Below are 55,812 nucleotides of genomic sequence, written 5' to 3'. Positions count from 1 at the left end.
ACCCATTTCACGCGCTACGATCTGCGGCCGTTCTTTCTCAATCCTTGCCTGCCGATCCTGCAACCCGACCCGATGCGCGGCGGCATGACGGACCTGCGCAAGATCGCAGCGCTCGCGGACACCTTCGGCATCACCATCGCGCCGCATCTGTTTCCCGAACTCAATGTGCACCTGCTGGCCTCGATTCCGAACGGCATCTGGTGCGAGAACATGGCGCTGATCGACGACCTCTGGGTTGATCCGCCGGAGGTTGCCAATGGCATGATCACGGCGCCGGAACGGCCCGGGCACGGGCTCAGATTCAAGGACGAGGTCCTGAAGTTCAAGATTTAGCGGGAACGGTTTCCGGACCGACGGCTTGGTTTGTCCGGAGACCACTGCCCTCAAAACCACGGAGAGCCACCATGTCGGTCGTCAGGCCCGATGCCGAACCCCTGACCTTTGTCTTTCAGGACGACGGCCTGGTGCCAAACAATCCGATGCCGTTCCTGGTCTACAAAGGCGCGATCGACGTCCGCAAGAATCCCGAGGCCACGATCGAGCAGCTGTTCGGCGGCAATGGCTGGGGCGCGATGTGGCGCAACGGCGTCTACGACTTCGCGCATTACCACGCCACCGTGCACGAGGTGCTGGGCGTCGCCCGCGGCAGCGCGCGCGTGCAATTCGGCGGCGCGCACGGGCGAGCGCTGGAGATCGCCGCCGGCGACGTCGCCATCCTGCCGGCCGGCACCGGACATCAATGCCTGGCGGCGAGCGACGATTTCAGCGTCGTCGGCGCCTACCCGCCGGGCCCGCCGATGGATCTGCAGCGGCCGACGCCGGAGAACCACGCCAAGGCGCTGAAGACGATCCCGCTGGTGGCGACCCCCGCGACCGATCCGGTGATGGGCAAGAGCGGGCCGCTGCTGCAGCTGTGGAAGCAGTAGGATGATTGTCGAACGGGCTGCTCTTCCCTTCTCCCCCTTGGAGAAGGTGACGGGATACAGGCAACTTAAATTGATAATCGGAATTGCATAGCCCAATCTTTATGCGTGCGACGTTTTTGCGCGCTCAACGGTTTCCCGAAACGGGGCCGCTGATCATTCGGCCTGTCGCCATATTGAGCGCTACTCGCTCCCGCTTCCTGGCCATGCTAGAGTGCCACGCGTGGAGGTAGTGCAGGCCCTCTTCAACGTTAAGCCTGCTGGCATCACTTTTCCAAGAACCTTGATTTAAATCAGCATGCGCCGCGGCGATTTATGCCGCTGATGACACGTTAAGACACGCGATTCATCTGCGGGAGTTACAGACTTCCGCGTCCACTGCCGCATTTCTTGCAGGAGCAATGGAGGTCATACGCATCACCTGACGGCATCCGATGCTCCGCGCTTCCCACAAGCAACCACAACAGACATCAGAAGAGGAGAATTCGATATGTTTCGAGGAATTCTGACGCTGACATTGTCTCTCTGCATCGGCACCGCGGCCGCGCCTGCAGCGCTGGCCCAGACGGCCCCGGCAATCAACGAGCAGGAGGCGCACGCGATCGCGGTGGACGCCTATATTTACTTCTACCCGCTCCTGACGATGGACATCACGCGAAAGCAGTTCACCAACGTCGAGCCCGGCAAAGACAGCTTCAAGGGCCCAATGAACACCTTCGTCAACGTGCCCGAATACCCACCGGCGAATTTCAAGGGCGTGGTGCGGTCCAACTTCGATACGCTCTATTCCGTTTCATGGCTGGACATGACCAAGGAGCCGATTGTCGTCTCCGTTCCCGATACCGATGGACGCTTCTATTTGCTGCCCATGCTGGACATGTGGTCGGATGTGTTCGCCTCGCCCGGCTGGCGCACCACGGGTACCAAAGCGGGGACTTTTCTGGTGACGGCCCCGGGCTGGCGGCCCGATCTGCGCGACAGGTTTGCGGAGGAGTTCAAGCTTCCGAAGGACACCCAGCGCATCGACGCGCCGACGCCTTACGTCTGGGTCATCGGCCGCACCAAGACGGACGGCCCGCCGGACTATGATGCGGTCCACAAGATCCAGGCCGGTTACAAGGTCGCGCCTCTTTCCGAATTCGGCAAAACGCCGAAGCCGATCGAGGTCAGGATCGATCCCGGCGTCGATATGAAGACGGCGCCAAAGCTGCAGGTCGACACAATGTCGGCCGGCGTCTACTTCGCGCAGGCCGCCGAGTTGCTCAAACTTCACCCGCCGCACATCACCGATGAGCCGATCATCGCGCAGATGAAGAAGATCGGCATCGAGCCCGGCAAGAGCTTTGAAATCAGCAAGCTCGACCAGGTCCTGCAACGGGCACTGGAGACAGCGCCGCAGGACGGGCAGAAGCTGATGGCGTGGAAGGTGCCGACGCTGGCGCGCGTTGTTAACGGCTGGTCGATGAACACCGACACGATGGGTGTTTACGGCAACTACTACTTGAAGCGTGCTATCGTCGCGCAGGTCGGGCTAGGCGCCAACCTGCCGGAGGACGCTATTTATCCGCTCAATCTCGCCGACAGTACCGGCAAACCGCTCGACGGCGCCAACAAGTATACGATCACGTTCGAGAAGGGCGCCACCCCGCCGGTCAATGCCTTCTGGTCGATCACGCTCTACGACCAGGACGGATTCCAGGTCGGCAACCCGCTGAACCGGTTCGCGGTCAGCAGTTGGATGCCGTTCAAATCCAACCCGGACGGTTCGCTCGAACTTTACTTCCAGAACGAGAGTCCGGGCGCGGACAAGGAAGCCAACTGGCTTCCGGCGCCGAAAGGAGCCTTCAATCTGACCATGCGCCTCTACGGTCCGAAATCGGAGGCGCTGACCGGAAAGTGGAATCCTCCGCCGATCGAGAGATCGCAGACGACGGTGGGTCTGTCGGCTCAGTAAGCTTCAACCGCACTGACCGCTGCCGAGCGGCAAGACGGCGAGTTTAGCGAAGCAATCCGGAGCAAAACAGCTCTGGATTGCTTCCTCGCGGGTGTGGGCGCGCAGCTTACGCCGCGTTGCTGCCTTCCTGGCGGCTGGCCTCGAACAGGAACCAGGTGCGCCGCTCGGTTTCGTCGATGAAGGTTTCGAGCAGGCCGGCGGTGCCGGAATCCTCGTGGTCGTCGGCGATCTTGTGCGCCTTGCGCATCGCTGCCGCCATATGCTTGTTGTCCTCCATCAACTCGCGCAGCATCTCGCGCGGCGGCACATAATCCTCGTCATTGTCCTTGACGGTCTGGTGCCTGGCGATGTCGCCGATCGACCTCAACGTCGCGCCGCCGAGCTTGCGCACCCGCTCGGCGAGCTGGTCGGTGGTGGCGAAGATCGCATCCGACTGCTCGTCCAGCAACAGATGGTAATCATGAAAATGCCGGCCGCTGACGTGCCAGTGGAAATTCTTGGTCTTGAGGTAAAGCGCGAAGGCGTCCGCCAGCAGCGTATTGAGCGAGGCCGAGATCGTGTCCACCGCAGCCTGCGGCAGGTCGCTCGGCGTGTCGAGGTCGGGGGAGATCTTGTCAGTCTTGGCTTTGCTCACGTTGGACCTTCCTGTTAGGAACCCGTATTTCGGCGCATTGAACATTGGCCGCCGGACCGCTAACGCATCATCAGCCCACCCGTTCCTGGGGCCAGGAACCCGTTCTGCCGGATACCAAACGCGATGGATGAATGGATCGATTATTACGATTCCACGCATACGATCTATGCAAGCCGACTGCACCGCGACCTGCATTTCCAGGTCATCGCAAACGACATCGTCGGCTACATCACCTCACCCGACGCGGTGGTGCTGGACTATGCCTGCGGCGAGGCGCTGTCGGCCACGAAGGTCGCCAATGCCTGCGCCCGGCTGTATCTGGCGGAGCCGGCGCCCGGCGTCCGCGGGCGGCTGGTCGCGCGTTTCGCGCACGACACCAGGATCCGCGTTCGCTCGCTCGATGATCTGAAGAACATGGAGGCGGATTCGATCGACCTCGTGGTGATGAACTCGGTGGCGCAATACATGACGCCGCAGGAGCTCGACAACGCATTCGACGTGATCCACCGCCTGCTGAAACCGACGGGGCGCTTCGTGCTCGGCGACATCCTGCGGCCTGAGGTCGGCATGCCCAGGGACGTCGTGGCGCTGCTGCGCTTTGCGGCAACCCACGGCTTCCTGCGCGATGCCTTGATCGGACTGGCTTCAACCGCACTGTCTGATTACCGGCAGCTGCGCACCAGGATCGGGCTGCAGCGCTACCGCGAGGACGAGATGATCGCGAAGCTCGGCGCTGCGGGGTTCAGCGCAACGCGCGCGCCGCGCAACATCGGACACAATCCGTGGCGAATGACGTTCGTGGCGCACCACTGATCAAGGGTTGCACAAAATATTAACCTTAACCAAAGGTAAACGTGGCCGGTACCGAAATAATCGGCAATGATCCACTCGGCCCGGTGGCGGAAGCGTCGACGCGGCAGTGGTGCAACACTGTTTATCCTGGTTCAAATCCAGGCCGGGCCTCCACGCTTCGCCCTGACGGGCTACGCGTGGCGCAGCCACGCTGGACCGGCGGGGCAAAGCGTGTCCGGCGTAGCTTGAGCCTAGCGAAAGCGTAGACGGACTGGGCAGCGAGCCCGCAGGGCGAAGCCGGGCCCCGGCAAGCCCTCCCCGCATCCCGAGCCTCCCCAATGGGCCTCCCTTCAATGAGGAATTTCCCCCAGAATCGCGGTTGATTGGGCGTTTTTGGGGGTTTCGCAGGTGCGGAAACTGGTCTAAAGATCACCCGCGCGCGAGGGATCGCGCGGCCCGAGGGACGCGCGACCAGCGCGCCCTTTTTTTGTGCCCAGAATCCAGTCCGCGAGAGCTGATGCCCAAAAGAACCGACATCTCCACCATCCTGATCATCGGCGCCGGTCCCATCGTGATCGGCCAGGCCTGCGAATTCGACTATTCCGGCACGCAGGCGGTGAAGGCTCTGAAGGAGGAGGGTTACCGCGTCGTCCTCGTCAATTCCAATCCGGCCACCATCATGACCGATCCGGAACTGGCGGACGCCACCTATATCGAACCGATCACACCCGAAATCGTCGGCAAGATCATCGAAAAGGAACGCCACGTCATTCCCGGCGGCTTCGCCCTGCTGCCGACCATGGGCGGCCAGACCGCATTGAACTGTGCGCTGAGCCTGCGGCGCCAGGGCACGCTTGAAAAATTCGACGTCGAGATGATCGGCGCGACCGCTGATGCCATCGACAAGGCCGAGGACCGCCAGCTGTTCCGCGAGGCCATGACCAAGATCGGGCTGGAGACGCCAAAATCGCGGCTCGCCAATGCCTCGGCGCTGAAGAAGTCCTACCGCGACAAATACCACGCCGAGCGGGAGAAACTGTCCGGCGAGGCGCTGGAAGAACTCGAGCGACAGTGGACGCTTGGCGAGAACGATCGCCGCAAACGGTATCAGGAGCACGCGTTCGGCGAGGCGCTGATGGCACTGTCGGAGATCGGTTTGCCCGCGATCATCCGGCCCTCTTTCACGATGGGCGGCACCGGCGGCGGCATTGCCTACAACAAGGAAGAGTTCCTCGACATCATCGAGCGCGGGCTCGACGCCTCGCCGACCAACGAGGTGCTGATCGAGGAAAGCGTGCTCGGCTGGAAAGAGTACGAGATGGAGGTGGTGCGCGATAAAAAGGACAATTGCATCATCATCTGCTCGATCGAGAATCTCGATCCGATGGGCGTGCATACCGGTGATTCCATCACCATCGCGCCGGCCCTGACGTTGACCGACAAGGAATACCAGGTGATGCGGGACGCCTCGCTGGCGGTGCTGCGCGAGATCGGGGTCGAGACCGGCGGTTCCAACGTGCAATTCGGCATCAACCCCGTCGACGGCCGGATGGTCGTGATCGAGATGAATCCGCGCGTGTCGCGCTCGTCGGCGCTGGCTTCGAAAGCCACCGGCTTCCCGATCGCCAAGGTCGCGGCCAAGCTTGCAGTCGGCTACACGCTCGACGAAATCGCCAACGACATCACCGGCGGCGCCACCCCCGCCTCGTTCGAGCCGACCATCGATTACGTCGTCACAAAGATTCCGCGCTTTGCGTTCGAGAAATTCCCCGGCGCCTCCTCCACGCTGACCACATCGATGAAGTCGGTCGGCGAGGTAATGGCGATCGGCCGCACCTTCCAGGAAAGCCTGCAGAAGGCGCTGCGCGGGCTCGAGACCGGGCTGACCGGCCTCGACGAAATCGAGATCGAGGGGCTCGGCCGCGGCGACGACAAGAACGCGATCCGCGCAGCGCTGGGCACGCCGACGCCGAACCGCATCCTGCAGGTCGCGCAGGCGATGCGGCTCGGCTGGACCGACGAGGAGATCTTCAACTCCTGCAAGATCGACCCCTGGTTCCTCGCGGAGATGCGCGCCATCGTCGAGATGGAGGACAAGGTCCGCCGCAACGGCCTGCCGGCGAACGCGTTCGCGATGCGGATGCTGAAGGCGATGGGCTTTTCCGATGCGCGGCTCGCCGTGCTCACGCAGACCACCGAAGCCGACGTCACCGCCAAGCGCCACGGGCTCGGGGTGCGCCCGGTGTTCAAGCGCATCGACACCTGCGCGGCGGAGTTCGCTTCGCCGACCGCCTATATGTATTCGACCTATGAGCGGCCGTTCGCGGGCGAGCTTGCCGACGAGAGCGCGCCGTCGGACCGTAAGAAGGTGATCATTCTCGGCGGCGGGCCGAACCGCATCGGCCAGGGCATCGAGTTCGACTATTGCTGCTGCCACGCCTGCTTCGCGCTCGAGGACGCCGGCTACGAGACCATCATGGTCAACTGCAATCCGGAAACGGTGTCGACCGACTACGACACCGCCAATCGGCTCTATTTCGAGCCGCTCACCGGTGAAGACGTGCTTGAGATCATCGCGACCGAGCGCAAGAACGGCACGCTGCACGGCGTGATCGTGCAGTTCGGCGGCCAGACCCCGCTGAAGCTTGCCCGGGCGCTGGAAGCCGCCGAAGTGCCGATCCTCGGCACCTCGCCTGACGCGATCGACCTCGCCGAGGACCGCGACCGCTTCAAGCGCGTGCTCGACAAGCTGCGCCTCAAGCAGCCGAAGAACGGCATCGCCTATTCGGTCGAGCAGGCCCGCCTGGTGGCCGCCGATCTCGACCTGCCGCTGGTGGTGCGTCCGTCCTACGTGCTCGGCGGCCGCGCGATGCAGATCATCCGCGAGGAGACCCAGCTCAACGACTATCTGCTGGGAACGCTGCCTGAGCTGGTGCCCGCCGACGTCAAGGCGCGCTACCCGAACGACAAGACCGGGCAGATCAACACCGTGCTCGGCAAGAACCCGCTGCTGTTCGACCGCTATCTGTCGGATGCGACCGAAGTCGACGTCGACTGCCTGTCCGACGGCAAGGACACCTTCATCGTCGGCATCATGGAGCACATCGAGGAAGCCGGCATCCACTCCGGCGATTCAGCGTGCTCGCTGCCGCCGCATTCGCTCGACGCCAAGACCATCGAGGAGCTGGAGCGGCAGACCCGCGAGCTCGCGCTCGGCCTCGACGTGGTCGGCCTGATGAACGTGCAATACGCCATCAAGGACGGCGATATCTACGTGCTCGAGGTCAACCCGCGCGCGTCCCGCACCGTGCCGTTCGTCGCCAAGGTGATCGGCATGCCGGTCGCCAAGATCGCGGCGCGGATCATGGCCGGCGAAAAGCTCGCCGACTTCAAGCTGAAGAAGAAGAAGCTCGGCCATATCGGCGTGAAGGAATCGGTATTCCCGTTCGCGCGTTTCCCGGGCGTCGACACCGTGCTCGGACCGGAGATGCGCTCGACCGGCGAGGTGATGGGCATCGACCGCTCCTTCGAGGTCGCATTCGCAAAGAGCCAGCTCGGCGGCGGCACCCGCGTGCCGCGGCAAGGCACGGTGTTTGTTTCTGTGCGTGGCGACGACAAGATGCGGATCGCGGACGCGGTGCGGCTGCTGCACTCGCTCGGCTTCAAGGTGATGGCTACCTCGGGCACGCAGCGCTACCTCAGCGACAACGGCGTGCCGACGGAAAAGGTGAACAAGGTGCTCGAAGGCCGGCCGCACATCGTCGACGCCATCACCAATGGCGACGTCCAGCTGGTCTTCAATACCACCGAAGGTCCGCAGGCGCTGGCCGACAGCCGTTCGCTGCGGCGGGCTGCCCTCTTGCATAAAGTGCCATATTACACCACTCTTTCGGGTGCGGTGGCGGCCGCACGGGGGATCCGGGCCTATCGGGACGGGGACCTTGAGGTCCGCACGCTTCAGAGTTACTTTTCCGAAAGCTGACCGCTGCCCGGGCTGAAGGCTTGACGCGGTCAATTAGCCGAATGGCTGGAACTCACCGCGCGATTGGATGTTGTCACGGCCCTTAGCGGGGCCGAATATCACTAGGCTTCCGGGCGCGTTTGGCGCCCTGATTCCTGCGTTAGCTGAACTGGATATTCGTGCACGCCGCCGGGTGCGCACGATGAAGGACCAAGATGATGGATAAGGTTCCGATGACCGCGGGTGGATACGCCGCGCTGACGGACGAGTTGAAGCATCGCCAATCGGTGGATCGTCCGCGCATCATCGAACACATCGCGGAGGCGCGCTCGCACGGCGATCTCTCCGAGAACGCCGAGTATCACGCGGCGAAGGAAGAGCAGTCGCACAACGAGGGCCGCATCGCCGAGCTCGAGGACAAGCTCGCGCGCGCCGACATCATCGACATTTCGAAACTGTCCGGCGACACCATCAAGTTCGGCGCGACGGTGACGCTGATCGATGAGGACACCGAGAAGAAAGCCGTGTGGCAACTCGTCGGCGAGGTCGAGGCCGATGCCAAGAAGGGCCGCATCTCCATCACCTCGCCGCTCGCGCGCGCGCTGATCGGCAAGAAGAAGGGCGCCACCGTCGAAGTGATGGCGCCGGGCGGCGCCAAGGCCTACGAGATCACCAAGGTCGAGTGGCGATAGTTACTCTCAAGTGACTGATGTAAAAAGGCCGCGTGTCGCACGCGGCTTTTTTGTGCGCGCGTTTTTGCGCCCGTCTGACAGCAATGTGAGTGGAGGCCGTGACATGTTTATGAAGTATAATCATGTCGGAGACTGGAATCAGACTGATGATTGCGCCGCAACAGGTGTCGCTGCGCGCGTCACCCTGTCGCTCTCGCGGTTTCGATCACGCGAGGAATGATTCCAGATGCAAGGTGTTGACATCACACTCTGGTGGCGAACACCGTGCGCTTCCGCTTCGTGCAATGTTCCAGCGTGTCAAACAGGGGGTAAATGACAATGGACCAGATGTTCTCCAAATGGCAACCGACGGTGCTGAGCCTGTTCCGGTTCATCACCGGGCTGCTGCTGTTTCAGTACGGCGTCGCCAAGATCTTCAAGTTTCCCGTGGTCGCGTACTTCGCCAATATCCCGCCATTGATCCAGGCTGCCGGCTGGCTCGAACTGGTGCTCGGCGCGCTCTTGATGATCGGCCTGTTCTCGCGGCTGGTCGCATTCATCCTGTCGGGCGAGATGGCGTTCGCCTACTTCCTCGGCCACATGTTCAAGAACCCGGCCGAGCCGCAGTTCCTGCCGCTGCTCAACAACGGCACCGCGGCGATCCTGTTCTGCTTCGCCTGCCTCTACCTCGCGACCTCGGGCCCAGGTCCGATCAGCGTCGACGCCGCGATGGGCAGGAAGTGACAACGCTGAGATCCGTCCCGCTCAGCCGGGACGGATTCTTCGCGGCGGCGCCATACGACCGACAGCGGCAATCCCGTCGAACAATGAAGGAATAAGCCAGGAGAGCCTGAGGAGGCTGTCCAAGCGCGATGGGAGCAACCCGAGGAGGGTTGCAAGATGGGCAGGACCCCGGGGCCGATCTTCCAACCGGCCCAGACAGCGCCTGAACCATCCTTGACGAGAAAGCTAACGGTCCGAAGCGAGTTGCACCGTCTGGCGCCCGTCGTTCATGTCTCTCAACTGGTTTACGTAGTCCTCAGGCTTCTGCAAATGAAATGGAGTCTTCAAGCCCATGAAGCTGGCTATGCGACCAATAAAAGCCGTGCAATTGGTCGTTTCCGCGTTCCAGAGGGGCGAGGTCGCCTGAAGATGCTTGATGTACGCAAAGACCTTCTTCGCGTCGGCCTCACTTAGGTACACGCGATAGCTGGCCAACAAATACTGCACGTCAAGGTCGCCGTAACTTGCCCCCGTCTCGGAGGGCACCCAGGTCAGATGTCCCAGCATATAAGGCAGAACGTCGCCCGCCGGGTGCAGCCCGGCGACGTCGACCATCTTCTCGCTTGTCTTGCCGTACCAAACGAACGCATGCCCGTAAGAGGCAGCGGTTCGGGCACGAAAGTCCACGTAGTACGGCCCTTTGGCCGCAGACCTTCGAACCGGTTTCGCGTCTGCTCCAGAAACGGAAGCACCCGGTCCAGCAACGGCCGCCGCCACAACCGACCTTGACGATGGTTTGCGCGGCTTTTCCTGCTGCAGCGGGGCTTGATCCGTTTGCGCAGCCAATTGCTGCGCGTGGCTGATGCCGCCCCCCAAAGTCACGGAAGCCGCAACGACACCGATTCCGGCAAGCAGCCGCAGGCCGATCCGTGTCCGCTTCGATTTTGGCACCTTCAGACCCTCACAAGGGCAAAGACATCCCCAAGACAGCGCCGTCCGCAAAAACTGCAGGAATGCGCTGCCCGGGCGATCCTCGGATTAACCCTTGGTTACGATCGGGGCCGGAGCCTTGCCGACCGGGTACTTGCCGACCGGGTACTTGCCGACCGGGTACTTGCCGACCGGGTACTTGCCGATTGGCGCCTTGCCAATCGGAGCCTGTTCGGCGACCGGCTGCGGGCGGGGGAGGTCGGCCGCACTGGCAGCAGCCACGAAACCAAATGTCGCAACTCCAGCAACCAGAAACTTCAGCATCGTCATCTCCGAGATGGAAAACTTGAGTGTGAACACCATACCCTCTGACGGGTGCGGTGTAATTAACGCTGTGCCGAAGGTTGTGGTCGTGCGGTCGTTTCTTTGCCGGATGTGGCAAAATCGACACGGACGATTGCTTGGCCTCGGTATCTGAATGCAGATTCGGGCAAGACTCGACCTGGTACAGCCGGCTTAGAACAACCTCGGCATAATGCGCCCGGTCCGGGCCATATACTCCCGATACTCGTTGCCGAACGTTTCCAGCATCATCTGCTCTTCTCTGGCAACACGGCCGAAAAACAGCACGCCAAATCCGATCAGGCCGGCAAAACCGGCTACCAAATTCGGCAACAGCAATGCCTGGGCGACAGCCCAAAGCCAGAATGCGGAATACATGGGGTGCCGAATCTTTCGATAGATCCCGGTTGTGATCAGGTGATGATTTTCCCGCACGTCGAGGCTTAACGACCAGTTTCGACCGAGAGCGCGATGGGTTAGCCGGAACATGACCAGCGCTGCGATCGCCACGACAACGCCCAGCCAGGCTTGAGCTGGCTGGAAGTCGTACGATGCGAAATGAGGTATGGCCGTTGCCACATAGATGAACGGCACAATGCCAAGACCCGTGAGCGATATCAGCAGCAGGGTGTTCTCGCGAGCGCCGCGGACGCTCCGCACGACCTTTTCACGGCGAGCACGACGCGCGTATCTGTAGCGGATCAGATACCAACCAACCGCCATCATCACGAACACGAACTTGGCAATGCCAGGCGTCATCGTGGGCCAAGGGCTCGCTTCGCTGGCGCGCCATCCTTGCCGACCATCGAAACGGCGCCGTCCTTAGCGAGCGTCTGAGATTTGACCGAAACAGATCCACCGACCAACATGAAGCAATCATACAAGGCTTGCAGGTCGTTGCCACTGATAACTTGACAGTGGACGGGTAGAATCCAAGGCGGACGCGTCGCCGGCTTCGCTCTTTTGGGACGGTTGACCCAACGCGGCGGGCGGCGGTGGTCGTGTCAGCTCTTTCTATCTCGCCTGCGGCGAAGCCACGATGGCTCTCCGGTCTATCATCGCCAACACGCGCGGGAGTAACCGCGACGCAATGAAAGCATGGCCGTCAGCCGTGAGGTGGATGAAGTCAAAAGCGTAGTACTGTGGAGGAATTTCTTCGTCATACACGATCACTTTGATGGCGCGATCACGCAATCGCCGCTCCATCGCCGCGATATTGGCCGCCCGCTGCTCTTTCGTAACAAGGAAACGCCTGTCATTGCCCCCGGGCTGCAGGATGACGATGTCGGTTCCCCTTGGCACGTCGCTGTCGATGCGCTTGAGCATGCCGGCCGTGGTATCAAATGGAACGCCGGCATTGACGACGTTCGCACTGACGCCCTTCTCTCTCAGCAGGACCTCTAACTTGGCTGGGTAAGCGCCCTGCTTCCCGACGTACCAGCCTTGCGTGTTGCTTGCGCCGACCGCCACGACACGAATCGGCTTTGTAAAGCCGGCGCACACGATCGCCAGGATACACATGGCTATGGCAATCGAGACTTTCCTGAACGTCATCACCAGTTGCCTCACCGGCTGAAGCCTAAAGAAAAATATACACCGACACCGGGCTTCAGCAGAGGTGCGACGTCCAGCCCCGCTCGTTGCGTCGAACAGCGCCTTCAAACTGCCTTTCGGACGTCATGCTAGCCCGTCTTATTCGTCAGAGTGCGCCTGAGAGGCTGGCGAGCGTGGTGTAAAGCGCTGATGCGGCGTAGGATTCGGTTGCGAAGCCAACCCCATCACCTCAACCGCGAACGCCACGCCCGCCATGACCGATGATACGATTCTGCCCTTCTCGTTTCCAGCCGTTCACGCCAAGAAAGTCACAGCTGCCTTCGATGGCGGTCGGCTGACCTCGAACGGGGGCGTGATGCTTCTGGCGATGGCCGAGCGGCGTCTCGGCTTGGCCGACAATTTGGCCCGGGTGTTCCCGGATCGGCGCGATCCGACGCGGGTCGTGCACAGCCTTGTCGATATGTTCCGCGCGCGCATGTTCGCGATCTGTTGCGGCTACGAGGACGCCGACGACCTCGATCATCTGCGGTCCGATCCCGCATTCAAGCTGGCCTGCGGACGGCTGCCGGACACGGGTCGCGATCTGTGTTCCCAACCGACGCTGTCGCGGCTGGAGAATGCTCCGCGCCTGCGCGACGTGATCCGACTGACCTACACTTTGGTCGACGCATGGATGGATAGCTACCCGCGCGAGCCGGCATCCGTCACGCTCGACATCGATGATACCTGCGATGTCGTCCACGGCCATCAGCAGCTCTCGCTGTTCAACGCTCATTATGACGAACGCTGCTTCCTGCCGATCCACGTCTACGACACGGAGAAGAGCCGGCCCGTGGCGGTCGTGCTGCGGCCCGGCAAGACGCCGGGCGGCGTCGAGGTGCGTGCCCACCTGCGCCGCCTGATACGGCATATCCGGACGCGGTGGCACAACACGCGAATTACGTTCCGTGGCGACGGGCACTATGCCCGGCCGGAGGCAATGGCGTGGTGCGAGACCAACGGCATCGACTACATCTTCGGTCTGTCCGGCACCAAGCCGCTCGCCAGAAAACTCGACGAGGCCGCCGACGACATCCGCACGCGACGCGCCATCGAGAACCTGCCGGTTCTGCGTGGCTATACCGAGACGCGCCACAAGGCAAAGTCCTGGGATCGCGAACGGCGCACCGTCGCCCGTATTGAGGCGACGATGCTCGGCCTCGACATCCGTTTGGTCGTCACCAGCCTCGATGTCGGCTCGGCCGAGTGGATCTACGACAGCCTGTATTGCGCGCGCGGCCAAGCCGAGAATCTGATCAAGCTGCATAAGACACAGCTCGCCTCCGATCGCACCAGCTGCCGTTCGGCGCTCGCCAATCAAGTCCGCCTCGTTCTCCACACCGCCGCTTATTGGCTGATGCTGACCGTGCACGACGCGATTCCCAAAGCCCGGGAATTGGCCACAGCCGAGTTCGCGACGCTGCGTCTTCGTCTCTTGAAACTCGCTGCCCGTGTCGTCGAGACCACGAGCCGCATTCGCCTTGCGTTTGCCGCGGCATGTCCCGAAGCCGACCTGATCCGCGGCTTGCCAGGCGCGCTGCTGCCGCTCGGTCCTTGACCGGCGGGGCGTCCGCCCCCCGTTCGCCCAACCTACACCTCAAGCGCGTTGCAAAGTACCGGTCGTCAGGCGGTGAAAAGCCGAAGGCAATCCCGCGCGCCTCGTCAGAGCAGATGTGCGGCCACATCAATCGGACCAAAAAAACGCACTCTCACGAATAGGACGGGCTAGGAATTGGAGGAAGCTCCGGTTGCAGGCAAAACCAGGTTCGAAGGACTCTGGTGTTGCCGCGGGCGGGCGGATCCGATCGCCCTGATCTTTCGTATGACCATGCTATGCAGCGCCGCGCTTTTGTCGATGTTGAAGTGACTGACGTTTGCATCACGAACATAAAAGTTTGTAAGCTCGCCACGGAAGCCGGGGCCGCGGCTTATTCGGACGCCTTCATTCTTGTACAAATTCAGAACCCGCGCGACATTCGCCGTCGCCACGTGAGGCGATGTTCCGTCGAATGGCACAACCAAGGCGACCGGCACGCCCATTTGGCCAAGGTACTCCGCCATCGACATCACGGCATCCGCACCAAGAGAGTGCCCGACCAGTATGATAGGCCCACGCTGGCCCGCTCGATATTTTGCGACGATGTCGTCGGCAACGCTTCTCCACTGAGTGTGATTGGCGACAGCCGCGGCGATGCCAGCCGCTCGCAGCTGGGCGGCAAGGCCGTCCATGCCCAAGGAAAAGACGTTCAATAACCCGCGGAACAAATAGACGTGCGCCGTGGAAGAATGCAGTCGAGCGGGCGAACCGGTCGATCTCATTGCAACGGATATTGCAGGACTCGCCTGAGCCGCGCCGTTCAAATGCAAGCTGCTCGCAAAAAGAACCGCCAAGACGGCGCATACCAGCGCCGCGCTGTAACGCAATCTCTCCATTTCTGGATTCCCCGCCAACCCCAAGTCCAGCGGCATTAGATCAGACTTTGGAATCGGACAATCAAGAAACCATTGCTGGAAACGTGTTGAGGCACGCCAATTGGCTGGCTGTCACGGATTTGCCACACCGAAAGAAGCGATCAAGCGACGACCGTTCGTCACCACCCGGCGGTCACTTGGCTCTCATTCTAGCGCCGTCAGCCGTATTTTTTTCAGTCAAGGCCAATCTCCATGGGTGCACCAAGCAGATCGAGTGGTAAATTCGTAGGCTGAGATCCGCATGATCCATGTCAAGTTCACCTGGGATTTCAGGATCAGCGTCGTAAGATTTCCCGGTAAACTATCGATCCGTTTGCAGATTCGAGTTGCTGGATGATTCAACGACGGCACGTCTTCCACATTGGTGGTTACGATCCAATCACTCCAGAAGAGCAGGTTGAACGCTTGCGCCGCTCGCTGTCGAGCTTCGAAAAGATTTGGGGCGCCTCTTCACGGCTGTCGGAAATCGCGAACGCATCTGCAATCAATGCTTCATGCAACCTGGAAGCATGGGGACCGAACTGGAAAACCTGCATCACCTTCGAGATGCTCCGCTGGGACGATCTTATCCGGCGCGATTCCGGAGTCGGGATGGTACCTCGGCTGGTTCAGTCCACGGTCGCGCTATTCGACTTCATCTTGACCGGAACAGTATTCAGATATGCGATCGCAAGCTGGAAATACGCTCTCTTCTTCCTCTTTCCATATTGCTGTTTGCTGTTGATTGCACTTTGCAGCGCCGGGCTATCCTATCTGGTGGTCAGGCCGATACCCGCTACATTCTGGGTAGAGCAGTTGCTGCTTGGCATTTTTCTATCACTTGCCATCTTCATCAGCGCGGTGCTCTGGATTGGACCCAAGCGTCGGATAAATCACATTCTCGACGACGCTATTTTTTCCCACCAGTTTCTTTACGGGCAAAGAAGCGAAGTTGATGAACGACTCAACGATTTTGCGGCCGTGATATCAAGAAAAGCTCGGGCCGCAGACGTTGATGAAATTCTGATTGTTGGCCATTCCCTCGGCGCTGCGCTCTCGATAGCGGCGGTCGCGCGCGCGCTAAAGTTGGATCCTCTGCTTGAAACGCGAGGACCGAAGTTGTGCATTCTCACTATAGGCGCCACTATTCCCAAATTCTCGTTGCATGCGATGGGCAACCAAATACGGGAAGCGGCACAACTTGTAGCTGGAACGCCTGCCGTCGGCTGGGTCGAATATCAGGCACGAGATGACGCAATCAGTTTCTATCGCTTCGACCCCGTCACGCTGAAACGTATCGGTCGAGACCATTCAGAAGGGCGCCCAAAGATTCGGCGCGTCCAAATACATTCAATGGTGGATCCGATCCGCTTCAGACGTCATCGATTCAACTTTATGCAGATGCATTATCAGTTCTTGATGGGAAACGACCGGCGCTCGGTCTACGACTACTGCGTGATTACTTGCGGCCCGCTCGAGTTCAACGTCGCGACTTCACCGTCCGGGGCTGTTGAACTATTCGAGGCAAACGGTTCGGTGATGACAGCCCGAAATTGAGTAGACTCTTCGCTCCAGCCAACGCATCGCCCCGAAATGACGCGCCACGGCGCTAGCCCGCCGCCTTCAGTCCCAGCGGCACTGCGGCTTCGTACTTCGAATTGTGCAGCACCAGCGAGGTCCTGACGTTGCGCACATGCGGCGCGGCCGTCAGGTGCGTGACGAAATCCTGGAACGTCGCCATGTCGGGGGCGACGCATTTGAGGATAAAATCAACTTCGCCCGACAGCATCCAGCATTCCCGCACCAACGGCTCGGCGCGCACGAAATTCTCGAAGGCGCGCAGATCGGCATCGGCTTGGCTCGACAGATGCACCGAGGCGAACACCGTGACGTCGTAGCCGAGGCGGCGCGGATCGAGCAGACCGCGATATCCCTGGATGTAGCCTTCCTCCTCCAGCGCCCGGACCCTGCGCAGGCAGGGCGGCGGCGAGATACCGACGCGTTTGGCCAGTTCCACGTTGGTGATTCGGCCATCAGCCTGGATCTCGGCGAGGATTTTGAGGTCGATCTCGTCAAGGTTCTTCGACACGCGACTACAGTTCCCCTGGGGTTTGGAAGGCTTGGCAGGTCTGCCGGTAACTCTCATAGCGCAGCCAGCCCACCTTGCGCAATTTTATTGCGCGTGCAGCGCAGGATTTCGCGATTGTGACCTTCAGTTCCGGGGAAAAATTGCTGCCATGGATTGCAAATCTTGCATAGCTTCCCAGATATCCTAGACTTGGATTTGACACTTTTGGCGCCGCCGTGACCGTTTCCGGGGCGCTTCCCGCACAAGTCCTTGATCAAAATCCCCAAAAGAGAGGGATCTCGCAATGCCCGCGCCTACCCATGCCAAGGTCGTCATCATCGGGTCCGGCCCCGCCGGTTACACCGCAGCGATCTACGCGGCGCGCGCGATGCTCGAACCGATCCTGATCCAGGGCATTCAGCCGGGCGGGCAGCTCGTCATCACCACCGACGTGGAAAACTATCCCGGCTTCGCGGACGTTATCCAAGGCCCTTGGCTGATGGAGCAGATGGAGAAGCAGGCAGCCCATGTCGGCACCAAGATCGTCACCGACCTCGTCACCAAGCTGGAGCTCGGCCAGCGGCCGTTCCGCCTGACCTGCGACTCCGGCGACGTCTATCTCGCCGAGACCGTCGTCCTCGCCACCGGCGCCCAGGCGCGCTGGCTCGGGCTTCCCTCGGAAGAGAAATTTCAGGGCGGCGGCGTGTCGGCCTGCGCGACCTGCGACGGCTTCTTCTACCGCGGCAAGGAGGTCGTGGTGGTCGGCGGTGGCAACACCGCAGTCGAGGAAGCGCTGTACCTGACCAACCACGCCTCCCAGGTCACCATCGTGCATCGCCGCAATCATTTCCGCGCCGAGCGCATCCTGCAGGAGCGGCTGTTCAAGCATCCCAAGATCAAGGTGGTGTGGGACTCCGCGATCGACGAGATCTGCGGTTCGGAGAATCCGAGCAAGGTCACCCATGTGCGGCTGAAGAACGTCAAGACCGGCGCGCTGACGAACCTCAAGACCGACGGCGTCTTCGTCGCGATCGGCCATGCGCCGGCGACCGAGCTCGTCAAAGGCCAGATCAAGCTGAAACCGTCGGGCTATGTCGAGGTGGCGCCGAACTCCACGGCGACTTCGGTGCCCGGCCTGTTCGCCGCAGGCGACGTGGCGGACGAAACCTTTCGGCAGGCGGTCACCGCCGCCGGCCTCGGCTGCATGGCAGCGCTCGAGGCGGAACGCTTCCTGGCTCTTCGCGCGAGCGATCGCGCAGCGGCGGAATAATCATGGCACGATCTCGCGACGGATTTACAGATATGGATTGGGACAAGCTGAAGGTCTTTCACGCAGCGGCTGAGGCTGGCAGCTTCACGCATGCCGGCGAACAGCTCGGCCTGTCGCAATCGGCAGTCTCCCGCCAGGTCAGCGCGCTGGAGCAGGAGCTCTCGGTTTCGCTGTTTCACCGCCATGCCCGCGGCCTTATCCTCACCGAACAGGGCGACCTGTTGTTCCGCACCGCGCATGACGTGTTCATGCAGTTGCAGGCGGCCCGCGCCAAGCTCACCGACAGCCGCGAGCGGCCGAGCGGCGACCTCAAGATCACGACGCCGCCCGCGCTCGGCATCAACTGGCTGATCCCGCGGCTCGACGAGTTCGTTGCGCTCTATCCGGACATCCGGATTTCGCTGATCGTCACCGACGAGGATCTCGACCTGTCGATGCGCGAGGCTGATGTCGCGATCCGCACCCGCAAGCCGACCCAGCCGGACCTGATCCAGCGCAAGCTGTTCTCGATCGGCTTCCATGCCTATTGCTCGCCGGAATACATCAAGCGCTTCGGTACGCCGCGGACGCTGGATGATCTCGACTCGCACCGCATCATCATGCTCGGTGACTCGCAGGTGCCGCCGCATCTGCAGAACCGCAGCTGGCTGATCGATGCCGGCCGCAACGGCTCCGGTCCGCGCGAGCCCTACTTCAAGGTCAACAACATCCTGGGCCTCGTGCGCGCCTGCCAGCAGGGCCTCGGCATCGCCGCGCTGCCGGACTATCTGGTCGAACAGAACAACCTCGTGCAGCTGTTCGGCGAGTCCGACTCGATCGCGCTCGACACCTACTTCGTCTATCCAGAAGAGCTGAAGACGGTGGCCCGGGTGCAGGTGTTCCGCGACTTCGTGGTCAGCAAGGCGCAGCGCTGGCCGTCCTGATTAAGCCGCCCTTATGGGCTGGGTTATGGGCTTTCCGCGCTGCCCCAAGAGGCCCCTGAATCTCCGCATGACTGACATGCGACCTGGATAGTTGCTGCAGGGCGCCGATGGGGATCATATTGTTTACACGCTGAGCGGTCGCGTCGCGCATATGTCCCCCTCCTCCAGTGGCGCGGAAGTTCAGTAATCCCTCTTGGAAGGTGATTGTGTCGGCCTCACGTGGCCAATACCTTAAGCCGGGCTCTCTCGAGCCCGGCTTTTTTTCATCGCCGTGTCTTTTCATCGCTATGTCACGCTCAACCCTGCCGCACGCCCCGGTCAGCGCGCGCATTGACAACAACCTCGCAGCGCAGCATCATTGTCCCATGATCACGACTTCGTGCGCCGCTCTGTCGTCGAAAAAAGGTCCCCTCCCGGGGACACGAGATCGCGCGCGATAAGATCACCTTCGCATTCAAACCGATCCCGAAACCCCGCCGCCTGGACGGGGTTTTTTGTTGGTCCCGTCTCCGGCTTTGCCCTTTTAGGAGATGGAACATGACTGACTTACACCAGCAATTGCAGGGCCTCTGGCTGCCCCTGATCACGCCATTCCGCGACGGCGAGCTCGACGTCACCTCGCTGCGCCGCCTCGTGCGGCATTACGCCAGCGGCCCGGTCGACGGCTTCATCCTCGGCGCAACGTCCGGTGAAGGCATGGCGCTCAGCACCGATGAACTCGAGGGGTTGGTGAGCGTCGTGCTCGCCGAGCTCAGTGCCAACTCCCGCCATCTGCCGGTCGTTCTCGGGCTCTCCGGCGCCTCAACGGCCCGGATGAAGCATGCGCTGGATGACACCGCCGACTGGCCGATCAACGGCTATCTGATCGCGAGCCCCTACTACACCCGCCCGTCGCAACGCGGGCTCGTGCAGCACTTCAACGCGCTCGCCGATCATGCGGCATGGCCCATCGTGCTCTACAACATTCCCTATCGCACGGCGGTGAACCGTATCCGTCCGAGGGCGGCCGTCTTGCGAGTTTTTCCGATCTGTAGCTGACTGTCCTTATGGACGGACATAAGGACAGTGCGGTGCTGAGCCGCATGGATTTGGTGGAGACCGGTCGGCGGCGACGCTGGACGCGTGCGGAGAAGCTCAGAATCGTAGAGGAGAGCTTCTCGGGGCCACGACTGGTGTCGGCGACGGCTCGCCGGTATGGGATATCACGTCAGCTTCTGCTGAGCTGGCGCAAGGCTTGGACCTGTCATGATCCGGCCGAAGAGGATTCGATCGGCCCGACATTCGTCCCTGCGATAGTTGCGGCAAGTACGCCGCCAACGACGGAAGCTGTCGAGACAGGTCAGATCGAAATCGTGAGCCCTCAGGGGCTGCGCGTGGTCTTCGGCCCCGGTGCGGATATCGAGGCGGTCGTTCGAATTGCTCGGGGCCTGGCGCGCCGATGATCCCGATCCCGATGGGCGTGCGGGTGTGGCTGGCGACGGGCCATACCGACATGCGGTGCGGCTTTCCGAGCCTGGCTCTGCGCGTGCAGGAAGTGCTCAAGCGCGACGCCATGGGCGGCGGTCTTTTCTGCTTCCGGGGCAAACGCGGTGATCTATTGAAGGTCATTTGGCACGGTGTGCTGCAGAGCATGAAGGAGGTGAATAACCGAATTTAATGCGTACAGCTTTATGAGAGATGGAGGATGGCCCTCCTGCATCGGCGTTTCAGGCGCAGATGCAAAACCACGACACTGTGGCTTCGCTTAAAAGGCGCGGTCATGAGCAAGTGTTGCAAAAGTCCCGGGTGTACGGGGCAGGTAAGTATCCAGAAGGCGAGCGAAAGCGAATCTTCCGATGACGCGTCGAAAATTACTAAGGCGTCGCCAAAATCAGGGGCGCGTGCCATCCCTGAGATCAATCCGTGAGGCGCCTGGATTACTGCGCGGATGGCGACCGGCGTTTAGGGGACGCGATCTGGATACAGGCTCTTGTAGAGAACTGCAGGAACCAGTCGTTGTGATGCCAAGGGAGAAGTTCAAGCGGCGCACACCGCGAGACGAGAGTACCGAAGCACAACACTGGGGCGGATCGGCTCGTAGTAGTGATGAAGGTGCTGTAATGGGACTGGAGCGAAGGGGCCGAAACAAGTGGGTTGCTCCCATATGCAACTGTGATGAGCAGGAGGACATGTGAGTGTAACCGGACGTAAGCAGTACGATATCGACAAGCAGACAGTGATGAAGGCCTACCGATTGGTCAAAGCCAATGCGGGCTCGGCCGGCGTGGATAAGGTGTCGCTCGAAGCTTTTGAGAAGGACTTGAAGGGCAACCTTTACAAGGTCTGGAATCGAATGTCTTCTGGCAGCTACTTTCCACCTGCCGTTCGGGCTGTCTCCATTCCCAAGAAGAACGGCGGGCAACGCATTCTAGGTGTGCCGACAGTAGCAGATCGCGTGGCGCAAACGGTCGTCAAGCTGCAGATTGAACAAGCACTCGAGGAAATCTTCCTTCCCGATTCCTACGGCTACCGGCCCGGAAAATCCGCGCTGGACGCCGTCGGCGTCACCCGGCAACGGTGCTGGAGGATGGACTGGGTGCTGGAGTTCGACATCAAAGGCCTGTTCGACAATATCAGCCACAAGTTGCTTATGAAGGCCGTCAGGAAGCATGTGCAAGACGAATGGGCTCTGCTCTACATCGAACGCTGGCTAACAGCGCCGATGCAAGACAGAGACGGAGCGATCACCGCTCGCGACCGGGGCACACCCCAAGGCGGCGTGATCAGTCCCGTCCTTGCCAATTTGTTCTTGCATTATGCGTTCGATACATGGATGGCGCGGAACTTCCCGCAGTCGCCGTGGTGTCGATACGCGGACGACGGGCTCGTTCATTGCCGAACCAAGGCTGAAGCGGAAGCCATCAAGGCGGCGCTGCAAGCAAGGTTTAAGGAATGCGAACTCGAAATGCATCCCGACAAGACCAAGATCGTCTACTGCAAAGACAGCAATCGCCCGGGTAGCCATGCCAGTCAGTCATTTGACTTTCTGGGATTTACCTTTCGACCGCGCAGGGCAAGAAACCATCAGAAGAAAGAAAACTTCTGTACGTTCTCGCCAGCGGTCAGCAGGGCGGCGATGACGTCTATGCGTATGACGATCCGGCAGCTCCGCCTCAGGCTTCGCTCGCAGACGGAAGTCGACGCAATTGCCTTGGAACTGAACCCCGTCCTTCGTGGATGGAGGCAGTACTACGGCAGATATGGGCGGTCAGAAATGCACAACCTGTATCGATATGTCGACGAATCTCTTAACCGCTGGGCGCGACGCAAATACAAAGGGCTGAAGAATGGAAAAGTCAGAGCCTCCACCTGGCTCAGATTGATCCGCTGCCGCAGGCCGAAGCTGTTCGCTCATTGGGCGATGTTGAGTTCTGCCTCGTTACTTGTTGAGAGCCGTATGACGTGAGAGCGTCACGTACGGTTCGGAGAGCGGCTCCGGGTGCAACCCCCGGGGCCGACTCACCATGGCCAGGGCGCCTGCTTGTTCACCAAAAGACTCGAGAGAGGCAGGTTCATCTGGCCATCGGTTGCTGGTGAATCGGTAACGATCTCTCCGGCGCAGTTGAGCTATCTGTTGTCCGGGATCGATTGGCGCAACCCTCAAGAAACCCAGCGTCCGACGCGGGTCGGATAGTCGTTTTACGGTTTGAATCTGCTGCTCGATCTGATTCAATGGCTCCATGATATCGAAGCCGGATGATCTTCCATCGGACCTTGTCAGTGCCCTGGCGGCGCTGCAGGCCGAGCGTGAGGCGCGACAGAAAGCCGAGGCGAAGGCCGCCAACTGGCAGGCGCAAGCCGCGAATGCGCAGGCGAAACTGTCGGATACCGAGGCGCTGATCGCTCATCTCGAGTTGCGCATCGAGAAGCTGAAACGCGAACTGCACGGGCAGCGATCCGAGCGCTCGGCACGGCTGCTCGAGCAGTTGGAGTTGGAGCTCGAAGAACTCGTCACCACGGCGAGCGAGGATGAGCTTGCCGCACAGGCCGCAGCGGCGAAGACGCAGAACGTCCGCCCCTTCATGCGCAAGCGGCCGGTGCGCAAGCCATGGCCTGACGATATCGAACGCGAGCGCGTCGTCATTGAGACTCCAACGACCTGCGCCTGCTGCGGTGGATCGCGGCTGGCGAAGATCGGTGAGGATGTGACCAAGACGCTGGAGGAGATCCCGCGCCGCTTCAAGCTGATCGAGACGGTACGCGAGAAGTTCACCTGCCGCGATTGCGAGAAGATCAGCCAGCCGCCCGCGCCGTTCCATGCCACGCCGCGCGGCTTCATCGGCCCACAATTGCTGGCGACGATCCTGTTCGACAAGTTCGGCATGCATATCCCGCTCAACCGCCAGAGTGCGCGCTTTAAGGCCGAGGGGATCGACCTGCCGTTGTCGACGCTGGCCGACCAGGTCGGCCACGGGACCTTCGCCGTCATGCCGCTCTTCCACTTGATCGAACGCCACGTGCTCGCTGCCGAGCGCCTTCATGGCGACGACACCACCATCCGTATTCTGGCGAAGGGCAAGTGCACGACCGGGCGGATCTGGACTTATGTGCGGGATGACCGGCCGTTCGCCGGGCCTGCGCCGCCGGCAGCGGTCTATTACGCCTCGAGCGACCGACGAGGCGAGCATCCACAGAGACATCTGGCCGCCTTCGCCGGCATCTTGCAGGCGGATTGCTACAGCGGCTTCGAGCCGCTGTTCGACCCGCAGAAGAAGGCGCTGCCGATTACGCCGGCGTTTTGCGTGGCCCATGCGCGGCGGGGCTTCTTCGAGCTGGCTGATATCGAGAAAAATGCTCGGGAAGGCAAGAAAGGCAAACCGGTCTCCCCGATCGCGCTGGAGGCTGTCAGACGCCTCGATACGTTGTTCGAGATCGAGCGCGCCATCAACGGCCGCGGTGCCGGCGAGCGGCGTGCCGCTCGCCAGGAACAGAGTAAGTCACTTCTCGAGGACATGCATGCCTGGCTGCTCCGCGAGCGCGAAACCCTCTCGCGTTCCTCCGAGGTCCTGAAGCCGATTAACTACATGCTCAGGCGCTGGGACGGCTTCGCCCGCTTCCTCGACGACGGCAGGATCTGCTTGACCAACAATTGCGCTGAGCGCGCATTGAGAGGCATCGCCTTGGGAAGGCGCAACTGGACCTTCGCCGGCAGCCAGCGCGGCGCCGACCGTGCCGCCATCATGCTGACGATGATCACGACCTGTCGCCTCAACGACGTCGATCCCAAGGCCTGGCTCGCCGACGTCCTGGCCCGTATCGCCGATCATCCCGCATCGCGTCTGCACGAGCTCTTGCCCTGGGAATGGAAGCTCCTGCGCCAGGCCGACAAGCCAGCCAATCAGCAGGCCGCCTGACCTTCACCCTTCACCCAATGCCATCATAGACCTCGCCGTGCCCGCGCGCATGCGTCAATCAGGCGGCCTCCGTCGTATGCGTACGGTGAACCTCACCAACGAGACGTTGCTGACGCTCGCGGAACATCCCAACATCGCCGGCATGAAGGATTGCTGCGCCGACCGCGCGCAGTCGATCGACTTCCTCAGCGGGCGGCCGTCGGGCTTTCGCGTGCTGACCGGCGAGGATGCACAGACATTCGATGCACTCTCCGACGGCGCCGACGGCGCGATCCTGCTGTCCGCACATCTGGAAACAAATATTTTCGCTTCGATCCGCACGTTGTTGCGGCAGGGCCAGCGCGACGCGGCGCTGGCCGCCTGGCAGAGCGTGGTCGGCCTGACCCGGCTGCTGTTCGCCGAGCCGAGCCCCGCGCCGGCCAAGCACTGGCTGTGGCGGCAGGGGCTGATCGACAGTCCCGAGGTGCGGCTGCCGATGGTGGAGGTGAGCGAGGATCTCGCAACCTGGCTTGATGCCGAGATGGAGCGGCGCGCACAGCTTCTACTGCAGCCGGCATAGCTCCCGTAGCCCGGATGCAGCGAAGCGAAATCCGGGGTCGTCAGCACGTGGTGAGACCGGCCCCGGATTGCGCTACGCTTCATCCGGGCTACCGATCTCGTCAGTTTAATCCAGCTTCACCCTCGCGAGCCTCAGCGCGTTGCCGATCACGCTGACCGAGGACAGCGCCATTGCTGCTGCGGCGACGATCGGCGACAGCAGGATGCCGAACAGCGGATACAGCACGCCGGCCGCGATCGGTACGCCGGCGGCGTTGTAGACGAAGGCAAACGCCAAATTCTGGCGGATGTTGCGCATAGTCCCGACCGACAATCGCCGCGCGCGGACGAGGCCCATCAGGTCTCCGGTCAAGAGCGTGATGCCGGCGCTCTCGATCGCGACATCGGTGCCGCCACCCATCGCGATGCCGACATCGGCGGCGGCCAGCGCCGGCGCGTCATTGACGCCGTCGCCCGCCATCGCGACGACACGGCCCTCGCCGCGCAGCCGCTGCACGACCTCGCTCTTGCGCTCCGGCAGGACGCCGGCCTCGATTTCGTCGATGCCAAGCGTCTTCGCCACCGCGCGCGCGGTGGTCTCATTGTCGCCGGTCAGCATCACGATGCGCAGGCCCTCGGCGCGCAGCGCCTGCAGCGCGTTGGCTGCCGACGCCTTGACCGGATCGGCAATCGCGATCGCGCCGGCGATGCGGCCGTCGACCGCGACATAGATCGCAGTGGCGCCGTCCCGGCGTGCCGCCTCGGCGGCCTGGTCGAGCGCTGCCGTGGCGATCTTCAGGTCGCCCATCAGTACGGCGTTGCCGAGTGCAATCTGCCTGCCCTCGACGGTGCCAGTCGCGCCCTTGCCGGAGGGCGAGGCGAAGTTGCTCACGGTGACGGAACCGAGCTTGCGCTCCTTCGCCGCAGAGATGATCGCCTGCGCCAGCGGATGCTCGCTGCCCTGCTCGACGCCGGCGGCAAGGCGCAGCAGATCGTTCTCGTCGAACCCTTCGGCGGCAATGATGCGCACGACCTTCGGCTTGCCCTCGGTCAGCGTGCCGGTCTTGTCGATGACCAGCGTGTCGACCGCCTCCATCCGTTCGAGTGCCTGTGCGTCGCGGATCAGGATGCCGGAACGCGCGCCACGGCCGACGCCGACCATGATCGACATCGGCGTTGCCAACCCGAGCGCGCAGGGGCAGGCGATGATCAGCACGGTCACGGCAGCAACCAGCGCAAAGGTCAGGCGCGGCTCCGGACCGAACACCGTCCAGGCGATGAAGGCGAGCACGGCTGTGGCGATCACCGCCGGCACGAACCAGCCGGCGACACGATCGGCAAGCCGCTGGATCGGCGCGCGCGAGCGCTGCGCCTTCGCCACCATGTCGACGATGCGCGACAGCATGGTATCCCGGCCGATCTTCTCGGCACGCATCACTAGGCCGCCGCTCCGGTTGACGGTGCCACCGATCACGCTCTCGCCCTCGGCCTTCGTGACCGGCATCGATTCACCCGTCACCATGGATTCGTCGATCACCGCGTTGCCCTCGATGACGACGCCGTCCACCGGAACCTTCTCGCCCGGGCGCACGCGCAGCCGATCGCCGACCTTGATCGCATCGATGTCGATGTCCTCGTCACCGTGATCCGTGATGCGCCGCGCCGTCTTGGGCGCAAGGCCGAGCAGCGCGCGGATCGCGCCCGAGGTCTGCGCGCGGGCACGCAATTCCAGCACCTGGCCGAGCAGCACCAGCACCGTGATCACGGCCGCCGCCTCGAAATACACCGCGACCGCGCCGTGCATGCCGCGGAAGGCCGGCGGGAACAGCTGCGGCGCCAGCGTGGCGACCACGCTGTAGACATAGGCGACACCAACACCCATCGCGATCAACGTGAACATGTTGAGATTGCGCGTGACCAGCGACTGCCAGCCGCGCACGAAGAACGGCGCGCCGGCCCACAGCACGACCGGCGTCGCGAGCACGAAGGAGATCCAGTTCGACCAGTCCTGCGGCACCAGATGCCCCAGCCCGAGATGGCCGCCCATCTCGAGCACGAACACGGGCAGCGTCAGCGCCAGCGCGATCCAGAACCGCCGGACCATGTCGATCAATTCGGGATCCGGCCCGTCGTCGAGCGAGATTTGCTCGGGCTCGAGCGCCATGCCGCAGATCGGGCAGGAGCCGGGGCCGACCTGACGTACCTCGGGATGCATCGGGCAGGTGTAGATCGTGCCCGCGGGCGCCGGCGGCTCCGGCTCGCGCGGCTTCAGGAATTTCTCCGGCTCGGCCTCGAAGCGCTCGCGGCAGCGGCCGCTGCAGAACAGATACTCCTCACCCTTGTAGCTGAAGCGGTGCTTGGCGGTCGCCGGGTTGACCTTCATGCCGCACACCGGATCGATCGCGAACGCCGTCTCGGCCGGCGCGGCGTCGTGATCATGCTTGCCGCCGCAGCAGGCATGCGCGGCCGCGCCATGATGGTGATGATCCGCGTGCGAATGGTCGTGCTCTGCGTGTGCCACGAGACTCTTCCCGGCCGGTATCCCGGCCTCTTGATTAATATACCCTAGGGGGGTATATGAGACCTATGAGAGAAGAGGTCAAGACATCCTGTTTAAAACGGCTCAAACGGATCGAGGGTCAGATCCGCGGGTTGGCCGCCATGGTCGAGGACGACCGCTATTGCATCGACGTGGTGACGCAGATCGCCGCCGCGCGCGCGGCGTTGCGCCGCGTCGAGGAGGAGGTCCTGCGCGATCATGTGGCGCATTGCGTGGAGCATGCGATCTCGTCCGGCGACAAGGCCGACCAGCGGCGCAAGATCACCGAGCTGATGGACGTGATCGGCCGCGCGGACCGTTAGCGCGCAGCCGTTCTACGGGCGCTAACCTCGCCGCTTCCGACGGAGTCGAGAGCGGCGCCTCACATTCCGTGTCGTCCCGGCGAAAGCCGGGCCCCATAACCACAGGGAGTGGTTGTTTGTGCGAGGTGGGGCCCCAGCGTGCTTCATAACCACGGCCGGTGGTTATGGGTCCCGGGTCGCGCTTCGCTCGCCCGGGACGACGTGGGAAAGATCAAGCTCAGGTGTTGAAGCGGAAATGCATGACGTCGCCGTCGGCGACGACGTAGTCCTTGCCTTCAAGCCGCAGCTTGCCTGCATCGCGCGCACCGGCTTCGCCGTTGCCGGCGATGTAATCCGCGTACGCGATGGTCTCGGCGCGGATAAAGCCCTTCTCGAAATCGGTATGGATCACGCCGGCGGCGGCCGGCGCCTTGGTGCCGCGGTCGATGGTCCAGGCACGCGCTTCCTTCGGGCCGACGGTGAAATAGGTGATGAGGTCGAGCAGCTGGTAGCCGGCCCGGATCAGCCGATCGAGCCCGGCCTCTTCGAGGCCGAGCGTCTCCAGGAAGTCGACACGCTCCTCGCGCGACAGCGTCGCGATCTCGGATTCGATCTTGGCCGAGATCACGACCGCAACCGCGCCCTCCTCCTTGGCGCGTTCGAACACCGCCTTCGAGAAATTGTTGCCGTCCTTCGCCGAGCCTTCCTCGACGTTGCAGACATAGAGCACCGGCTTCGAGGTCAGGAGCCCGAGCATGCGGAACGCACGCTCCTCCTCCGGCTTGCGCTCCAGCCCGCGCGCCGGCTTGCCGTCGCGCAGCAGCACCAGCGCGCGGTTGACGAGCTCGAGCTGCTCCTTGGCTTCCTTGTCGTTGCCCTTGGCCTTCTTCGACAGGTTGTCGACGCGCTTCTCGAGGCTGTCGAGGTCGGACAGCATCAGCTCGGTCTCGATGGTCTCGATATCGGCGAGCGGCGCGATCTTGCCTTCGACATGGGTGATGTCGGAATCCTCGAAGCAGCGCACCACATGGGCGATGGCGTCGACTTCGCGGATGTTGGCGAGGAACTGGTTGCCGAGGCCTTCGCCCTGCGACGCGCCGCGCACCAGGCCCGCGATATCGACGAAGGTCAGCCGGGTCGGGATGATCTGCGCGGACTTGGCGATCGCCGACAGCTTCTCCAGCCGCGGATCGGGCACCGCCACCTCGCCGACATTCGGCTCGATGGTGCAGAACGGATAGTTCGCCGCCTGGGCAGCCGCCGTCTCGGTCAGCGCATTGAACAGCGTCGACTTGCCGACGTTAGGCAGCCCGACGATCCCGCATTTGAATCCCATGTCTTCCTCAACGTTCTCTGGTTTGTCATGGCCGGGCTCGTCCCGGCCATCCACGTCTTTCTGCGCAACTGGCACCAAAGACGTGGATGCCCGGCACAAGGCCGGGCATGACGACAAGGGAAATCAGGCTGGCTCGCCGCCGTTCTCACCCTTGTCGAAAAATCCCTTGGCCTGCATCGTCAGATGCACCTTGTTGGCGAACGAGGCGTCGTGCCCCGTCGCCAGCAGGCCGGCATTGTCGGCGATGGCCTGGCACAAGGCCTCCACCCACGCCCGGTCGCTCTTGGCGAAGTCCGACAGTACGTGGCTGTGCACGAGCTCCCTGACGCCGGGATGACCGATCCCGATCCGCACGCGCCGATATTCGTTGCCGATATGCGCGGAGATCGAGCGCAGCCCGTTATGGCCGGCGATCCCGCCGCCGATCTTGACGCGCACCTTGCCGGGCGGCAGTTCGAGCTCGTCCTGGAACACGGTGATGTCGGAGGGGGCAAGCTTGAAGAAGTTCGCCGCTTCCTGCACTGCGCGCCCGGAGTCGTTCATGTAGGTGGTCGGCTTCAGCAGCACGACCTTCTCACGGTCGACCACGCCTTCGGAGGTCTCGCCCTGAAAGCGACGGCGCCATGGTGCGAAACCATGACGCCGTGCAATCTCGTCGACCGCCAGGAAGCCGATATTGTGCCGGTTGCTGGCGTATTTCGCGCCGGGATTACCGAGACCGACAAAAAGGCGCATGGCGCGGCATCCCGCGTCGGCGCGCCATCAGATGATTGCGCGCCGACCTGATCGATTACTTCTTCTTGTCGCCACCGCCGGCGGGAGCCTTGGCACCCGCGGCCGGGGCCGCAGCACCTGCAGCCGGAGCCGCCGCAGCGGCCGGAGCAGCACCCGCGGCCGGAGCCGCAGCGCCACCTGCAGCCGCGGCCTTCTGCTCTTCGGCGTAGCCGGACGGCGGCACGATGGTGACCAGCGTTGCGTCCTCGCGGGTCAGCGACTTCACACCCGCGGGCAGCTTGACCTCGGAGAGATGCAGCGAGTAGCTGATCTCGAGCGCGCCGACATCGGCCTCGATATATTGCGGGATGTTGTCGACCGAGCACTCGAGGTCGAGCGTGTGGGTGACGATGTTGACGGTGCCACCGCGCTTGACGCCCGGCGAGCTTTCGCCGTTCACGATGTGCAGCGGCACGCTGACGCGGATGGTGGCGCCTTCGCCGAGCCGCATGAAGTCGACATGGAGCGGGAAGTCCTTCACCGGATCGAGGTGGAAGTCGCGCGGAATCACGCGGTGCTTCTTGCCCTCGAGGTCGATGTCATAGATCGTGGTCAGGAACCGGCCCGCCAGGATGCGCTGGCGCAGTTCACGATCGTCGACCGAGATGGTGACGGGGGGTTGGTTGTCTCCGTAGATCACTCCGGGAACTCTCCCGGCGCGACGCTCTGCCCGGGCGGCCCCCTTGCCGCTCTTCGGACGCGCGGTCGCCTTCAATTCCTTGACGGTCGCCATAGCGTTAAGTCCTTGTATTTAAAAAGTTAAAGGCCGCAGCGCGGCCCATGCTCAGGTCCACAGCAAGCCTCCAGGGGTGCGGGGGCCGCGGACGTGGCGGGCTTTTAGCCCCAAAGGGCCGAAATGACAAGGAAATGAAGGGATTTTTCTGCGGGCCTAGCTGCGCCCCCAATCTGTCATGCCCGGGCAGAAGCGCGAAGCGCGTCTTCGCGCTAGATGACCCGGCATCCATCAAAAAGAGGACTCTCTCGTAGGAGGATGGATGGCCGGGTCAGGCCCGGCCATGACGATCGGAGCAAGATCAGCTCGCGCCGCCTACCCCGAGCTTGGCTTCCAGCGCCGCGATCCGGGCCTTCAGCGCCTCGTTCTCCTCGCGTGCCAGGCGGGCCATGTCCTTGACCGCGTCGAATTCCTCGCGCTTGACCACGTCGAGGTCGCGCAGGATGCGTTCGGCCTGGTTGCGCATGACGGTGTCGACCTCGCGCTTGACGCCCTGCGCAGCGCCGGCGGCGTCGTTCATCAGACGGCCGATCTCATCGAAAAACCGGTTGCTGGTCTGGGTCATCTCGCAAAACTCTCCGCGTTCACTGGATTGCCAGAAGACAATGGCGATCCCCGCCATCCGGTTCAAGTCCGCCGCGAATGGCAGACCTTGCGGCAGCTTGCCTTGTCATGCTCCGGTTTCCTTGCAATCGTATGAACTCACAACAGAAATCGCACACATAACGCGAGCAGGAACGCCATGATCGAGCATACCGTCGAGATCGAGACCAAGGACGGCAAGACCACCACCTTCATCACCCATCCCGAGCGCGGCGGCCCCTTCCCTGTCGTCATCTTCTACATGGATGCGCCGGCGATCCGCGAGGAGCTGCGCGACATGGCGCGGCGGCTCGGCACGTCAGGCTATTATGTGATGCTGCCCAACATGTATTACCGCGCCGGCGTGATGGAGCTCGGCCCAATCAATCCCGATCCGGAATCGCCGGAGCGCAAGCGCATGTTCGAGCTGATGCACTCGCTCAACATTCCGCTGGTCATGGAAGACACCAGGGGCCTGCTCGCCTATGCCGAGACGCAGAAGGCCGCCAACACCAAGATCATCGGCACGGTCGGCTATTGCATGAGCGGCCGTTACGCCGTCAACGCGGCGACGCATTTTCCCGACAGGGTCAAGGCCGCCGCCTCGGTCTACGGCACGCATCTGGCAACCGACCAGCCCGACAGCCCGCATCTCGCCGCGCAGAAGACCAGGGCCGAGCTCTATTTCGCCTGCGCCGAGACCGACATCTACGCGCCGGCGGAGATCATCGAGCAGGTGAAGGCCGGCATGAAGGGCTCGACCAACGAGGTCGAGATTTATCCCGGCACCCATCACGGCTTCGCCTTCCCCAAGCGCCCGGTCTATGACCGCGACGCCGCCGAACGCCATTGGGAGCGGCTGCTCGCGCTCTATCGCCGCAATCTGGTTTGAGGCCTGAACCACGCGGATGGCCGACAGCGTACGAATTCGAGATTATCGAAGCTCCGATGCTGACGAGGTGAACCGGCTTGCGGTTACAGCCTTCGACCAATTCCGCGATGCCTTCCACGACAGGCCGGCGATGCGCGCCGGCCTGTCAAGAACCTCCGAGCTGAGTTCCGGCGGCGAGATCATCGCCGCCGACCTGGGTGACCGGCTTGCCGGCGCGGTCGGCTATTTTGGGCGCGGCGTCAAAAAGGCCGCATTCTTCGATCAGGCATGGCCGATCATTCGCATGCTGGTCGTCGACCCCGTCGACAGGGGGAAAGGACTCGGGCATGCGTTGACGTCGGAATGCTTTGCCAGAGCGCGGCGCGACCGGTGCCAGACCATCGCGCTTCACACGAGCCCCATCATGACGGTCGCCCTGCCGATGTATCTCAGGATGGGGTTCAGCAAGCTGCATGACGCCCCGCCCATTCACGGCGTGCCCTACGCCGTCTACACGAAAGTGCTCTGATCCAAATGCCGTTCCTGCTGATCGACTTTCCGGTGTTCAACCCCGTGGCGCTCTCGCTCGGGCCGATCGTGATCCGCTGGTATGCGCTCGCTTATATCGTCGGCATCGTGCTGGGCTGGGTCTATGCCCGCTCACTGATCAAGAAAGAGCGGCTGTGGGGCGGCCCGGCGCCGATCACGCTGCCGCAGCTCGACGATTTCATCCTCTGGGTCACGATCGGCATCATCGTCGGCGGCCGCACCGGCTATGTGCTGTTCTACAACCTGCCCTTCTTCATGGCGCATCCGGGTGAGATCCTCGAATTGTGGAAGGGCGGCATGTCGTTCCACGGCGGCTTCCTCGGCTGCGTTGCCGCGGTGATGCTGTTTGCCCGCCGCAACAACATTTCGATCCTGTCGCTCGGCGACATCACCACCGCGGTGGCGCCGATCGGGCTGTTCCTCGGCCGGCTCGCCAATTTCATCAACAGCGAATTGTGGGGCCGTCACGCCGAGGCGAGCCTGCCCTGGGCCATGATCTTCCCCAATGGCGGACCGCTGCCGCGGCATCCGAGCCAGCTCTACGAGGCCGGGCTTGAGGGCATCGTGCTTTTCGTGGCGCTGGCCATCATGATCCGGATGGGGGCGCTGAAGCGGCCCGGCCTGATCCTCGGCAGCTTCATCACGATCTATGGCATTGCCCGCATCATCGGCGAGCACTTCAGGGAGCCCGACCCACAGCTCGGATTCCTGTGGGGCGGATTAACCATGGGTATGCTGCTGTCGGTGCCAATGATTATTGTAGGCGTCATCATCATCAGGGCCTCCGTCCGTCGCAAGGCGAACGGACCGGCCCCGACTGCAACCTAAGCAAGTTCAATCCAAGGAACGCCGTGAGCGAACCCTCCCCGTTGCTGGACGAGATCAGGAAGCTGATCAAATTGTCCGGGCCGATGCCGGTCTGGCGCTACATGGAATTGTGCCTGATGCATCCGCAGTACGGCTACTATTTGTCGCGCGATCCGCTCGGCCGCGAGGGCGATTTCACCACGGCGCCCGAGGTCAGCCAGATGTTCGGCGAACTGCTCGGGCTGTGGAGCGCCTCGATCTGGCGCGCGATCGGCTCGCCGGAGACGCTGCGCCTGATCGAGCTCGGGCCCGGCCGCGGCACCATGATGGCCGACGCGCTGCGGGCGCTTCGCGTGGTGCCGCCGCTCTACCAGTCGCTCAGCATCCACCTCGTCGAGGTCAATCCGGTGCTGCGGGAGAAGCAGTACGAGACCCTGACGGGCGTGCGCAACATCACCTGGCACGACAGCATCGACGACGTGCCCGAGGGGCCGGCGGTGATCCTCGCCAACGAATATTTCGACGTGCTGCCGATCCACCAGATGGTCCGCCGCGAGACCGGCTGGCACGAGCGCACGGTCGGGATGGATGCCAATGGCAGCCTGTATTTCGCTCCCGCTCCCGAGCCCACGCCGCACTTCGAGGTGCTGCTGCCGCCGCTGGTGCGCGCCGCCCCGCTCGGCGCGGTGTTCGAATGGCGGCCCGACAACGAGATCATGAAGCTCGCAACGCGGGTGCGTGACCAGGACGGCGCCGCGCTGATCATCGATTACGGCCATCTGCGCAGCGACGCCGGCGACACCTTCCAGGCGATCGCGCGCCATAGCTTCGCCGACCCGCTGAAGAACCCGGGACAGGCCGACATCACGGCGCATGTCGATTTCCAGGCCCTGGCGCGGGCCGCCGAGGATGTCGGCGCGCGCGTCCACGGGCCGGCGACGCAGGGTGACTTCCTCAAGCGCCTCGGCGTCGAGGCCCGCGCCGCCGGATTGATGGCGAAGGCAAGCCCCGAAATGTCCGCCGACATCGCCGGTGCGCTGAAGCGCCTGACCGATTCCGGGCGCGGCGGGATGGGCTCGATGTTCAAGACGATGGCCATCTCCGACCCGCGCCTCACCTCGATCGCCGGACTGAGCGATCAGCCTGACGAGACCGAACAATGACATTGGGATCATCGCTGCTGTCGGCCATTCCGGGCCTGCGCCACGCCTTCTTCTCGCGCGAGGGCGGCGTCTCGGAGGGCATCTATGCCGCCCTCAACGGCGGGCTCGGCTCCAACGACGATCCGGCCAGGGTTGCGGAGAACCGGCGGCGGATGGCCGCGCAACTCGGCGTGCCGCTGGATCACCTGATCAGCGTGCATCAGGTCCACTCGCCCGACGTCGTCGTCGTGGACCGCCCGTGGAATGGCGCGCCGCGCCCGAAGGCGGATGCGCTCGTCACACGCACCGAAGGGCTTGCGATATCGGTCACCACCGCCGACTGCGGCCCGATCCTGTTCGTCGATCCCAACGCGCGGGTGATCGGCGCTGCGCATGCCGGTTGGAAGGGCGCGCTGACCGGCATCCTGGAATCGACCATCGATGCGATGGAAAAGCTCGGTGCCGAGCGCGGCGGCATCGTCGCGGCGATCGGGCCGATGATCCGCAAGGAGTCCTACGAGGTCGGCAACGAATTCGTCGAGCGCTTCATCGAGGCCGATGCCGAGAACGGCGTGTTCTTCCTGCCCGGCGAGCGCGACGGACACGCGATGTTCGATCTCGCCGGCTTCATCCGGATGCGGCTGGAGAATGCCGGCGTGCTGATGATCGACGATCTCGGCATCGACACCTATTCCGACGAACGCTGCTTCAGCTACCGCCGCTCGGTGCATCGCAAGGAAGCCGATTACGGCCGGCACGTTCACGCCATCGCGCTGGAACGCTGAGACGAGCATTTTTAGCCGTCGCTGTGCGATAACGTCTTGACTCTCCACCTGCTGGAGACCGGACAAGCGGCGCATGACACAACGCACCTACAGCATCGGCGAGGCGGCGCGGCTCAGCGGCATCAGTGTCCGCAAGCTCCGCTTCTATTCGGACCAGGGATTGCTGCCGCCGGCCGGCCGCACCGCGAGCGGCTATAGCGTCTTCACCGACGACGAACTGGTTCGCCTCGACCTGATCCGCTGCCTGCGCGATGCGGGGCTCGGTCTCGACGCCATCCGTGAGGTCCTGACCAAGGAGCTCTCGCTGGTCGAGGCGCTCAAGCTCCGCCTCGATACGCTGGAAGCGGAGATCGCGGCACAGCGCCGCGTCGCCTCGGCCCTGCGGGCTGCGTTGCGTTCACCGCAACTCACCGAAGCAGACTTGAGGAGATACCTGACCATGACCCAGCTGTCCCGCACCGAGCGCCGCAACGTCGTCGAACGCTTTTTCGAGAAAGTGTCCGACGGCATCAACATCGACCGGAATTGGGTCCGGCAGATGATCGAAACCAGCGTGCCCGAATTGCCCGACGAGCCGACGCCCGCGCAATGCGACGCCTGGATCGAGCTTTCGGAGATGCTCAATGATCCCTCCCTTGTCGCCAACCTCCGTGCCAACGCTGAGGACGTCTGGAATCACCGCGTGCTGGATCTCGCCGCCTGGCAACAGGCCAACGAGACCGTGCTGGCGAGGGCCAAAGAGATCATCGCGCGCGACCTCGGACCGACGTCGGAGGCAGGCCAGGCGCTGGCGCGCGACTGGCTCGAGACGTCGGCGCGATTGCTGAAACGCGAACCCGACCAGGAATTCCGCAACTGGATCGGCGGCAAATATGCGCTGCATGACGACCGCGCGGCGCGTTACTGGGAGCTCGTCGCCATCATGCGCGGGCAGTCGCCGGACGCGAGCCCGAACCGGGAATGGGCCTGGATCACCGCAGCCATGCGGCACCATCTCTCTGACTGAGCAGGGAAATCCGAAACCTCGTGGCGCAGCCGCCGGATCGGTTAAGGGCTGTGGCCCTCCTGCCCTAGACGTTAAGCCATTTTAACGATATCGCAGGACGCAATGAGGGAAGCGTCAAACCACCAGTTTCAAACTGGGACAGCCGTGCGCGCCGCGCTCGCCGTCACGTGGATTGCGATCGCGTGCGCGCTTGGCGGATGCGCGGCCGGCGGCAATGTGGCCGATTCCTATGCCATGGCCACACCGGCGACGAGTGGCGCGACCGTTTCGTTCGAATCGATCGACGGCCCGCCGCCCCAGGTGTTCGACCGCATGGTCGGCGTGCTCGATAGCGAATCCAAGCTGCGCAGCCTGTCGGTCGTGTCGCGCCAGGGCGCCGCGGCCTACCGCGTGCGGAGCTATCTGTCGGCACAGGTGGTGCGCGGCCGCACGATGATCGCGTGGGTGTGGGACGTCTACGACAGCAATCAGCAACACGCCCTCCGCCTCTCCGGCGAGGAGCCCGCAGGCAAGCCCGGCCGCGACGCCTGGGCCCCCGCCGACGATCTGGTGCTGCGCAGGATCGCCCAGGCCGGGTTCAGCGGCCTGTCCAGCATGATCAATGGCGGCCCGGCGCCCGCCCCGGCCCCGGAGCTCCGCGGGCCGACCGTCGCGAGCGCCCCGGCCCCCGCCATGGCCGAGACCGTGGCGCTCGGCTATTCCGCCAATTAGACCCCGTTATGTCCCGGAGACAGGCGTTTTTGCCCAGGAAAACGGCGGCGAAAGCGGGCTAATGGGTTGCCAGCCAAGCCGCCTCCCTGATATTCCCTCGCGCACCGAAAACCCGCCGGTTCTGTAAGGACTTGAGATGCTGAACGTCGTATCCAGCAAGGCGCGGGGGGAAGCATCGATGTCGGCAAAGAACGGATCAATCAAGCTCGTCGCCGGCAACTCCAATCCTGCGCTGGCGCAGGACATCGCCAAGGGCCTTGGCATCGAACTGACCAAGGCCGTGGTCCGGCGCTTCGCCGACATGGAGATCTTCGTCGAGATCCAGGAGAACGTCCGCGGCTCGGACATGTTCATCCTGCAGTCGACGTCGTATCCGGCGAACGACAATTTGATGGAGCTTTTGATCATCACCGATGCGCTGCGCCGTTCCTCGGCGCGCCGCATCACCGCGGTGGTGCCCTATTTCGGCTACGCCAGGCAGGATCGCAGGTCCGGCTCGCGGACGCCGATCTCGGCCAAGCTCGTCGCCAATCTGATCGCGCACGCCGGCGTCGATCGCGTCATGACGCTCGACCTGCACGCCGGCCAGATCCAGGGCTTCTTCGACATCCCGGTCGACAATCTGTTCGCGGCGCCGCTGATGGTGCGCGATATCAGAGAAAAGTTCGACCTCGCCAAGGTGATGGTGGTGTCGCCGGACGTCGGCGGCGTGGCGCGCGCGCGTGGCCTCGCCAAGCGCATCAACACCCCGCTCGCGATCGTCGACAAGCGCCGCGAGCGCCCCGGTGAATCCGAAGTGATGAACGTGATCGGCGACGTCGCCGGCTACAATTGCATCCTGGTCGACGACATCGTCGATTCCGGCGGCACGCTGGTGAACGCGGCCGAGGCGCTGATCGCCCACGGCGCCAAGGAGGTCTCGGCCTACATCACCCACGGCGTGCTGTCGGGCGGCGCCGCCGCGCGCATCGCATCGTCGCGGCTGAAGGAACTGGTCATCACCGACTCGATCCTGCCGACCGAAGCCGTCAACAAGGCACCGAACATCCGCCAAATCTCGGTCGCCGGCCTGATCGCCGAAGCGATCGGCCGCACCGCGGCGGAAGAGTCGGTCTCCAGCCTGTTCGATTAAGACCAGTACTTGCCGTCGTCCCGGCGAAAGCCGGGACCCATTACCCCAACTGGAAATTGCTTTGCTCCGCTGGGGCGATAACCCCTTTCACTCCCTAGAACGGTGGTTATGGGTCCCGGCTCAAGGCCGGGACGACACCGAGTTTGCGGGTGCCGCGCGCCCTAAAACCCCGGCCGCGGCACGTGGCTCATCAGCGTCCGCGCATAGCCGCCATCGACGATGATCTCCTCACCATTGACGTAGGACGAGCGGTCGCTCGCCAGGAACAGGATCGCATCCGCCATATCCTGCGGCGCGCCGATCCGGCGCATCGGCACCACGGCGGTGCGCCGCTCGGTGACCCCAGGCGTATCGTAGAAGGCCTGGCTCATCGGCGTCACGACGAGGCCCGGGCTGACCACATTGCTGCGGATGCCGTGCGGCCCCCATTCGGCAGCGAGCTGCTGCGACAGCATCACGACGCCGGCCTTGCTGACGCTGTAGGCGCCGCTCTGCCCCTGCGCATTGCTGGCGGCGATCGAGGCGACGTGGATGAGGCTGCCGCCGCGCGCTTTACGCATCTGGCCGCCGAACGACTGCGCGCAGATGAAATAGCCAGTGAGATTGACCGCCAGCACCGCGTTCCATTCTGCGAGCGGGAGCGTATCGAGCCCACCGGGACGCAGCACCGCCGCGGTGTTGACGAGGATGTCACAAGCCCCAAGCGTGCGCTCGACGGCGCCAGCGGCCGCCGCGACACTTTCAGCGCTGGTCGTGTCGCAGCTCGCGACGAGGTGACCATCGCCGAACTCGCCAAGCTTTGCCTTGGTCTCGGCAAGCCCGCGCTCGTCGCGATCGAGGGCTGCGACCCTGGCGCCGGCGCGCGCGAAGCTGACCGCAGTGGCGCGGCCGATGCCGCCGCCTCCGCCGGTGACGACAGCAACGCGACCCGACAGGCCGAGCCAGTCGGAGGAGCCTTCCTTGGTCATGGTCCGATCACTCCCATCCAGTAAGTTTGTTACCGGACAGCTTAACCGAAGATGCGATCAGACCAAGACCCCTGTGCGCGCTCAGACGCTGACCGCCGCCGCCCCGCCAACGACCTCACCAAAGGATTTGAAGAACTCGCCAGCAAGCTTCCTCGCGGTGGAATCGATCAACCGACCGCCAAGCTGCGCCAGCTTGCCGCCGATTTGCGCGTCAACCGCGTAAGCCAGAACGGTCAGGTCTGGCCCTTCCGACGTCAGCGTGACGATCGCGCCCCCCTTGGCGAAGCCGGCGATGCCGCCAGAACCTTCGCCGGAGATGCGATAGCTGTTCGGCGGATCGAGATCGGATAGCGTCACCTTACCGCCGAAGGTCGCTTTCACCGGCCCCACCTTGAGCACGACGGTAGCGGTCATTTCGGTAGGTGAGGCCATTTCGAGCAACTGGCAGCCGGGAATGCACCGCCGCAGAATCTCGGAATCGTTAAGCGCGGCCCACACCTTTTCTTTTGAGGCCGGGATACGCTGGCTGTCGTTCATCTGCATGTTGCGGCTTACCTCCCTGCAATGGAACCGGTGGAACGCTGGCCACGGCGGCGTTCAATGGTGATTTCGGCGAGGATCGACATCGCGATTTCTTCCGGCGTGATGGCACCGAGATCGAGCCCGGCCGGCGCCTTCACGCGATCGATCACGGCAGCCTCAAGACCGTCGGCAATCAACTTGTTGCGTAACGCCGCCATCTTGCGTTTGCTGCCGACGAAGGCGTGATAGGCGGCGTCGATCGCGACCGCCATCTTCAGCGCGATCTCGTCACCCCTGCCCTGGGTCGAGACCACGACGAAGCGACGAGCCTGATGGAGATCTTTGGGTTCGAAACCGTCGAAGATCACATCAGCATCCGGCGGGACAATGAGGTCGGACGCGGGTGCGGCAAGCGTCACGTGATAGCCGAGTTGGCGCGCTTGGGCGGCAAGCGACAGCGCGACCGGACTTGCGCCCAGGATGACCAGCGAGGGATGCGGCACGACCGGCTCCACGAAAATGTCCATCGTCCCCTTGCTCGGGCACATATTCGAGGCGAAGCGCACGCCGTCTCTGCTCTCGCCAGCCTTCACGCCGAGTTCGGCGAGCAAATTCTCCGGCTGCACCGAGACCATGCGCGGCTCGCCATCGATCAACGCCTCGCGCGCCGCCTTCAGGACCGCTCCTCTGGCACACCCTCCTCCGATCCAGCCCGCCACGATCGTGCCGTCCGGACGGATGATCGCCTTCGCCCCCGCCTTGGCCGCGGTCACCGAGACCGTCCGAACGACGGTCGCCAATACGAACGACTGCTCCGCGGCCTTCAGCTGCGCGACCAGATCCATGATCTCGACATGCACGCCCATCAAAGCCTCGCCAGATAGGGCTCGAGCGCCGTCAAGCTCGCAAGCGTGTTGGCCGGCGCATAGAGATCGACATGCGGCAGCGCCGCCTTGATGCCGCGCGCCTCCGGCGCGTAACCTTGCCATCCCATCATCGGGTTGAGCCAGGCGATACGGCGGCAACGCCGGCCAAGCGCCGCCATCTCGCGGCCGAGCAATTCAGCATCGCCCGTCTCGTAACCATCGGAAACGATCATCACACAAGTGCGCGAATGAACCACGCGCGCCGCGTGCCAACGATTGAATGTCTGCAGACACTCGCCGATCCTGGTGCCGCCACCCGCTCCCTGCGCCATGATCGAGAGCCGGTCGAGGGCGCGGCCGGCATCCCTCTCCTTCATCGCGTCAGAAACGTGAGCCAGCCTGGTGTGAAACAGGAACGCTTCGGCCTCACGAAATTCATCGAGCACGCCATGGATGAAGCGGAGGAAAACGCCCGTGTACATGCTCATCGAGCCGGAGGCATCGAGCAGGACCACCAGGCGTAACGGCTTCGGCTTGCGCTGGCGTCTCACCAGACTGAGCGGCACGCCGCCGTGACTGATGTTGCCGTGAATTGTGCGACGCAGATCCAGACGATAGCCTCGGCGACGCGCCAGATCGCGCCGCGTCAGCCGGGTGCGCATGACGCGCGCCAGCTGCGCCGCAGCGAGATGGGCCAGCTCAACCTGCTGCGGATCGGCCAGATTGCGGAAATCCACCTCGGCGAGATTGTCCGCGCGCGACGCGCCTTCCATGCGCCCATCGCCCGAGCGTTCGTTTTCGACCCCATCAACCGAGGGAATCTGATCGATCGCCGTGTCGGCACCGGCTCGGGGCTCGGCCGATTGGTTGGGCAGACTTTTCAGCGACGGATTGTTCGCGGGTTTCGCGGCGCCCGTCGTGATCGAACGCGACCGCACCCGCTTGCCGAGCCAGAAAGCATCAAAAATTCCGTCGAACCTGTCCCAATCGGCCTTGCGCGTCGAAAACAGATGCTTGAGTGCCGAACGCAGCAGGCCCGGCCGTGCTGCGTAGCCCGCAGCCATCAGGGCGGCGGCGTCCTGGCCCTCGGCAAGACCGACGGCGAAGCCGCCATCCCGCAGGGTCCGCAGAAACGCCGCGAGCTTGCGGGACACGAGACGGGACACCTCGTTGATGTCGTCAAGATCGGGCGGTGCGCCGCAGCAACTCATGCGACCCTTCCCAGCAAACGTTGCGTGACCTCGCGCGAGACCCGCGCCTTGTCTTCCTGCGTCTTGAGCAGGCACATCAGGGTTTCGTGCACGGTCTCGGGCGCATCGTGCAGATCCTTCACCTCGAGCCCGACCAATGCAGCGGCCCAATCGAGGGTCTCGGCGACCCCGGGCACCTTTCGCAATTCCTCTTTCCGGATGCACTCGACCATGCGTGCGATCTGCAGGGCCAACGAGGCGCTGGTACCTTCGAGCCGCGTCGTGATGATGCGCGCTTCCCGGTCGACGTCGGGATAGTCGACATAGTGATAGAGACAACGGCGACGCAGCGCATCCGAGAGCTCGCGCGTACCGTTCGACGTCAGCACGACATGAGGTATTGCAGTCGCCCTGATGGTGCCGAGTTCGGGTATCGTGACCTGGAAATCGGACAACAGCTCAAGCAGAAATGCCTCGAACTCATCGTCGGCGCGATCGATCTCGTCGATCAGCAAAACCGGCGACCTCTCTCGGCGGATCGCAGCGAGCAATGGCCGCTCGAGGAGATACTTCTCGGAAAAGATCTGGTCCTCGACCGCATCCGCATCGGCGCCGCGGTGCGCCTGGATCGACAGCAATTGCCGTTGGTAGTTCCATTCATAGAGTGCCGCGGACTGGTCGAGCCCCTCATAGCACTGCAGGCGAATCAATTCGGTAGCGTGAACGGCCGCCAGGGCCTTGGCGACCTCGGTCTTGCCGACGCCCGCCTCGCCTTCCAGCAAAAGCGGACGCCGCAATTGTTGCATCAGCGCGATCGCAATCGCGAGCTCGCCGTCGGCGATATAGCCGGAGTCGCCGAGTGCGCGCGCGATCTCGTCACGGGTCTTCATGGGGCAGCGAACACGCCGAGGTTCTTCGCCGCCAACCAGTTCCGCCAGAAATCATGCGGCATCTGGATGTGGGTCGAGCCAAGAAACGAGAATGCGTCGTTGACCGCGTTTGAGAACGCGGGCACGCCGCCGACATTCGGGCTTTCACCGACACCCTTGGCGCCGATCGGGTGATGCGGTGACGGAGTGACCGTAAAATCCGTCTCCCAATGCGGCGTCTCGACCGCGGTTGGCATGAAGAAGTCCATGAACGAGCCGGTGACGACATTGCCCTCGGCGTCGTAGCGAATCTCCTGTCCCATCGCGATCGCAAACGCCTCGGTGAGGCCGCCATGCACCTGGCCCTCGATGATCATCGGGTTGATCCGCGTGCCGCAATCATCGAGCGCATAGAAGCGCTTGACCTTGTACACGCCGGTGTCGACATCGATGGTCATCACGCAGATATAGGCGCCGAACGGATAGGTCATGTTTGGCGGATCATAGTAGCTGACCGCCTCCAGCCCCGGCTCCATGCCGGGCGGCACCGAATTGTACGCGGCCCAGCAGATATCCTTCATCGACATGACTTTCTCGGGCAGGCCCTTGACGCGGAAGCCATCGATGTCCCATTCGAGATCGTCCTCGTGGACCTCAAGCTTGTAGGCCGCGATCATCTGCGCCTTGGCCCTGATCTTTCGCGCGGCCATCGCGATCGCGGCGCCAGCGACCGGCGTCGATCGCGAGCCGTAAGTGCCGAGGCCGTAAGGCGCAGTGTCCGTGTTGCCTTCCTCAACCATGATGTTGTCGGCGGGGATACCGATCTCGGTGGCGATGATCTGTGCCCAGGTCGTCTCGTGCCCCTGGCCCTGGCTCTTGGTGCCCACCCGGGCGATGCCTGCACCGGTCGGATGCATGCGTATCTCGCACGAGTCGAACATCGCGATTCCGAGGATATCGCAGTTCTTCGATGGGCCGGCGCCAACGATCTCGGTGAAGAAGGAGACGCCGAGACCCATGATCTCGCGGGTCTCGCCGCGCTTGAACGCCGCGCGCTGCTCCGCTTGCTGCTTGCGCAAGCCGGCGTAGTCGACCGACTCCATCATCTTGCGCATCGCGGTGTGGTAGTCGCCGGAGTCATATTCCCAGCCGAGCGCCGAGTGATAAGGGAATTGCTCCGGCTTGATGAAATTCTTCAGCCGAAGTTCGGCCGGATCCATCCCCAGCTTCTGCGCCAGGATATCCATCGCGCGTTCGATGCAGTAGGCCGCCTCGGTGACACGGAATGAGCAGCGGTAGGCAACTCCGCCCGGGGCCTTGTTGGTGTAAATGCCGTCGACCGCGAGATGCGCGGTCGGGAAGTCATACGACCCGGTGACGATGTTGAAGAATCCGGCCGGCCATTTCGACGGATCGGCACAGGCGTCGAATGCGCCGTGATCTGCCAGCACATGGACGCGCAACCCCGTAACCTTGCCCTCCTTCGTCGCGGCGATTTCCGTCGTCATGTGATAGTCGCGCGCGAACGACGTCGCGGTGAGGTTCTCGATGCGATCTTCAACCCATTTCACCGGCTTGCCGGTGACGATGGAGGCGACCGCGGCGCAGATATAGCCCGGATAGGCCCCGACCTTGTTGCCGAAGCCGCCGCCGATGTCGGGCGCGATGACGTGGATCTTCTGCTCGGGAATTTTTGCGATCAACGCCACGACGGTGCGGATCACATGCGGCGCCTGGAAGGTGCCCCAGATCGTCAGTTCACCCTTGATCTTGTCGAAGGAACAGACACACTGGCAAGTCTCGAGTGGCGACGGATGGGTGCGATGGTAGGAGATCATCTCCTTGATCGTCACCTCGGCCTTCTTGAAGGCGGCATCCGTCAGGTCCTTGTCGCCGACGGTCCACTCGAAAATGTGATTGTGGTGCTTGCGCGGGCCGTGGGCGCCGGTGGTCTTGCCGGCGAGATCTTCGCGCAGCACCGGTGCATCTGCGTCCATTGCCTTGAAAGGATCGATCAGCGGCGGCAGTGGTTCGTACTCGACCTTGACCTTGTTGACACCGTCATCGGCGGCGTAGCGGTCCGTCGCGACGACGAAGGCCACCTCCTGGTTCTGGAACAGCACCTTGCCGTCGGCCAGCACCATCTGCACATCGCCTGCCAAGGTCGGCATCCAGGCAAGATTCACCGTCTTCAGCGTCTCGGCGGTGATGACCGCGAGCACGCCCGGCACCTTTAACGCCTCGGAATCGTCGATCGACTTGACGCGCGCATGCGGATGCGGCGAACGCACGAAATCGCCATGCAGCATGCCCGGCAGCTTCACGTCGTCGACGTAATTGCCTCTGCCCTGCGTAAAGCGGATGTCTTCGACCCGCTTGCGCTTGCAACCCATACCTTCGAGCGCAGCGCTGCGTTGTTCCCGCGTGGGAGTCATATCGTTCATTCTGCGGCCTCCCGGAATTCCACGCCGTTGATCTTGGCTGCGGCGTATTGAATGGCCTTGACGATGTTCTGGTAGCCGGTGCAGCGGCAGAGATTGCCGGAGATACCCATCCGGATCTCCTGCTCGGTCGGCGACGGATTCTCCTTCAGGAGCCGATGCGCGCGCATGATCATGCCCGGCGTGCAGAAACCGCATTGCAGACCGTGCATCATGCGGAAGCCTTCCTGCAGCGCCGAGAGCGAGCCGTCGGGGTTCGCCATGCCTTCGATCGTGATGATCTCGGAGCCGTTGGCCTGTATCGCGAACATGGTGCAGGACTTCACCGACATGCCGTCGATATCAACCGTGCACGCGCCGCAATGCGTGGTCTCGCAGCCAATATGGGTGCCGGTCATCTGCAGGTTCTCGCGGATGAAGTGCACCAGCAGGGTACGTGGTTCGACGAGGCCTTCGACCTCGGCGCCGTTCACCTGCATCGTGATATGCGTCTTTGCCATCTGGTCCCTCCTCAGGCCGCATTGGCGGCGGCGCGCTGCAGCGCTCGCATCACCATGATGCCGCCGACGTGCTTGCGGTATTCGACGGGCCCCCGCGCATCCGCGGCTGGAGCCATGATCGCCTCCGCCGCGGCCGCAGCCTTCCTGAGCGTGGCTGCGTCGAGGCTGGTGCCGATCACCACCTGGGCGGCGGCATCGGCCAGTAGCGGCGTTTCCGAAAGATTGGTCAGTCCGATCGTGCAGGTCGCAACCTTGCCGCTGGACATCGTGAGCACCACCGCCGCGGCAGCGGTGGCGTAGTCCCCGACCTTCCGCTTCAGCTTCTCGTAGGCGTAGCCGTGACTCGCGGGGGGGACCGGGATGGAGATCGAGGTCAGAAGCTCGCCTGGCTCGATCGCTGTGAAATAGGCCCCCTGATAGTAATCGGCGGCTGCAACCTCACGACCGCCATGCGCCCCCTCAAGATGATAGGTCGCGCCAAGCGTCATCATCAGCGCCGGCATATCGTTGCCCGGGTCGCCATTGGCGACATTACCGCCCACGGTGCCACGGTACCGGACCTGAGGATCAGCGATCAGAAGCGCGGCTTCATGCAGAATGGGGATGGATTGGGCGATCTCGACGGAGGTAAGCAAGTCGTGCTGGGTGGTCATGGCCCCAATCAGGACCTTGCTGCCTTCGCGACGAACGCCTTTCAGGTCGGCGATGTCATGCAGGTCGACCAAGTGCTCGGGGGCAGCCAGCCGCAGCTTCATCATCGGAACCAGGCTGTGGCCACCAGCCAGCGGACGAACCTCATCGCCAAGTGTCGAAAGCAGTTTCACCGCGTCAGCCAGCGTCGCCGGGCGGTGATAGCTGAACGAGCCGGGAATCATCATTTCCTCCATGTCGTGCTGCGGCCCTTAGGGTCCGGCGGACGTTGGAGGGAGGCTGGCTGGGCGCGGATTCGCCCGCAACAAATGCGGCACGGGCACGCAAAATTCGCACGAAATGCCGTCCGATGCGCACGAAATGCGTCAGCGCCTACGTCCCATCGGGCCAGGGAGGCGTTCAGGCGGTGCGGCGGGCGAGCCCGAGTCGGGCCTTCACCTCAGCGATCTTGGCTCGGCTCACCGGAACGCGATGTGGCGACGGACCGTCCAGTTCAATGACCGCGCCATCGCCCTCCTTCCGAACCAGGGTCACATGCGGTATCGCCACGATATGGCTGCGGTGCACACGCAGAAACAGGCGGGGATCGAGCAGCGCCTCGGCCTCCGAGATCGACCAAGGGCACATCCTCTCCCGGGTCCCGTCATGCACCTTGGTGTAGTGGGCATCCGCCGTCACGCTGCGAACGTCTGCGGCATCGATGAAATGGGTGCCGTCCGCCCCTTCTAGAGGCAGCCGACGTGCCGGCGGGGCGCGGGGCGGCTGGCCAATTCCACCCAAGGGGGTCGGCCGAAGCGGCGGATCGGCCTGAACAGTGGCGGCACCCGCCAGTTCGGCTGAATCGGAGCTTCCCCCGGCGGCGCTGGCAATTGCCACGGCCGTTTTCCGCGGATCAGGCACCAACGACAGCAGGAAGCCTGCGGCAATAACGAAGCACAGCAACGTCACGACCAGCGACAGCATCTGCGACGACGCCGCCAATCCATCCATGTGGTGATGAGCCTCGCCGCCAGATGGAGCTATTTGCATGCCGGCCATTGCCGTGTAGTGCATCCCGGAGACGGCAAAGCCGAAGGCCACCGCACTCAACATCAACTGGACGCCCCCGTGCCGCGCCAGGAATGCGCGTAACCCGCCATAGGCCGCGGCGATCGCGATCGCGATCGAGAGCACAACCAGTCCCGGAGCGTGCGCCATCGCGAAGTCGCCGGACAGCCCGTGCATCCCGACATAGTGCATGCTGGCAATGCCAAGCCCGAGCAACACGGCCGATGAAACAACGCGGAGCATCGACGGCTCGCCGACGCTGACGAAGAACAGCGATATGCCGACCACCAGTGCACAGATCAGAAAGGAGATAATGGTCGGCAACACCAGATAGACAGTGCCCACCGGCAATGGTGCGGCCAGCATACCAACGAAATGCATCGTCCAGATGCCGACCGCGAGAAAGAATGCTGCACCCGCGAGCAACAAGCGATGAGCGGAATCCGGTCCGCCGCGGATGCGCGCGGCCAGGCCGAAACCGGTGTAACCTCCCAGAATCGCGATCACCACCGAGAGCGCGACGAGATAAGGATCGTGTCCTTCGAACATGATCGTCTCGGCCAAGCCGTCGTCACGGCGAGGCCTCCTCCCACCGCCGACTTTATAGAGGCGGCGGTGGGAATGACAATCAGACGATTGGAAGGCCTGACCTAGCCGGGGATCCCCGCCGCGACCTGGCCGCGCAGACGCTCCAGGCTGAGCAGCGTGTTGGCGCAGGCTTCGGCGACCTCGATCCCCTTGATCACGAAGTGCTTGCGGAAGAAGTCGTAATGCACCTCGGTCTCGTGGAATTGCTGCGGCGTCAGCACCGCCGAGAACACCGGCACCTCGGTGCGCAGCTGCACGTCCATCAGCGCCTTGATCACGGTGTCGGCGACGAATTCGTGGCGATAGATGCCGCCATCGACGACGAGCCCGGCCGCGACGATCGCGGTGTAACGGCGGGTCTTCGCCAGGAGCTGCGCGTGCAACGGGATCTCGAACGAGCCCGGGACCTCGAACACGTCGACATTGGTGATGTGGCGCGCCTCGATCTCCTTCAGGAAGGAGATGCGGCACTCTTCCACCACATCGCGATGCCAGGACGACTGCACGAAGGCGACGCGCTGCGGCTTGGCGAAGTGCGGATGCTCCGGCGCCGGCGGAATTGCCGGCGTATCGGGAGCGCTATCTGCTTCGGAGGTTTGGACTTGAGAAGCTTGAACGTCTTGGTCTTGCAACATCTGATTCATGGCTTTCCTCTTTCAGGACCAGAATCAGGGCACACGGACAACGACACGAGCCGACGCGAAAATCGCGTTGGCCGCCGCAACCGTTCTCTTTCATCCGGACTGTAACCGTCGGCTTCGGAATTGCACCGAATCTGCTGACCCTTCTCCCGGCTTCGCGGAAGAAGGCGCTCGCGGGCTTGGGCTCATCACCCTTACCGCCGGTGGGGATTTTCACCCCGCCCTGAGAACATCGGCACGCCCGAGATGGACGTGCCTGAGACGAAATATGACCAAACCGCGACAGTCGGGCAAGGTCCTTTGGCATGGGGAATCGGCATGTCCCCATGAGCACGATGCGGCTCTTGCAGGGAGGGTGCGAGGGCTCGCAGGCTGATTCACGCGTGCGACGAAGCGCCTGCAAATGGTTAACAAATCGTTACGCGCGCGCCAAGATTCCGATTTGTTCGCAAAATCACAAGTGTGGCGGAGATCAGCTGTGGACGATGCGCGCTTTGGCTGTGGACGGACTCGGCGTGCGGTTGCGCGGATTCCGCAAATCACATCACTTCATCGGCGTCAGGTCCAGGAGCATCCGGAAGCCCGGTCAAGGAACTGCACTCGGCCACGACGCAGTATGTCGCAGGTGCCGGCTTCCGTGTGCGTATCAAGCGATCATAAGAACAAGGTCCGAGACGGCATGTCCCTCCTCGAAAGCATTATCGATTCCCGGAACAACCCGCTTGCGGTGGTCGAAGATATCGCCACCGACAACAACTGGGCGTTCGAGCGTTCCGGCGAAGACGAGGTGACGATCGTCTCCAAGGGAGACTGGATCGATTATCAGCTCTCCTTCACCTGGATGGGCGAGATCGAGGCGTTGCATCTCGCCTGCGCCTTCGACATGAAGATGCCGCAGGCGCGACGCGCCGAAGTGCAGCGACTGGTTGCCGCGATCAACGAACAATTATGGGTCGGCCATTTCGACCTGTGGACCCACACCGGCATGGTCATGCACCGTCAGGCGCTGGTGCTGCCCGGCGGCCTCACCGCCTCGACCGCGCAATGCGAGAGCATGGTGGTCAACGCAATCCACGCCTGCGAGCGCTACTACCCGGCGTTCCAGTTCGTGGTGTGGGCCGGCAAGTCGACCGCCGAGGCGATGGCGGCTGCGATGTTCGACACCGAGGGCGAAGCGTAAGGGTTTCGCTCCGCCGTTTCCATAAACCCGCTGTCGTCCCGGCCTAGTGCGCGATTGCGCACGGGGAGCCGGGACCCATACTCCGCGGCCATGGAGCTTACGCAAACTGCTTGTGGCCGATCGCTCGCCTCACTAGAACCGCTTGTGGTTATGGGTCCCGGCTCCCCGTGCGCAATCGCGCACTAGGCCGGGACGACACTGGGTTTGTGGAGACGCCTGTGAACACGAGCAGCGCACTTAAAAGCACGACCGGCACCATTGCGCTTGCGGGCGCGGGCAAGATGGGCGGCGCGATGCTGACCGGCTGGCTCGCACAGGGCCTCGCGCCCAAGCACGTCGCGGTGATCGATCCGTATCTCTCGCCGGAGATCTCCGCGCTCGCCGCAAAGGGCGTGCGGCTCAATCCGCAGGCAAAGGATCTCGGCACCGTCGATACGCTTGTCGTCGCGGTGAAGCCGCAATCGTTCCGCGACGCCGGCGCCGCGCTGAAGGCGCTCGTCGGCCCCTCGACGCTGGTGGTCTCGATCATGGCCGGCACGACCATATCAGCGCTGGAAGAGGTTGTCGGCGGCGCGGTGGTGCGCGCGATGCCGAACACGCCGGCGGCGATCGGCCGCGGCATCACGGTCGCGGTGCCGTCAAAGCGCGTCACCGCCGCGCAGCGCGCCACGACCGATGCGCTGCTGAAGGCAACCGGGCTCGTCGAATGGGTCGACGATGAGAGCCTGATGGACGCAGTGACCGCGGTCTCCGGCTCCGGCCCGGCCTATGTCTTCCTGCTCGCCGAGGAACTGGCCCGCGCCGGCGTCGCGGCCGGCCTGCCCGAGCAGCTTGCGACCACGCTGGCGCGGGCGACCGTCGCGGGCTCCGGCGAGTTGCTGCATCGCTCGGATCTGCCGTCGGCGACGTTGCGGCAGAACGTCACCTCGCCCGGCGGCACCACGGCTGCTGCGCTCGAGGTTCTGATGGCGAACGATGGCATGCAGCCGCTGATGACTCGCGCCATCGCGGCCGCGACCCGGCGCTCAAAGGAATTGGCGAGGTAGCCGTCTGTTAATCCCGTCACCCTGAGGTGCGAGCGAAAGCGAGCCTCGAAGGGTGCACGGCCCGTGGCCCATCCTTCGAGGCTCGCCCAGCGGCGCAAGTGCGCCGCAAGGCTCGCACCTCAGGATGACGCGGAGTATTTGGCCTAAGCCGCCCCAAGCCTTTTGTTGAAACTCTCGACATTGATCAGGCCGCGGGCGTGGCGGCCTTCGCCGAGCTTGCGCGGGCCTTCAAAGGCCTCGACCTCGAAACGGATCACGCGGCGCTCGACCGCGATCACCTTCGCGGTGGTTCGCACCGTGGCGCCGACCAGCGCCGCCGCGAGATGGCGGATATCGACCTCGGTGCCGACCGTGACCCAGCCGGGCTGCAGCGCGCCGCGGATGGCGTCGCCCGAGGCCATCTCCATTTCGAGGATCATCATCGGCGTCGCATAGACCATCGGCATGCCCGGCACGAAATGCCCGACCGTGCGCTCCGGCGGCACCACGAGCGTGCGCTCGGCGCTCATGCCGATCTTGATGAAGTCGCGTGCGTCCATTAGCGCCTCAAGAAGACTGTCGTCCCGGCCTTGAGCGCAATTGCGCACAAGGCAGGGACGACCCGTGGAGAGGTAGGGACTATTTCTTCGCCGCGGCGGCGCGCTCGACGAAGGACTTGCCGCCCTTCATCTTGTGATGCAGCGGCGCTTCATTGATCTGGATCACGACCGCGTCGGCATCGACGCCGAGATTCTTCACCAGCGCCTGGGTGATGTCGCGCATCATGCCGAGCTTCTGCTCGTCGGTGCGGCCGGCGGCCATGCTCACGGTGATCTCAGGCATTGGAAGAACTCCCTTGTTATTGTTGACGCGCAAACTGCAGCTGACCGGGCTTGGCCGGACGCGCCATCCTTTTGAAGATGGATGCGCGGGTCAAGCCCGCGCATGACAATCCAGCTATCCCCAGCTCAGCCCCAAGCCACGTCATGACGCGCCAGGACCTCGCGGACCTTGGCGACGAGATCGGTCTCTGCGCAGGAGAACTGCGCGGGACGTGTCTCGCGCCATTCCTGGTTCGAGGCAATCGCGGCCGCAGCCTTGGCGCCCTCGATCAGGTCCTTGATCTGCACCTCGCCGCGCGCCTTCTCGTCGGAGCCCTGGATGATCACGCAGGGCGAATTGCGGCGGTCGGCATATTTGAGCTGGTTGCCCATGTTCTTCGGATTGCCGAGATAGAGCTCCGCACGGATGCCGGCCTGGCGCAGCTCGGCGACCATCTTCTGGTAGTCGGCGACGCGGTCGCGGTCGAACACGGTGACGACGACGGGCCCGAACTCGGCCTGCGTGTCGAGCTGGCCGAGCATCGTCAGCGCGGCCTGCAGGCGCGACACGCCGATCGAGAAGCCGGTCGCCGGCACCGGCTCGCCGCGGAAGCGCGAGACGAGGCCATCGTAGCGGCCACCGCCGCCGACCGAGCCGAACCGCACCGGGCGGCCCTTCTCGTCCTTGGTATCGAGCAGCAGCTCAACCTCATAGACCGGGCCGGTGTAGTATTCGAGGCCGCGAACGACGGTGGGATCGATGCGGATGCGATCCGCGCCATAGCCGGACGCAGCCACCAGCTTGGCGATCTCTTCAAGCTCGCTCACGCCGGCCTGACCCACTTCACTTTTCGCCAGGTAGGTCTCTGCCGCAGCAATGGCCTCTTTCCAATCGTCGCGCTTCTGCGTGACGGCGAGAACGATATCGGCATCTGCCGGGCTCAGGTCGGCGCCCTTGGTAAAGTCGCCCTTGCCCTCTTCGCCGCCATCCCATCGCCCGGGACCAAGCAGCTTGCGGACCTCATCGGCCGGAAATTTGTCGAGCTTGTCGATCGCACGCAGCACCGTGAGGCGACGACCCGCATTCTCATCGCCGCCGAGGCCAATCGCCTCGAGTACGCCGTCGAGCACCTTGCGGTTGTTTACCTTCACGACATAGGAGCCGCGCGGAATGCCGAGCGCTTCCATCGTGTCGGCCGCCATCATGCAAATCTCGGCGTCGGCCGCCGGTGTCGCCGAACCGACCGTATCGGCATCGAACTGCATGAACTGGCGGAAGCGGCCGGGACCCGGCTTCTCGTTGCGGAACACGTAGCCGAAACGATAAGAGCGGTAGGGCTTCGGCAGCGCGTCGAAGTTTTCCGCGACATAGCGCGCGAGCGGCGCGGTCAGGTCGTAGCGCAGCGAGATCCACTGCTCGTCATCGTCCTGGAACGAGAACACGCCCTCGTTGGGACGGTCCTGGTCGGGCAGGAACTTGCCGAGCGCGTCGGTATATTCCATCGCCGGCGTCTCCACCGGCTCGAAGCCGTAGAGCTCGTAGACGGCGCGGATCTTCTCGACCATCTGCCGCGTGGCATTGATCGCGGCGGGGCCACGATCTTCCAGCCCGCGCGGCAGGCGCGCCTTCAGTTTCTGGGGTTTTTTGGGTTTCTCGGCCATGAGCGGCCGTTTACCAGCCGGCGCGCAAGGCGGCAACCGGTGCAGTCTATTCGTCCGCCGTCATTCCGGGGCGCGTCGAAGACGCGAACCCGGAATCTCGAGATTCCCCGATGCGCAATTGCGCATCTGAGGTCTGGTCCGGCGGACCATCCCGGAATGACGCCAAATAACATATCCGGCGGTATCGAGTAGGCGCCAATTACTGGACGTTTCTGATCCAGTTATGCGGGTCGTTGGTGCGACCGTACTGGATGTCGACCAGCTTCTTGCGCAGGCCCATCGCGACCGGGCCGGCCGCGCCGCCGCTGATCTGGAAGTCGCCGCTCGCCGAGCACACCTTGCCGATCGGCGAGATCACGGCCGCGGTGCCGCAGGCGAACGCTTCCTTCAGCTTGCCGCTCGCGGCATCAGTGCGCCACTGCTGGATCGTGTAGGGCTCCTCGCGCACGCGGGTGCCGGCATCCTTGGCAAGCGCGATGATCGAGTCGCGGGTGATGCCGGGCAGGATCGTGCCGAGCGGCGGCGTCAGCAGCGAGCCGTCGTCGAACGCGAAGAAGACGTTCATGCCGCCGAGCTCCTCAATATAGCGGCGCTCGACCGCATCGAGGAACACGACCTGGTCGCAGCCACGATCGATCGCCTCGGCCTGCGCGCGCAGGCTTGCCGCGTAATTGCCGCCGCATTTGACTGCGCCGGTGCCGCCGATCGCGGCGCGCGTGTAATTTTCCGACACCCAGATCGACACCGGCGCCGGGCCGCCCTTGAAGTAGGAGCCGACCGGCGAAGCGATCACCGAGAAGATGTATTCCGCCGACGGCTTCACACCGAGGAAGACCTCGCTCGCGATCATGAAGGGCCGCAAATAGAGACTGCCCTCGCCGCCCGGGATCCAGGCGCGATCGATCCGCACCAGCTGCTCGACCGCGTCGATGAACACGTCCTCGGGCAGCGGCGCCATCGCCATGCGCTCGGCCGAATTATGGAAGCGCCGGGCATTGGCGTCGGGACGGAACAGGTTCACGCCGCCATCGTCGCGCTTGTAGGCCTTGAGACCTTCGAAAATCTCCTGGGCGTAGTGCAGCACCGCGCCGGCCGGATCGAGCGGGAAATTCGCGCGTGCCTCGATGCGCGCGCTGTGCCAGCCCTTGCCCTGGCTGTAGCGGACGATCGCCATGTGATCGGTAAAGACCCGGCCGAAGCCTGGGTCCACGAGCCTGGCCGCGCGGTCCTTGTCGGGCGTCGCATTCGGCGAAGGCTGGATGTCGAAGTTCAAAGTCATTTTTCTTGCTTTCCGCTGTCGGAACCGACGCAATGTCCGGCGCCGGCCTGTTTCCCCCGGAGCCTCCCGGCTCGGCTTGGCCCGAACTTCACCACCACCGGCCCTGCGGCCGGTTGCCTGCGCCAACATGCCGTTTAGACATGCTTTTGCGGAATGCTGAAGTCCAGTATGTTTGCCGAAATGCCGCTCGACAATCGCACGGTAGTCCAATTTGCGGTCCAAACCGCCTCACAGGCTCTTTCAGGCCGCCTCAAACGCTGTCGAAGACAAAACGACCTAATGTTTCGTCGTGACAGGCAGTTTTGTAACATTGAACCCAAGATACGTCAATATGACTGACATAAATTTCTCAGGCATGGCTGCCAAGCCCGATTCGCAGGGAGACGACCACGCTCCCGCGGCGGGCGGGCGCGACCTGCGCTGGGACATCATCGAGCTCTTGTTCTTCGCCTACCGCGACTTTGTCGGCGACGCCGACCAGGAGCTGGATGCGTTCGGCTTCGGCCGCGCCCACCACCGCGTCATCCACTTCGTCACCCGCTATCCCGGCCTGAAGGTTGCCGACCTGCTCGACGTCCTGCGCATCACCAAGCAATCGCTCGGCCGCGTGCTCAAGCAGCTGCTGGACGAGGGCTACATCGTGCAGAAGACCGGCAACAACGACCGCCGGCAGCGCCTGCTCTACGCCACGCCGAAGGGCGAGGCGCTGGTCGCCAAGCTCGCTGGACTGCAGACCGACCGCATCAACCGCGCGATCGCCGGGATCGATCCGGCCGGCGTCGAGACCGTTCGCCAGTTCCTCCGCGCGATGATCGACCGCGACGATCCCGACAAGGTGCTCGAAGCGATCTTCGGCGTCGGCAAAAAAACAAGGGAGTGAACCTGGTGCAGGCTGCAACCATGCTGCGGACACCGGCCGAGCCGGCCGACGACGCACCGCATCTCCTTTTGGTCGACGACGACCGGCGTATTCGCGACCTGTTGTCGCGCTTTCTGTCCGGCGAGGGCTATCGCGTCACCACGGCGATGAGCGCCACCGACGCCCGTGCCAAGCTGCTCGGGCTGCATTTCGACCTGCTGATCCTCGACGTGATGATGCCTGGCGAAAACGGCTTCGACCTCGCCCGC

At 63.3% G+C, this 55,812-nt stretch carries 55 protein-coding genes, 1 tRNA gene, 2 pseudogenes and 1 riboswitch (2 of these 59 cut by a window edge); of the genes and pseudogenes, 32 read left to right on the top strand and 26 right to left on the bottom strand.

The features are described from left to right. The 3 genes from HAP54_RS21630 to HAP54_RS21620 form a co-directional block, all read left to right on the top strand. Nucleotides 1-333: the 3' portion of a mandelate racemase/muconate lactonizing enzyme family protein gene (locus HAP54_RS21630; RefSeq protein ID WP_166303708.1), read on the top strand. The gene continues 747 nt to the left of window position 1, outside the view; only the last 333 of its 1,080 coding nucleotides appear in the window; its start codon lies off the left edge, out of view; its stop codon occupies nucleotides 331-333. Nucleotides 334-404: 71 nt separating this feature from the next. Further along, on the top strand, nucleotides 405-926 hold the full coding sequence (locus HAP54_RS21625; RefSeq protein WP_166303705.1) for a cupin domain-containing protein: 522 nt from the start codon (nucleotides 405-407) through the stop codon (nucleotides 924-926). A 487-nt stretch (nucleotides 927-1,413) separates the two neighbouring features. Next, a complete protein-coding gene (locus HAP54_RS21620) occupies nucleotides 1,414-2,877 on the top strand; it encodes a DUF1254 domain-containing protein (protein ID WP_166303702.1) in 1,464 nt (487 codons plus the stop codon). Between the two features lie 106 nt (nucleotides 2,878-2,983). Here HAP54_RS21620 and HAP54_RS21615 read toward each other — a convergent pair whose 3' ends face one another. After that, nucleotides 2,984-3,511 (bottom strand): Dps family protein, encoded by a 528-nt coding sequence (locus HAP54_RS21615; RefSeq protein WP_166303699.1) that lies wholly within the window; start codon nucleotides 3,509-3,511, stop codon nucleotides 2,984-2,986. A gap of 123 nt (nucleotides 3,512-3,634) precedes the next feature. On the opposite strand from HAP54_RS21615, the gene HAP54_RS21610 reads away from it, so the two are divergent. The 5 genes from HAP54_RS21610 (at nucleotide 3,635) to HAP54_RS21590 (ending at nucleotide 9,679) form a co-directional block, all read left to right on the top strand. Next, nucleotides 3,635-4,324: a class I SAM-dependent methyltransferase gene (locus HAP54_RS21610; RefSeq protein ID WP_166303696.1), complete on the top strand. Its 690-nt coding sequence runs from the start codon at nucleotides 3,635-3,637 to the stop codon at nucleotides 4,322-4,324. Between the two features lie 77 nt (nucleotides 4,325-4,401). Continuing rightward, nucleotides 4,402-4,477: transfer RNA gene (locus HAP54_RS21605), tRNA-OTHER, on the top strand. Between the two features lie 343 nt (nucleotides 4,478-4,820). After that, a complete protein-coding gene (carB, locus tag HAP54_RS21600) occupies nucleotides 4,821-8,285 on the top strand; it encodes a carbamoyl-phosphate synthase large subunit (RefSeq protein WP_166303693.1) in 3,465 nt (1,154 codons plus the stop codon). A 197-nt stretch (nucleotides 8,286-8,482) separates the two neighbouring features. Beyond that, nucleotides 8,483-8,956 (top strand): transcription elongation factor GreA, encoded by a 474-nt coding sequence (gene greA, locus HAP54_RS21595; RefSeq protein WP_156928677.1) that lies wholly within the window; start codon nucleotides 8,483-8,485, stop codon nucleotides 8,954-8,956. 318 nt (nucleotides 8,957-9,274) lie between these two features. Continuing rightward, nucleotides 9,275-9,679, top strand: coding sequence for a DoxX family protein (locus tag HAP54_RS21590; RefSeq protein ID WP_166209731.1), 405 nt, complete (start codon nucleotides 9,275-9,277; stop codon nucleotides 9,677-9,679). A 225-nt stretch (nucleotides 9,680-9,904) separates the two neighbouring features. Here the strand turns inward: HAP54_RS21590 and HAP54_RS21585 are convergent, their stop codons facing one another. The 4 genes from HAP54_RS21585 to HAP54_RS21570 all read right to left on the bottom strand — a co-directional run bounded on the left by HAP54_RS21585 (nucleotide 9,905) and on the right by HAP54_RS21570 (nucleotide 12,484). Beyond that, nucleotides 9,905-10,609: a hypothetical protein gene (locus HAP54_RS21585; RefSeq protein WP_166303675.1), complete on the bottom strand. Its 705-nt coding sequence runs from the start codon at nucleotides 10,607-10,609 to the stop codon at nucleotides 9,905-9,907. 87 nt (nucleotides 10,610-10,696) lie between these two features. Next, a complete protein-coding gene (locus tag HAP54_RS21580; RefSeq protein ID WP_166303672.1) occupies nucleotides 10,697-10,912 on the bottom strand; it encodes a hypothetical protein in 216 nt (71 codons plus the stop codon). Between the two features lie 192 nt (nucleotides 10,913-11,104). Next, nucleotides 11,105-11,689 carry a protein-S-isoprenylcysteine O-methyltransferase gene (locus HAP54_RS21575; RefSeq protein WP_166303669.1) on the bottom strand — a complete coding sequence of 195 codons (585 nt, stop codon included), beginning with the start codon at nucleotides 11,687-11,689 and terminating at the stop codon, nucleotides 11,105-11,107. 255 nt (nucleotides 11,690-11,944) lie between these two features. Beyond that, nucleotides 11,945-12,484 (bottom strand): GDSL-type esterase/lipase family protein, encoded by a 540-nt coding sequence (locus HAP54_RS21570; protein ID WP_176422228.1) that lies wholly within the window; start codon nucleotides 12,482-12,484, stop codon nucleotides 11,945-11,947. Nucleotides 12,485-12,737: 253 nt separating this feature from the next. Between HAP54_RS21570 and HAP54_RS21565 the strand changes: the two genes are divergently transcribed. After that, nucleotides 12,738-14,081: an IS1380 family transposase gene (locus HAP54_RS21565; RefSeq protein WP_166303664.1), complete on the top strand. Its 1,344-nt coding sequence runs from the start codon at nucleotides 12,738-12,740 to the stop codon at nucleotides 14,079-14,081. Between the two features lie 167 nt (nucleotides 14,082-14,248). Here the strand turns inward: HAP54_RS21565 and HAP54_RS21560 are convergent, their stop codons facing one another. Then, complete coding sequence (locus HAP54_RS21560) at nucleotides 14,249-14,992, bottom strand: thioesterase domain-containing protein (RefSeq protein WP_176422229.1); 744 nt, start codon at nucleotides 14,990-14,992, stop codon at nucleotides 14,249-14,251. 336 nt (nucleotides 14,993-15,328) lie between these two features. Here HAP54_RS21560 and HAP54_RS21555 point away from each other — a divergent pair, with 336 nt between their 5' ends. Beyond that, nucleotides 15,329-16,531 (top strand): alpha/beta hydrolase, encoded by a 1,203-nt coding sequence (locus HAP54_RS21555; RefSeq protein WP_166303658.1) that lies wholly within the window; start codon nucleotides 15,329-15,331, stop codon nucleotides 16,529-16,531. A gap of 52 nt (nucleotides 16,532-16,583) precedes the next feature. On the opposite strand, the gene HAP54_RS21550 is transcribed toward HAP54_RS21555, so the two are convergent. Further along, a complete protein-coding gene (locus HAP54_RS21550; protein ID WP_029081984.1) occupies nucleotides 16,584-17,063 on the bottom strand; it encodes an Lrp/AsnC family transcriptional regulator in 480 nt (159 codons plus the stop codon). 283 nt (nucleotides 17,064-17,346) lie between these two features. Between HAP54_RS21550 and trxB the strand changes: the two genes are divergently transcribed. The 9 genes and pseudogenes from trxB to HAP54_RS21505 all read left to right on the top strand — a co-directional run. Then, nucleotides 17,347-18,312 (top strand): thioredoxin-disulfide reductase, encoded by a 966-nt coding sequence (gene trxB, locus HAP54_RS21545; protein WP_166303655.1) that lies wholly within the window; start codon nucleotides 17,347-17,349, stop codon nucleotides 18,310-18,312. A 2-nt stretch (nucleotides 18,313-18,314) separates the two neighbouring features. Next, on the top strand, nucleotides 18,315-19,235 hold the full coding sequence (locus HAP54_RS21540; RefSeq protein WP_029081982.1) for a LysR family transcriptional regulator: 921 nt from the start codon (nucleotides 18,315-18,317) through the stop codon (nucleotides 19,233-19,235). 537 nt (nucleotides 19,236-19,772) lie between these two features. Next, nucleotides 19,773-20,222 (top strand): annotated as a pseudogene (locus HAP54_RS21535) (dihydrodipicolinate synthase family protein); the annotation flags it as partial. Nucleotides 20,223-20,281: 59 nt separating this feature from the next. Continuing rightward, complete coding sequence (tnpA, locus tag HAP54_RS21530) at nucleotides 20,282-20,677, top strand: IS66-like element accessory protein TnpA (protein WP_166202956.1); 396 nt, start codon at nucleotides 20,282-20,284, stop codon at nucleotides 20,675-20,677. Beyond that, nucleotides 20,674-20,892: an IS66 family insertion sequence element accessory protein TnpB gene (tnpB, locus tag HAP54_RS21525; protein ID WP_166293648.1), complete on the top strand. Its 219-nt coding sequence runs from the start codon at nucleotides 20,674-20,676 to the stop codon at nucleotides 20,890-20,892. Before tnpA ends, tnpB (HAP54_RS21525) begins: the two co-directional genes overlap by 4 nt. A 561-nt stretch (nucleotides 20,893-21,453) precedes the next feature. Beyond that, the gene (gene ltrA, locus HAP54_RS21520) at nucleotides 21,454-22,680 is read left to right on the top strand and encodes a group II intron reverse transcriptase/maturase (protein ID WP_166306448.1); all 1,227 of its coding nucleotides are present in this window, start codon (nucleotides 21,454-21,456) and stop codon (nucleotides 22,678-22,680) included. A 33-nt stretch (nucleotides 22,681-22,713) separates the two neighbouring features. Beyond that, on the top strand, nucleotides 22,714-22,908 hold the full coding sequence (gene tnpB, locus HAP54_RS21515) for an IS66 family insertion sequence element accessory protein TnpB (protein ID WP_166293650.1): 195 nt from the start codon (nucleotides 22,714-22,716) through the stop codon (nucleotides 22,906-22,908). A 46-nt stretch (nucleotides 22,909-22,954) separates the two neighbouring features. Continuing rightward, on the top strand, nucleotides 22,955-24,628 hold the full coding sequence (gene tnpC, locus HAP54_RS21510) for an IS66 family transposase (protein WP_166205228.1): 1,674 nt from the start codon (nucleotides 22,955-22,957) through the stop codon (nucleotides 24,626-24,628). Nucleotides 24,629-24,710: 82 nt separating this feature from the next. After that, a pseudogene (locus tag HAP54_RS21505) lies at nucleotides 24,711-25,187 on the top strand (dihydrodipicolinate synthase family protein); the annotation flags it as partial. Nucleotides 25,188-25,292: 105 nt separating this feature from the next. On the opposite strand, the gene HAP54_RS21500 reads toward HAP54_RS21505, so the two are convergent. Continuing rightward, a complete protein-coding gene (locus HAP54_RS21500) occupies nucleotides 25,293-27,686 on the bottom strand; it encodes a heavy metal translocating P-type ATPase (protein ID WP_166303652.1) in 2,394 nt (797 codons plus the stop codon). Nucleotides 27,687-27,751: 65 nt separating this feature from the next. Here HAP54_RS21500 and HAP54_RS21495 point away from each other — a divergent pair, with 65 nt between their 5' ends. Next, nucleotides 27,752-28,027, top strand: coding sequence for a metal-sensitive transcriptional regulator (locus HAP54_RS21495; RefSeq protein WP_029081978.1), 276 nt, complete (start codon nucleotides 27,752-27,754; stop codon nucleotides 28,025-28,027). A gap of 217 nt (nucleotides 28,028-28,244) precedes the next feature. On the opposite strand, the gene ychF is transcribed toward HAP54_RS21495, so the two are convergent. The 4 genes from ychF to HAP54_RS21475 all read right to left on the bottom strand — a co-directional run bounded on the left by ychF (nucleotide 28,245) and on the right by HAP54_RS21475 (nucleotide 31,414). Next, the gene (ychF, locus tag HAP54_RS21490) at nucleotides 28,245-29,342 is read right to left on the bottom strand and encodes a redox-regulated ATPase YchF (protein ID WP_166303649.1); all 1,098 of its coding nucleotides are present in this window, start codon (nucleotides 29,340-29,342) and stop codon (nucleotides 28,245-28,247) included. A gap of 123 nt (nucleotides 29,343-29,465) precedes the next feature. Then, on the bottom strand, nucleotides 29,466-30,077 hold the full coding sequence (gene pth / locus HAP54_RS21485) for an aminoacyl-tRNA hydrolase (RefSeq protein WP_166303646.1): 612 nt from the start codon (nucleotides 30,075-30,077) through the stop codon (nucleotides 29,466-29,468). Nucleotides 30,078-30,132: 55 nt separating this feature from the next. Further along, a complete protein-coding gene (locus tag HAP54_RS21480) occupies nucleotides 30,133-30,849 on the bottom strand; it encodes a 50S ribosomal protein L25/general stress protein Ctc (protein ID WP_166303643.1) in 717 nt (238 codons plus the stop codon). Nucleotides 30,850-31,150: 301 nt separating this feature from the next. Beyond that, nucleotides 31,151-31,414, bottom strand: a complete 264-nt coding sequence (locus HAP54_RS21475; protein ID WP_166308225.1) for an accessory factor UbiK family protein — start codon at nucleotides 31,412-31,414, stop codon at nucleotides 31,151-31,153. Between the two features lie 177 nt (nucleotides 31,415-31,591). Between HAP54_RS21475 and HAP54_RS21470 the strand changes: the two genes are divergently transcribed. From HAP54_RS21470 to HAP54_RS21435, 8 genes are all read left to right on the top strand, one after another. Beyond that, a complete protein-coding gene (locus tag HAP54_RS21470; RefSeq protein WP_166303640.1) occupies nucleotides 31,592-32,323 on the top strand; it encodes a dienelactone hydrolase family protein in 732 nt (243 codons plus the stop codon). Nucleotides 32,324-32,339: 16 nt separating this feature from the next. Continuing rightward, nucleotides 32,340-32,831, top strand: coding sequence for a GNAT family N-acetyltransferase (locus tag HAP54_RS21465; RefSeq protein WP_166303637.1), 492 nt, complete (start codon nucleotides 32,340-32,342; stop codon nucleotides 32,829-32,831). A 5-nt stretch (nucleotides 32,832-32,836) separates the two neighbouring features. Beyond that, nucleotides 32,837-33,679, top strand: coding sequence for a prolipoprotein diacylglyceryl transferase (gene lgt, locus HAP54_RS21460; RefSeq protein WP_166303634.1), 843 nt, complete (start codon nucleotides 32,837-32,839; stop codon nucleotides 33,677-33,679). 83 nt (nucleotides 33,680-33,762) lie between these two features. Beyond that, nucleotides 33,763-34,821, top strand: a complete 1,059-nt coding sequence (locus HAP54_RS21455; RefSeq protein WP_166308222.1) for a class I SAM-dependent methyltransferase — start codon at nucleotides 33,763-33,765, stop codon at nucleotides 34,819-34,821. Next, entirely contained in the window at nucleotides 34,818-35,585 is a 768-nt protein-coding gene (pgeF, locus tag HAP54_RS21450; RefSeq protein WP_166303631.1) for a peptidoglycan editing factor PgeF, read from the top strand. The genes HAP54_RS21455 and pgeF overlap by 4 nt, the downstream gene beginning before the upstream one ends. A gap of 73 nt (nucleotides 35,586-35,658) precedes the next feature. Further along, a complete protein-coding gene (locus HAP54_RS21445) occupies nucleotides 35,659-36,591 on the top strand; it encodes a MerR family transcriptional regulator (protein ID WP_166303629.1) in 933 nt (310 codons plus the stop codon). Nucleotides 36,592-36,693: 102 nt separating this feature from the next. Beyond that, entirely contained in the window at nucleotides 36,694-37,302 is a 609-nt protein-coding gene (locus HAP54_RS21440) for a hypothetical protein (RefSeq protein WP_166303626.1), read from the top strand. A 178-nt stretch (nucleotides 37,303-37,480) separates the two neighbouring features. Next, nucleotides 37,481-38,434: a ribose-phosphate pyrophosphokinase gene (locus tag HAP54_RS21435; protein WP_166303623.1), complete on the top strand. Its 954-nt coding sequence runs from the start codon at nucleotides 37,481-37,483 to the stop codon at nucleotides 38,432-38,434. Nucleotides 38,435-38,595: 161 nt separating this feature from the next. Here the strand turns inward: HAP54_RS21435 and HAP54_RS21430 are convergent, their stop codons facing one another. The 10 genes from HAP54_RS21430 to HAP54_RS21385 form a co-directional block, all read right to left on the bottom strand. Further along, nucleotides 38,596-39,402 carry an SDR family NAD(P)-dependent oxidoreductase gene (locus tag HAP54_RS21430; protein WP_166303619.1) on the bottom strand — a complete coding sequence of 269 codons (807 nt, stop codon included), beginning with the start codon at nucleotides 39,400-39,402 and terminating at the stop codon, nucleotides 38,596-38,598. An 81-nt stretch (nucleotides 39,403-39,483) separates the two neighbouring features. Beyond that, nucleotides 39,484-39,945 carry an SRPBCC family protein gene (locus tag HAP54_RS21425; protein ID WP_166303616.1) on the bottom strand — a complete coding sequence of 154 codons (462 nt, stop codon included), beginning with the start codon at nucleotides 39,943-39,945 and terminating at the stop codon, nucleotides 39,484-39,486. A gap of 8 nt (nucleotides 39,946-39,953) precedes the next feature. Beyond that, nucleotides 39,954-40,790 (bottom strand): XdhC family protein, encoded by an 837-nt coding sequence (locus HAP54_RS21420; protein ID WP_166303613.1) that lies wholly within the window; start codon nucleotides 40,788-40,790, stop codon nucleotides 39,954-39,956. After that, nucleotides 40,790-42,001 (bottom strand): vWA domain-containing protein, encoded by a 1,212-nt coding sequence (locus HAP54_RS21415; RefSeq protein ID WP_166303611.1) that lies wholly within the window; start codon nucleotides 41,999-42,001, stop codon nucleotides 40,790-40,792. Before HAP54_RS21415 ends, HAP54_RS21420 begins: the two co-directional genes overlap by 1 nt. Then, on the bottom strand, nucleotides 41,998-42,870 hold the full coding sequence (locus HAP54_RS21410; protein ID WP_166303608.1) for an AAA family ATPase: 873 nt from the start codon (nucleotides 42,868-42,870) through the stop codon (nucleotides 41,998-42,000). Before HAP54_RS21410 ends, HAP54_RS21415 begins: the two co-directional genes overlap by 4 nt. Continuing rightward, on the bottom strand, nucleotides 42,867-45,293 hold the full coding sequence (locus HAP54_RS21405) for an aerobic carbon-monoxide dehydrogenase large subunit (protein WP_166303605.1): 2,427 nt from the start codon (nucleotides 45,291-45,293) through the stop codon (nucleotides 42,867-42,869). The genes HAP54_RS21410 and HAP54_RS21405 overlap by 4 nt, the downstream gene beginning before the upstream one ends. Continuing rightward, entirely contained in the window at nucleotides 45,290-45,790 is a 501-nt protein-coding gene (locus HAP54_RS21400) for a (2Fe-2S)-binding protein (protein WP_166303603.1), read from the bottom strand. Before HAP54_RS21400 ends, HAP54_RS21405 begins: the two co-directional genes overlap by 4 nt. An 11-nt stretch (nucleotides 45,791-45,801) precedes the next feature. After that, nucleotides 45,802-46,665 carry an FAD binding domain-containing protein gene (locus HAP54_RS21395; RefSeq protein WP_166308219.1) on the bottom strand — a complete coding sequence of 288 codons (864 nt, stop codon included), beginning with the start codon at nucleotides 46,663-46,665 and terminating at the stop codon, nucleotides 45,802-45,804. 175 nt (nucleotides 46,666-46,840) lie between these two features. After that, the gene (locus HAP54_RS21390; protein ID WP_166308216.1) at nucleotides 46,841-48,037 is read right to left on the bottom strand and encodes an MHYT domain-containing protein; all 1,197 of its coding nucleotides are present in this window, start codon (nucleotides 48,035-48,037) and stop codon (nucleotides 46,841-46,843) included. A gap of 101 nt (nucleotides 48,038-48,138) precedes the next feature. Then, the gene (locus HAP54_RS21385) at nucleotides 48,139-48,720 is read right to left on the bottom strand and encodes a 6,7-dimethyl-8-ribityllumazine synthase (protein WP_166303600.1); all 582 of its coding nucleotides are present in this window, start codon (nucleotides 48,718-48,720) and stop codon (nucleotides 48,139-48,141) included. 78 nt (nucleotides 48,721-48,798) lie between these two features. Then, nucleotides 48,799-48,952: riboswitch (FMN riboswitch) on the bottom strand. A gap of 444 nt (nucleotides 48,953-49,396) precedes the next feature. Between HAP54_RS21385 and HAP54_RS21380 the strand changes: the two genes are divergently transcribed. Both HAP54_RS21380 and proC read left to right on the top strand, forming a co-directional pair. Further along, a complete protein-coding gene (locus HAP54_RS21380; RefSeq protein ID WP_029081955.1) occupies nucleotides 49,397-49,897 on the top strand; it encodes a YbjN domain-containing protein in 501 nt (166 codons plus the stop codon). A 218-nt stretch (nucleotides 49,898-50,115) separates the two neighbouring features. Further along, nucleotides 50,116-50,943: a pyrroline-5-carboxylate reductase gene (proC, locus tag HAP54_RS21375; RefSeq protein WP_166303597.1), complete on the top strand. Its 828-nt coding sequence runs from the start codon at nucleotides 50,116-50,118 to the stop codon at nucleotides 50,941-50,943. A gap of 143 nt (nucleotides 50,944-51,086) precedes the next feature. Here proC and HAP54_RS21370 read toward each other — a convergent pair whose 3' ends face one another. The 4 genes from HAP54_RS21370 to HAP54_RS21355 form a co-directional block, all read right to left on the bottom strand. Continuing rightward, on the bottom strand, nucleotides 51,087-51,482 hold the full coding sequence (locus HAP54_RS21370; RefSeq protein WP_166303595.1) for a thioesterase family protein: 396 nt from the start codon (nucleotides 51,480-51,482) through the stop codon (nucleotides 51,087-51,089). A gap of 79 nt (nucleotides 51,483-51,561) precedes the next feature. Further along, nucleotides 51,562-51,765, bottom strand: a complete 204-nt coding sequence (locus HAP54_RS21365; protein ID WP_018269806.1) for a tautomerase family protein — start codon at nucleotides 51,763-51,765, stop codon at nucleotides 51,562-51,564. A 125-nt stretch (nucleotides 51,766-51,890) separates the two neighbouring features. Then, a complete protein-coding gene (gene hisS, locus HAP54_RS21360) occupies nucleotides 51,891-53,405 on the bottom strand; it encodes a histidine--tRNA ligase (RefSeq protein ID WP_166303593.1) in 1,515 nt (504 codons plus the stop codon). A 199-nt stretch (nucleotides 53,406-53,604) separates the two neighbouring features. Further along, a complete protein-coding gene (locus HAP54_RS21355; RefSeq protein WP_166303590.1) occupies nucleotides 53,605-54,684 on the bottom strand; it encodes a branched-chain amino acid aminotransferase in 1,080 nt (359 codons plus the stop codon). Between the two features lie 331 nt (nucleotides 54,685-55,015). On the opposite strand from HAP54_RS21355, the gene HAP54_RS21350 reads away from it, so the two are divergent. Then, on the top strand, nucleotides 55,016-55,564 hold the full coding sequence (locus HAP54_RS21350; RefSeq protein WP_414646210.1) for a MarR family winged helix-turn-helix transcriptional regulator: 549 nt from the start codon (nucleotides 55,016-55,018) through the stop codon (nucleotides 55,562-55,564). 20 nt (nucleotides 55,565-55,584) lie between these two features. Beyond that, nucleotides 55,585-55,812, top strand: partial view of a response regulator gene (locus HAP54_RS21345; protein WP_414645783.1) — the beginning only. Its footprint extends 477 nt past the window's final position; 228 of the gene's 705 nt are visible here — the first part of the coding sequence; it begins with the start codon at nucleotides 55,585-55,587; its stop codon lies beyond the right edge, outside the window.

Source organism: Bradyrhizobium sp. 2S1, from assembly GCF_011516625.5.
Lineage (GTDB): Bacteria > Pseudomonadota > Alphaproteobacteria > Rhizobiales > Xanthobacteraceae > Bradyrhizobium > Bradyrhizobium septentrionale.
Note: the sequence above shows the minus strand (reverse complement) of the source record. Positions and strands in the feature narration are given on the sequence as shown.

Bases quoted from the DNA above. Each gene is read 5' to 3' on its own strand.
- HAP54_RS21625 (WP_166303705.1), top strand. From the start codon at position 405: ATGTCGGTCGTCAGGCCCGATGCCGAACCCCTGACCTTTGTCTTTCAG.
- HAP54_RS21620 (WP_166303702.1), top strand. From the start codon at position 1,414: ATGTTTCGAGGAATTCTGACGCTGACATTGTCTCTCTGCATCGGCACC.
- HAP54_RS21610 (WP_166303696.1), top strand. From the start codon at position 3,635: ATGGATGAATGGATCGATTATTACGATTCCACGCATACGATCTATGCA.
- carB (WP_166303693.1), top strand. From the start codon at position 4,821: ATGCCCAAAAGAACCGACATCTCCACCATCCTGATCATCGGCGCCGGT.
- greA (WP_156928677.1), top strand. From the start codon at position 8,483: ATGGATAAGGTTCCGATGACCGCGGGTGGATACGCCGCGCTGACGGAC.
- HAP54_RS21590 (WP_166209731.1), top strand. From the start codon at position 9,275: ATGGACCAGATGTTCTCCAAATGGCAACCGACGGTGCTGAGCCTGTTC.
- HAP54_RS21580 (WP_166303672.1), bottom strand. From the start codon at position 10,912: ATGCTGAAGTTTCTGGTTGCTGGAGTTGCGACATTTGGTTTCGTGGCT.
- HAP54_RS21575 (WP_166303669.1), bottom strand. From the start codon at position 11,689: ATGACGCCTGGCATTGCCAAGTTCGTGTTCGTGATGATGGCGGTTGGT.
- HAP54_RS21570 (WP_176422228.1), bottom strand. From the start codon at position 12,484: ATGACGTTCAGGAAAGTCTCGATTGCCATAGCCATGTGTATCCTGGCG.
- HAP54_RS21565 (WP_166303664.1), top strand. From the start codon at position 12,738: ATGACCGATGATACGATTCTGCCCTTCTCGTTTCCAGCCGTTCACGCC.
- HAP54_RS21560 (WP_176422229.1), bottom strand. From the start codon at position 14,992: ATGCCGCTGGACTTGGGGTTGGCGGGGAATCCAGAAATGGAGAGATTG.
- HAP54_RS21555 (WP_166303658.1), top strand. From the start codon at position 15,329: ATGATTCAACGACGGCACGTCTTCCACATTGGTGGTTACGATCCAATC.
- trxB (WP_166303655.1), top strand. From the start codon at position 17,347: ATGCCCGCGCCTACCCATGCCAAGGTCGTCATCATCGGGTCCGGCCCC.
- HAP54_RS21540 (WP_029081982.1), top strand. From the start codon at position 18,315: ATGGCACGATCTCGCGACGGATTTACAGATATGGATTGGGACAAGCTG.
- tnpA (WP_166202956.1), top strand. From the start codon at position 20,282: ATGGACGGACATAAGGACAGTGCGGTGCTGAGCCGCATGGATTTGGTG.
- tnpB (WP_166293648.1), top strand. From the start codon at position 20,674: ATGATCCCGATCCCGATGGGCGTGCGGGTGTGGCTGGCGACGGGCCAT.
- ltrA (WP_166306448.1), top strand. From the start codon at position 21,454: ATGAAGGCCTACCGATTGGTCAAAGCCAATGCGGGCTCGGCCGGCGTG.
- tnpC (WP_166205228.1), top strand. From the start codon at position 22,955: ATGATATCGAAGCCGGATGATCTTCCATCGGACCTTGTCAGTGCCCTG.
- HAP54_RS21495 (WP_029081978.1), top strand. From the start codon at position 27,752: ATGAGAGAAGAGGTCAAGACATCCTGTTTAAAACGGCTCAAACGGATC.
- ychF (WP_166303649.1), bottom strand. From the start codon at position 29,342: ATGGGATTCAAATGCGGGATCGTCGGGCTGCCTAACGTCGGCAAGTCG.
- pth (WP_166303646.1), bottom strand. From the start codon at position 30,077: ATGCGCCTTTTTGTCGGTCTCGGTAATCCCGGCGCGAAATACGCCAGC.
- HAP54_RS21480 (WP_166303643.1), bottom strand. From the start codon at position 30,849: ATGGCGACCGTCAAGGAATTGAAGGCGACCGCGCGTCCGAAGAGCGGC.
- HAP54_RS21475 (WP_166308225.1), bottom strand. From the start codon at position 31,414: ATGACCCAGACCAGCAACCGGTTTTTCGATGAGATCGGCCGTCTGATG.
- HAP54_RS21470 (WP_166303640.1), top strand. From the start codon at position 31,592: ATGATCGAGCATACCGTCGAGATCGAGACCAAGGACGGCAAGACCACC.
- HAP54_RS21465 (WP_166303637.1), top strand. From the start codon at position 32,340: ATGGCCGACAGCGTACGAATTCGAGATTATCGAAGCTCCGATGCTGAC.
- lgt (WP_166303634.1), top strand. From the start codon at position 32,837: ATGCCGTTCCTGCTGATCGACTTTCCGGTGTTCAACCCCGTGGCGCTC.
- HAP54_RS21455 (WP_166308222.1), top strand. From the start codon at position 33,763: ATGCCGGTCTGGCGCTACATGGAATTGTGCCTGATGCATCCGCAGTAC.
- pgeF (WP_166303631.1), top strand. From the start codon at position 34,818: ATGACATTGGGATCATCGCTGCTGTCGGCCATTCCGGGCCTGCGCCAC.
- HAP54_RS21445 (WP_166303629.1), top strand. From the start codon at position 35,659: ATGACACAACGCACCTACAGCATCGGCGAGGCGGCGCGGCTCAGCGGC.
- HAP54_RS21440 (WP_166303626.1), top strand. From the start codon at position 36,694: ATGAGGGAAGCGTCAAACCACCAGTTTCAAACTGGGACAGCCGTGCGC.
- HAP54_RS21435 (WP_166303623.1), top strand. From the start codon at position 37,481: ATGTCGGCAAAGAACGGATCAATCAAGCTCGTCGCCGGCAACTCCAAT.
- HAP54_RS21430 (WP_166303619.1), bottom strand. From the start codon at position 39,402: ATGACCAAGGAAGGCTCCTCCGACTGGCTCGGCCTGTCGGGTCGCGTT.
- HAP54_RS21425 (WP_166303616.1), bottom strand. From the start codon at position 39,945: ATGCAGATGAACGACAGCCAGCGTATCCCGGCCTCAAAAGAAAAGGTG.
- HAP54_RS21420 (WP_166303613.1), bottom strand. From the start codon at position 40,790: ATGGGCGTGCATGTCGAGATCATGGATCTGGTCGCGCAGCTGAAGGCC.
- HAP54_RS21415 (WP_166303611.1), bottom strand. From the start codon at position 42,001: ATGAGTTGCTGCGGCGCACCGCCCGATCTTGACGACATCAACGAGGTG.
- HAP54_RS21410 (WP_166303608.1), bottom strand. From the start codon at position 42,870: ATGAAGACCCGTGACGAGATCGCGCGCGCACTCGGCGACTCCGGCTAT.
- HAP54_RS21405 (WP_166303605.1), bottom strand. From the start codon at position 45,293: ATGAACGATATGACTCCCACGCGGGAACAACGCAGCGCTGCGCTCGAA.
- HAP54_RS21400 (WP_166303603.1), bottom strand. From the start codon at position 45,790: ATGGCAAAGACGCATATCACGATGCAGGTGAACGGCGCCGAGGTCGAA.
- HAP54_RS21395 (WP_166308219.1), bottom strand. From the start codon at position 46,665: ATGATTCCCGGCTCGTTCAGCTATCACCGCCCGGCGACGCTGGCTGAC.
- HAP54_RS21390 (WP_166308216.1), bottom strand. From the start codon at position 48,037: ATGTTCGAAGGACACGATCCTTATCTCGTCGCGCTCTCGGTGGTGATC.
- HAP54_RS21385 (WP_166303600.1), bottom strand. From the start codon at position 48,720: ATGAATCAGATGTTGCAAGACCAAGACGTTCAAGCTTCTCAAGTCCAA.
- HAP54_RS21380 (WP_029081955.1), top strand. From the start codon at position 49,397: ATGTCCCTCCTCGAAAGCATTATCGATTCCCGGAACAACCCGCTTGCG.
- HAP54_RS21370 (WP_166303595.1), bottom strand. From the start codon at position 51,482: ATGGACGCACGCGACTTCATCAAGATCGGCATGAGCGCCGAGCGCACG.
- HAP54_RS21365 (WP_018269806.1), bottom strand. From the start codon at position 51,765: ATGCCTGAGATCACCGTGAGCATGGCCGCCGGCCGCACCGACGAGCAG.
- hisS (WP_166303593.1), bottom strand. From the start codon at position 53,405: ATGGCCGAGAAACCCAAAAAACCCCAGAAACTGAAGGCGCGCCTGCCG.
- HAP54_RS21355 (WP_166303590.1), bottom strand. From the start codon at position 54,684: ATGACTTTGAACTTCGACATCCAGCCTTCGCCGAATGCGACGCCCGAC.
- HAP54_RS21350 (WP_414646210.1), top strand. From the start codon at position 55,016: ATGACTGACATAAATTTCTCAGGCATGGCTGCCAAGCCCGATTCGCAG.